This is a genomic window from Streptomyces sp. AK02-01A (assembly GCF_033795305.1).
Taxonomy (GTDB): Bacteria; Actinomycetota; Actinomycetes; order Streptomycetales; family Streptomycetaceae; genus Streptomyces.
Map to the genome: position 1 here is coordinate 1 of NZ_JARBAE010000041.1, position 57,671 is coordinate 57,671.

Annotated in this window: 45 protein-coding genes and 2 pseudogenes (1 of these 47 running past the window's edge); 26 read left to right on the plus strand and 21 right to left on the minus strand. The window is 70.4% G+C overall.

Features of this window, described 5'->3' with window-relative positions; all coding sequences use genetic code 11:
• The first annotated feature begins 134 nt into the window (after positions 1-134).
• From PV679_RS28640 to PV679_RS28655, 4 genes are all read left to right on the plus strand, one after another.
• Positions 135-1,391 carry a family 16 glycosylhydrolase gene (locus PV679_RS28640; RefSeq protein WP_319683372.1) on the plus strand — a complete coding sequence of 419 codons (1,257 nt, stop codon included), beginning with the start codon at positions 135-137 and terminating at the stop codon, positions 1,389-1,391.
• On the plus strand, positions 1,388-2,794 hold the full coding sequence (locus PV679_RS28645; RefSeq protein ID WP_319683373.1) for a ricin-type beta-trefoil lectin domain protein: 1,407 nt from the start codon (positions 1,388-1,390) through the stop codon (positions 2,792-2,794). Before PV679_RS28640 ends, PV679_RS28645 begins: the two co-directional genes overlap by 4 nt.
• A gap of 114 nt (positions 2,795-2,908) precedes the next feature.
• Positions 2,909-5,059, plus strand: coding sequence for an RICIN domain-containing protein (locus PV679_RS28650; RefSeq protein ID WP_319683434.1), 2,151 nt, complete (start codon positions 2,909-2,911; stop codon positions 5,057-5,059).
• A 119-nt stretch (positions 5,060-5,178) separates the two neighbouring features.
• Complete coding sequence (locus PV679_RS28655) at positions 5,179-6,081, plus strand: alpha/beta hydrolase (RefSeq protein WP_319683374.1); 903 nt, start codon at positions 5,179-5,181, stop codon at positions 6,079-6,081.
• A 174-nt stretch (positions 6,082-6,255) separates the two neighbouring features.
• On the opposite strand, the gene PV679_RS28660 is transcribed toward PV679_RS28655, so the two are convergent.
• Together PV679_RS28660 and PV679_RS28665 are read right to left on the minus strand one after the other, a co-directional pair.
• A complete protein-coding gene (locus PV679_RS28660; protein ID WP_319683376.1) occupies positions 6,256-7,167 on the minus strand; it encodes an aldo/keto reductase in 912 nt (303 codons plus the stop codon).
• A gap of 378 nt (positions 7,168-7,545) precedes the next feature.
• Positions 7,546-8,025: a hypothetical protein gene (locus PV679_RS28665; RefSeq protein ID WP_319683377.1), complete on the minus strand. Its 480-nt coding sequence runs from the start codon at positions 8,023-8,025 to the stop codon at positions 7,546-7,548.
• 170 nt (positions 8,026-8,195) lie between these two features.
• Here PV679_RS28665 and PV679_RS28670 point away from each other — a divergent pair, with 170 nt between their 5' ends.
• The 6 genes from PV679_RS28670 (at position 8,196) to PV679_RS28695 (ending at position 17,326) form a co-directional block, all read left to right on the plus strand.
• The gene (locus PV679_RS28670; protein ID WP_319683379.1) at positions 8,196-9,215 is read left to right on the plus strand and encodes a LacI family DNA-binding transcriptional regulator; all 1,020 of its coding nucleotides are present in this window, start codon (positions 8,196-8,198) and stop codon (positions 9,213-9,215) included.
• A gap of 426 nt (positions 9,216-9,641) precedes the next feature.
• Positions 9,642-10,886: an extracellular solute-binding protein gene (locus tag PV679_RS28675; RefSeq protein WP_319683435.1), complete on the plus strand. Its 1,245-nt coding sequence runs from the start codon at positions 9,642-9,644 to the stop codon at positions 10,884-10,886.
• Between the two features lie 97 nt (positions 10,887-10,983).
• Positions 10,984-11,973, plus strand: coding sequence for a sugar ABC transporter permease (locus PV679_RS28680; RefSeq protein ID WP_319683380.1), 990 nt, complete (start codon positions 10,984-10,986; stop codon positions 11,971-11,973).
• Between the two features lie 79 nt (positions 11,974-12,052).
• A complete protein-coding gene (locus PV679_RS28685) occupies positions 12,053-12,943 on the plus strand; it encodes a carbohydrate ABC transporter permease (protein ID WP_319683381.1) in 891 nt (296 codons plus the stop codon).
• Positions 12,944-13,075: 132 nt separating this feature from the next.
• Positions 13,076-15,610, plus strand: coding sequence for a CBM35 domain-containing protein (locus tag PV679_RS28690; protein WP_319683382.1), 2,535 nt, complete (start codon positions 13,076-13,078; stop codon positions 15,608-15,610).
• 87 nt (positions 15,611-15,697) lie between these two features.
• Positions 15,698-17,326: a glycoside hydrolase family 13 protein gene (locus tag PV679_RS28695; RefSeq protein ID WP_319683383.1), complete on the plus strand. Its 1,629-nt coding sequence runs from the start codon at positions 15,698-15,700 to the stop codon at positions 17,324-17,326.
• 88 nt (positions 17,327-17,414) lie between these two features.
• Here PV679_RS28695 and PV679_RS28700 read toward each other — a convergent pair whose 3' ends face one another.
• A complete protein-coding gene (locus PV679_RS28700) occupies positions 17,415-18,089 on the minus strand; it encodes a hypothetical protein (protein ID WP_319683385.1) in 675 nt (224 codons plus the stop codon).
• A 133-nt stretch (positions 18,090-18,222) separates the two neighbouring features.
• Between PV679_RS28700 and PV679_RS28705 the strand changes: the two genes are divergently transcribed.
• Both PV679_RS28705 and PV679_RS28710 read left to right on the plus strand, forming a co-directional pair.
• Positions 18,223-18,498: a hypothetical protein gene (locus PV679_RS28705; RefSeq protein ID WP_319683386.1), complete on the plus strand. Its 276-nt coding sequence runs from the start codon at positions 18,223-18,225 to the stop codon at positions 18,496-18,498.
• Positions 18,498-19,115 carry a hypothetical protein gene (locus PV679_RS28710; protein WP_319683387.1) on the plus strand — a complete coding sequence of 206 codons (618 nt, stop codon included), beginning with the start codon at positions 18,498-18,500 and terminating at the stop codon, positions 19,113-19,115. Before PV679_RS28705 ends, PV679_RS28710 begins: the two co-directional genes overlap by 1 nt.
• A gap of 62 nt (positions 19,116-19,177) precedes the next feature.
• On the opposite strand, the pseudogene PV679_RS36255 reads toward PV679_RS28710, so the two are convergent.
• From PV679_RS36255 to PV679_RS28730, 3 genes and pseudogenes are all read right to left on the minus strand, one after another.
• Positions 19,178-23,578 (minus strand): annotated as a pseudogene (locus PV679_RS36255) (FtsK/SpoIIIE domain-containing protein).
• 70 nt (positions 23,579-23,648) lie between these two features.
• Complete coding sequence (locus PV679_RS28725) at positions 23,649-23,942, minus strand: WXG100 family type VII secretion target (RefSeq protein WP_319683389.1); 294 nt, start codon at positions 23,940-23,942, stop codon at positions 23,649-23,651.
• A gap of 68 nt (positions 23,943-24,010) precedes the next feature.
• The gene (locus PV679_RS28730; protein WP_319683390.1) at positions 24,011-25,942 is read right to left on the minus strand and encodes a hypothetical protein; all 1,932 of its coding nucleotides are present in this window, start codon (positions 25,940-25,942) and stop codon (positions 24,011-24,013) included.
• Between the two features lie 206 nt (positions 25,943-26,148).
• Here PV679_RS28730 and PV679_RS28735 point away from each other — a divergent pair, with 206 nt between their 5' ends.
• Positions 26,149-27,594, plus strand: a complete 1,446-nt coding sequence (locus tag PV679_RS28735) for a hypothetical protein (protein ID WP_319683391.1) — start codon at positions 26,149-26,151, stop codon at positions 27,592-27,594.
• 44 nt (positions 27,595-27,638) lie between these two features.
• On the opposite strand, the gene PV679_RS28740 is transcribed toward PV679_RS28735, so the two are convergent.
• The 4 genes from PV679_RS28740 to PV679_RS28755 all read right to left on the minus strand — a co-directional run bounded on the left by PV679_RS28740 (position 27,639) and on the right by PV679_RS28755 (position 34,574).
• Positions 27,639-28,175: a sigma-70 family RNA polymerase sigma factor gene (locus tag PV679_RS28740; RefSeq protein ID WP_319683392.1), complete on the minus strand. Its 537-nt coding sequence runs from the start codon at positions 28,173-28,175 to the stop codon at positions 27,639-27,641.
• Between the two features lie 418 nt (positions 28,176-28,593).
• Entirely contained in the window at positions 28,594-29,499 is a 906-nt protein-coding gene (locus PV679_RS28745) for an SCO0930 family lipoprotein (protein ID WP_319683393.1), read from the minus strand.
• 119 nt (positions 29,500-29,618) lie between these two features.
• Complete coding sequence (locus tag PV679_RS28750) at positions 29,619-32,558, minus strand: AfsR/SARP family transcriptional regulator (protein ID WP_319683395.1); 2,940 nt, start codon at positions 32,556-32,558, stop codon at positions 29,619-29,621.
• 318 nt (positions 32,559-32,876) lie between these two features.
• Positions 32,877-34,574: a PHP domain-containing protein gene (locus PV679_RS28755; protein WP_319683396.1), complete on the minus strand. Its 1,698-nt coding sequence runs from the start codon at positions 34,572-34,574 to the stop codon at positions 32,877-32,879.
• 636 nt (positions 34,575-35,210) lie between these two features.
• On the opposite strand from PV679_RS28755, the gene PV679_RS28760 reads away from it, so the two are divergent.
• A complete protein-coding gene (locus tag PV679_RS28760) occupies positions 35,211-35,978 on the plus strand; it encodes a polysaccharide deacetylase family protein (RefSeq protein WP_319683397.1) in 768 nt (255 codons plus the stop codon).
• 179 nt (positions 35,979-36,157) lie between these two features.
• The gene (locus tag PV679_RS28765) at positions 36,158-36,547 is read left to right on the plus strand and encodes a MerR family transcriptional regulator (protein ID WP_319683398.1); all 390 of its coding nucleotides are present in this window, start codon (positions 36,158-36,160) and stop codon (positions 36,545-36,547) included.
• 59 nt (positions 36,548-36,606) lie between these two features.
• Here PV679_RS28765 and PV679_RS28770 read toward each other — a convergent pair whose 3' ends face one another.
• On the minus strand, positions 36,607-37,557 hold the full coding sequence (locus PV679_RS28770) for a hypothetical protein (RefSeq protein WP_319683400.1): 951 nt from the start codon (positions 37,555-37,557) through the stop codon (positions 36,607-36,609).
• A gap of 192 nt (positions 37,558-37,749) precedes the next feature.
• Between PV679_RS28770 and PV679_RS28775 the strand changes: the two genes are divergently transcribed.
• On the plus strand, positions 37,750-38,067 hold the full coding sequence (locus PV679_RS28775) for a UBP-type zinc finger domain-containing protein (protein WP_319683401.1): 318 nt from the start codon (positions 37,750-37,752) through the stop codon (positions 38,065-38,067).
• A 157-nt stretch (positions 38,068-38,224) separates the two neighbouring features.
• Here the strand turns inward: PV679_RS28775 and PV679_RS28780 are convergent, their stop codons facing one another.
• From PV679_RS28780 to PV679_RS28800, 5 genes are all read right to left on the minus strand, one after another.
• Positions 38,225-39,007, minus strand: a complete 783-nt coding sequence (locus PV679_RS28780; RefSeq protein WP_319683403.1) for a VOC family protein — start codon at positions 39,005-39,007, stop codon at positions 38,225-38,227.
• 162 nt (positions 39,008-39,169) lie between these two features.
• Positions 39,170-39,943, minus strand: coding sequence for a sulfite exporter TauE/SafE family protein (locus tag PV679_RS28785; protein WP_319683404.1), 774 nt, complete (start codon positions 39,941-39,943; stop codon positions 39,170-39,172).
• 89 nt (positions 39,944-40,032) lie between these two features.
• On the minus strand, positions 40,033-41,295 hold the full coding sequence (locus PV679_RS28790; RefSeq protein ID WP_319683437.1) for an MFS transporter: 1,263 nt from the start codon (positions 41,293-41,295) through the stop codon (positions 40,033-40,035).
• A gap of 32 nt (positions 41,296-41,327) precedes the next feature.
• The gene (locus tag PV679_RS28795; protein WP_319683439.1) at positions 41,328-42,503 is read right to left on the minus strand and encodes a PLP-dependent cysteine synthase family protein; all 1,176 of its coding nucleotides are present in this window, start codon (positions 42,501-42,503) and stop codon (positions 41,328-41,330) included.
• A gap of 213 nt (positions 42,504-42,716) precedes the next feature.
• Positions 42,717-43,175 carry a hypothetical protein gene (locus PV679_RS28800; RefSeq protein ID WP_319683405.1) on the minus strand — a complete coding sequence of 153 codons (459 nt, stop codon included), beginning with the start codon at positions 43,173-43,175 and terminating at the stop codon, positions 42,717-42,719.
• 247 nt (positions 43,176-43,422) lie between these two features.
• Between PV679_RS28800 and PV679_RS28805 the strand changes: the two genes are divergently transcribed.
• The 4 genes from PV679_RS28805 to PV679_RS28820 all read left to right on the plus strand — a co-directional run bounded on the left by PV679_RS28805 (position 43,423) and on the right by PV679_RS28820 (position 47,571).
• A complete protein-coding gene (locus tag PV679_RS28805; protein ID WP_319683406.1) occupies positions 43,423-44,226 on the plus strand; it encodes an SAM-dependent methyltransferase in 804 nt (267 codons plus the stop codon).
• 190 nt (positions 44,227-44,416) lie between these two features.
• A complete protein-coding gene (locus PV679_RS28810; protein WP_319683407.1) occupies positions 44,417-44,986 on the plus strand; it encodes an NUDIX hydrolase in 570 nt (189 codons plus the stop codon).
• Positions 44,987-45,202: 216 nt separating this feature from the next.
• A complete protein-coding gene (locus PV679_RS28815) occupies positions 45,203-46,471 on the plus strand; it encodes an FAD-binding protein (protein ID WP_319683440.1) in 1,269 nt (422 codons plus the stop codon).
• 68 nt (positions 46,472-46,539) lie between these two features.
• On the plus strand, positions 46,540-47,571 hold the full coding sequence (locus PV679_RS28820; RefSeq protein WP_319683408.1) for a hypothetical protein: 1,032 nt from the start codon (positions 46,540-46,542) through the stop codon (positions 47,569-47,571).
• 58 nt (positions 47,572-47,629) lie between these two features.
• Here the strand turns inward: PV679_RS28820 and PV679_RS28825 are convergent, their stop codons facing one another.
• Positions 47,630-48,358 (minus strand): class I SAM-dependent methyltransferase, encoded by a 729-nt coding sequence (locus PV679_RS28825; protein WP_319683410.1) that lies wholly within the window; start codon positions 48,356-48,358, stop codon positions 47,630-47,632.
• Positions 48,359-48,589: 231 nt separating this feature from the next.
• On the opposite strand from PV679_RS28825, the gene PV679_RS28830 reads away from it, so the two are divergent.
• The 3 genes from PV679_RS28830 to PV679_RS28840 are packed head-to-tail and all read left to right on the plus strand — an operon-like array spanning position 48,590 to position 51,143.
• Positions 48,590-49,474, plus strand: a complete 885-nt coding sequence (locus PV679_RS28830; RefSeq protein ID WP_319683411.1) for an ABC transporter substrate-binding protein — start codon at positions 48,590-48,592, stop codon at positions 49,472-49,474.
• On the plus strand, positions 49,471-50,364 hold the full coding sequence (locus PV679_RS28835) for an amino acid ABC transporter permease (RefSeq protein ID WP_319683412.1): 894 nt from the start codon (positions 49,471-49,473) through the stop codon (positions 50,362-50,364). Before PV679_RS28830 ends, PV679_RS28835 begins: the two co-directional genes overlap by 4 nt.
• Positions 50,361-51,143, plus strand: coding sequence for an amino acid ABC transporter ATP-binding protein (locus tag PV679_RS28840; RefSeq protein WP_319683413.1), 783 nt, complete (start codon positions 50,361-50,363; stop codon positions 51,141-51,143). The genes PV679_RS28835 and PV679_RS28840 overlap by 4 nt, the downstream gene beginning before the upstream one ends.
• Positions 51,144-51,226: 83 nt before the next feature.
• On the opposite strand, the gene PV679_RS28845 is transcribed toward PV679_RS28840, so the two are convergent.
• Together PV679_RS28845 and PV679_RS28850 are read right to left on the minus strand one after the other, a co-directional pair.
• Positions 51,227-51,991, minus strand: a complete 765-nt coding sequence (locus PV679_RS28845; protein WP_319683414.1) for an SIS domain-containing protein — start codon at positions 51,989-51,991, stop codon at positions 51,227-51,229.
• Between the two features lie 125 nt (positions 51,992-52,116).
• Positions 52,117-53,085, minus strand: coding sequence for an N-acetylglucosamine kinase (locus tag PV679_RS28850; RefSeq protein ID WP_319683416.1), 969 nt, complete (start codon positions 53,083-53,085; stop codon positions 52,117-52,119).
• Positions 53,086-53,147: 62 nt separating this feature from the next.
• Between PV679_RS28850 and PV679_RS28855 the strand changes: the two genes are divergently transcribed.
• Positions 53,148-54,014 carry a MurR/RpiR family transcriptional regulator gene (locus PV679_RS28855; RefSeq protein WP_319683417.1) on the plus strand — a complete coding sequence of 289 codons (867 nt, stop codon included), beginning with the start codon at positions 53,148-53,150 and terminating at the stop codon, positions 54,012-54,014.
• 70 nt (positions 54,015-54,084) lie between these two features.
• Here PV679_RS28855 and sthA read toward each other — a convergent pair whose 3' ends face one another.
• Positions 54,085-55,488 (minus strand): Si-specific NAD(P)(+) transhydrogenase, encoded by a 1,404-nt coding sequence (sthA, locus tag PV679_RS28860; RefSeq protein WP_319683419.1) that lies wholly within the window; start codon positions 55,486-55,488, stop codon positions 54,085-54,087.
• Positions 55,489-55,773: 285 nt separating this feature from the next.
• Positions 55,774-55,958: pseudogene (locus tag PV679_RS28865) on the minus strand (IS5/IS1182 family transposase); the annotation flags it as partial.
• Between PV679_RS28865 and PV679_RS28870 the strand changes: the two are divergent.
• Complete coding sequence (locus tag PV679_RS28870) at positions 55,940-56,341, plus strand: hypothetical protein (RefSeq protein ID WP_319683420.1); 402 nt, start codon at positions 55,940-55,942, stop codon at positions 56,339-56,341. The pseudogene PV679_RS28865 and the gene PV679_RS28870 sit on opposite strands and share 19 nt — an antisense overlap.
• 401 nt (positions 56,342-56,742) lie before the next feature.
• Positions 56,743-57,671 carry the 5' portion of a DUF475 domain-containing protein gene (locus PV679_RS28875; protein WP_319683422.1) on the plus strand. The gene runs 208 nt beyond the window's last position, so 929 of the gene's 1,137 nt are visible here — the first part of the coding sequence; its start codon is at positions 56,743-56,745; its stop codon lies off the right edge, out of view.

The following is a 57,671-nucleotide window of genomic DNA, read 5'->3' on the forward strand; positions in this document are numbered from 1 at the left end:
CTCCCGCCCTCCCTTAAATCAAGTATTGAAATAAGCGTCCGAGGTGGCCTTCCCGAAAGACTCCGCCTCGTCGGCGTGAAATGTCATGCGCATGCCCCCCACCTGAAGTGATGTGATGACCTGTGCGAATCCCCATGGGACGCCGACTGGCGCTGTACGCGCTCGCTCTTCTGTGTTCCGCCGGAGCGGTGGCCGCGGTTCCGGCGGGAGCGGCCGCCGCGCCCGAGCCGCGTACGGCCACCGCCGCCGCGGCGGCCGCGGTGACCTTCTCCGACGACTTCAACGGTCCGGCCGGCGCGGGAGTCGACGGCGGCAAGTGGCAGTTGGAGACCGGTGACAACGTCAACAACCACGAGCGCCAGTACTACACCTCGGGCAACCAGAACGCGGCCCTCGACGGCCAGGGCAACCTGGTCATCACCGCGCGCAAGGAGAACCCCGGCAACTACCAGTGCTGGTACGGCCGGTGCGAGTACACCTCCGCACGGCTGAACACCGCGGGCAAGTTCACCTCCACCTACGGACGCGTCGAGACCCGGATGAAGGTCCCGCGCGGCCAGGGCATGTGGCCCGCCTTCTGGATGCTCGGCACCGAGGGCGGCGGCTGGCCCAACAACGGTGAGATCGACATCATGGAGAACGTCGGCTTCGAGCCCGGCACCGTCCACGGCACCCTGCACGGGCCCGGCTACTCCGGCTCGGGCGGCATCGGCGCCGGTTACACCCTGCCCGGCGGCCAGGCATTCGCCGACGCGTTCCACACCTTCGCGATCGACTGGGCGCCCGACTCCATCACCTGGTCGGTCGACGGCAACGTCTACCAGCGCCGTACGCCCGCCGATCTGGGCGGTCGAAGCTGGGTGTTCAACAAGCCGTTCTTCATGATCCTCAACCTCGCCGTGGGCGGTTACTGGCCCGGCGACCCCAACAGCGGCACTCCCTTCCCGAGCCAGCTCGTCGTCGACTACGTACGCGTCACCACCGGTGACAGTGGCAGCGGCGGCACCGGTGGCGCCATCACCGGCCTCGGCGGCAAGTGCGTCGACGTGGCCGCCGCCAGCTCGGCGAACGGCACACCGGTGCAGCTCTACGACTGCAACGGCTCCGCCGCGCAGAAGTGGACCGTCGGCGCCAACGATTCGCTGCGCGCGCTCGGCAAGTGCCTGGACGTGAAGGACAACAGCACGGCGGACGGCGCGCAGCTCCAGTTGTGGGACTGCACCGGCGGGCCCAACCAGCGCTGGGCCCTGCCGGCCGCGCAGGACATCGTGAACATCCAGGCGAACAAGTGCCTGGACGCCACCGGCAACAGCTCCGCCAATGGCACCCGGCTGCAGATCTGGACCTGCACGGGAACCGCGAACCAGAAGTGGACGGTGAACCGCGCATGACCCCCGCGCGCAGGCCCTGGAAACACCTCAGATCCCTCGCCCTGCTGGCCGCGCTGCCCCTCGCGGTCGGCGCCTCCCTCGTCACCACGCCGACCGCCGCCACCGCGGCCGTCGCCGCGGTCGGTTCGATCACGGGTCTGGGCGGCAAGTGTGTGGATGTGGCGGCGGCCAGTTCGGCGAACGGCACACCGGTGCAGCTCTACGACTGCAACGGCTCCGCCGCCCAGCAGTGGGACGTCCGTTCCGACGGCTCCATCCGGGCGCTCGGCAAGTGTCTCGACGTGAAGGACAACAGCACCGCCAACGGCGCACAGCTCCAGCTCTGGGACTGCGTGGGCTCCGCCAACCAGCGCTGGAGCGTCTCGGCGGCCCGTGACATCGTCAACGCTCAGGCCGACAAGTGCCTGGACGTCACGGGCAACACCTCCGCCAACGGCACCCGGCTGCAGATCTGGACCTGCACCGGCGCGGCCAACCAGAAGTGGACCGCGCCCACGGGCGGCGGCGGCAACCCGCCCGCGCCGAGCGGCTCCATGGCCGTCGCGCCGTATCTCTACAACGGCTGGGGCAACACACCCAATCCGACCACGGTCATGAACGCCACCGGCGTCAAGTGGTTCACGCTGGCGTTCGTGCTCAGCAACGGCTACTGCAACCCGCAGTGGGACGGCGGCCGGCCGCTCGTCGGCGGTGTGGACCAGCAGACGGTCAACACCGTCCGCGCCAACGGCGGCGACATCATCCCGTCCTTCGGCGGCTACAGCGGCAACAAGCTGGAGAGCTCCTGCTCCAGCGCCGGTGAACTGGCGGCGGCGTACCAGAAGGTCATCAACGCGTACGGCCTCAAGGCGATCGACATCGACCTGGAAGCCGCCGCGTACGACAGCCCGACGGTGCAGCAGCGGACCGTGGACGCGCTCAAGACCGTCAAGGCGAACAACCCGGGCATCAAGGTCATCATCACGATCGGCACCAGCACGAACGGTCCCGACACGGGGCTGATCAACCGCGCGGCCTCCTCCGGGCTGGCCGTCGACAGCTGGACGATCATGCCCTTCGACTTCGGCGGCGCCGGCCAGAACATGGGCACGCTCACCGTCCGCGCGGCCGAGGGCCTCAAGAACGCGGTCAAGAACGCGTACGGATACAGCGACGACACGGCGTACCGGACCATGGGCATCTCGTCCATGAACGGCATCACCGATGTCCAGGAGACGGTGACCGTCGCGGACTTCCGCACGATCCTCGCCTACGCCCAGCAGCACCATCTGGCCCGGCTGACCTTCTGGTCCGCCAACCGCGACCGGCCGTGCTCCGGCGCCTATCCGAACGACGACACCTGCTCCGGCGTGAGCCAGCAGGCGTGGGACTTCACCCGCACCTTCGCCCAGTACGCCGGCTGACCGGGCGAGGAGAGACCCGTGAACACACTCTCGTACGGCGGCGGAACACCTCGCCGCCACCACAATCCGTCGGTACGCACACTGCTGCTGCTCGTGCTGGCGCTCTGCGCCTCGCTGGTCGCCCTGCCGCAGCAGGAGGCCGCGGCGGGCACGGCGGGTACGACGGCCGCGGCGGCCCTGCCCACCGGATGGGTCACCGTCACCAACAAGGGCAGCGGAAAGTGCGTCGACGCCCGCGCCGCGGCGACCGGCAACGGCACCGCGGTGCAGCAGTACGCCTGCAACGGCAGCCTCGCCCAGAACTGGAGCCTCACCGCCACCAGCGGCGGCCATGTGCGGGCCGGTAACCGCAACGCCGAGGGCCAGGTGTGGGACGTGAAGGACGTATCGACCGCCGATGCCGCCGCGGTCCAGCTCTGGACGTACAGCGACGGCGTCAACCAGCAGTGGCTGCCGGTGGCCGAGACCGACGGCGCGTACCACTTCGTCAACCGCAACAGCGGCAAGTGCCTCGATGTGCCGAGCGCGTCGACCGCCGACAGCGTCCAGCTCCAGCAGTACACCTGCAACGGATCCGCGGCCCAGTCCTTCCGGGTGGCGGCCGCCGATCCGGCACCGCCCGCCGGTACACCGGATCTCGGTCCCAATGTCGTCGTCTTCGATCCGTCGATGTCGGCCGCCTCGATCCAGAGCCGGGTGGACGCCACCTTCCGCCAGCAGGAGACCAACCAGTTCGGCACGCAGCGAGCGGCCTTCCTGTTCCGGCCCGGCACCTACGACGCCAATGTGAATGTCGGCTTCTACACGCAGGTCGCCGGACTGGGACTGTCTCCGGACGATGTCAACATCCGTGGCGCCGTCCATGTCGAGGCCGACTGGTTCCCGCCGCAGAACGCCACGCAGAACTTCTGGCGCAGCGCCGAGAACCTCTCGGTGACTCCCACCACGGGCACCGACCGGTGGGCGGTCTCCCAGGCCGCTCCGTACCGCCGTATGCATGTCCGCGGCGATCTCGCGCTGGACGACGGCGGCTGGGCCAGTGGCGGCTTCATGGCCGACACCAAGATCGACGGCCAGGTCAGGTCCGGCTCGCAGCAGCAGTGGCTGTCCCGCAACACCGAATGGGGAAGCTGGAACGGCTCCAACTGGAACATGGTGTTCGTCGGCGCGCGGAACGCGCCCCCGAACAGCTTCCCCAACCCGCCGTACACCACGGTCGACCAGACTCCGCAGGTGCGGGAGAAGCCCTTCCTGTACGTCGACGCGGCGGGCGCGTACAAGGTGTTCGTCCCGGCGCTGCGCGCCAATTCCCAGGGAACGACCTGGTCGGGCGGTGCTCCGGCGGGCACGTCCCTCCCGCTCGACCAGTTCTTCATCGTCAAGCCCGGTGCGACGGCCGCGGACATGAACGCCGCACTCGCGCAGGGCAAGAACCTGCTCGTCACTCCCGGCGTCTACCACCTCAACCAGACCCTGAAGATCACCCGTGCCGACACCGTCGTCCTCGGGCTCGGCCTCGCCACACTCATCCCGGACAACGGCGTCACGGCGGTCTCGGTCGCCGATGTCGACGGAGTGAAGGTGGCGGGCCTGCTCATCGACGCGGGCACGGTCAACTCCCAGCGTCTGATGGAGGTGGGCGCCGACGGCTCGAACACGAGCCACGCGGCCAACCCGACCTCGCTGCACGACGTGTTCTTCCGCATCGGCGGCGCGGGCGTCGGCAAGGCGACCACCAGCCTGGTCGTCAACAGCCGCGATGTCATCGGCGATCACATGTGGCTCTGGCGGGCCGACCACGGCAGCGGCGTCGGCTGGACCTCCAACACGGCTGACACCGGACTGGTCGTGAACGGTGCGGATGTCACCATGTACGGCCTGTTCGTCGAGCACTACCAGAAACATCAGACGATCTGGAACGCCAACGGCGGCAAGACGTATTTCTACCAGAACGAGATGCCGTACGACCCGCCGAACCAGGCGGCCTGGATGAACGGCGCGACGCAGGGATACGCCGCCTACAAGGTGGCCGACTCCGTGACCAGCCATCAGGCGTTCGGGCTCGGCAGCTACTGCTTCTTCAACGTCAACAACAGCGTGACCGCCGAGCACGCGTTCGAAGTGCCCAACCATCCCAATGTCCGCTTCCGCAACATGGTGTCGGTGTCACTCGGCGGCACCGGAACCATCCGGCATGTCATCAACGACAGGGGAGGCCCGTCGAACTCGGCCACGAACGTGGCCAATCTCGTCAGCTATCCCTGACGCGGACCGTCCCGGGCACCCGCACGACACGAGGTGCCCGGGACGGGCCGTCCCGGCCGGAGGCGTTGTCCGCCAGCCGTTCCTGAGCGGTTCCGGCCGCGGGATGCTGTGATCGTTCCATGAGCGATCTTCTGCCCTCCCGGTTCACCCGTCGGACCGTGGACGCCGACGGCGTCCGGATCCACACCCGCGTCGCCGGCGAGGGGCCGCCGGTCCTGCTGCTGCACGGCTATCCGCAGACGCATCTGGTCTGGCACCAGGTGGCGCCGCTGCTGGCCGACACCTACACGGTGGTCCTCACCGATCTGCGCGGCTACGGCGACAGCGACAAACCGCCCTCGGACCCTGACCACGCCACGTACGCCAAACGGGCCATGGCACGCGACCAACTGCGGGTGATGGGCGAGCTGGGCTTCGACCGCTTCGCCGTCGCCGGCCACGACCGGGGCGGCCGGGTCGCGCACCGGCTCGCCCTGGACCACCCGGAGGCCGTCACGGCTCTCGCGGTCCTCGACATCGTGCCGACACGCCACGTCTTCCGTCACATCGACGCCGACTTCGGGCGCGGCTATTACCACTGGTTCTTCCTGGCGGCGGAGAACGGCATCCCGGAACATCTCATCGGCGCGGACCCGGAATTCTGGGTCCGCGCCAGGATGGTCGCCCGTCACTACGGCGGCGCCTCGTTCACGTCCGCGGCGCAGGACGAGTACGTCCGCTGCTTCTCCGATCCGGCCGCGATCCACGCCTCTTGCGAGGACTACCGGGCCGCCGCCGGTATCGACCTGGTGCATGACGACGAGGACGCCGCCGCGGGCCGCCGGATCACCTGTCCGGTGCTGGCGCTGTGGGGCGAGCGCGGCTTTGTCGGGCGGCACTACGACGTACCGGCCGTCTGGCGTGAGTACGCCGACGACGTGCGGGGTTACGCGATGCCGAGCGGTCACTATGTGCCGGAGGAGGCTCCGGGCCCGACCGCCGGACACCTCGCCGCGTTTCTCCGGGACTCGTCGCGGAGCTGACCGGCCGGCCGGTGCGCGTCGTTGACTGTGTCAAGGCCGGCACGACCGCGTGGATGCCGGACAGTACCGCTGCTCGATTCACCTGGTCACCACCGTCCCGCGCGGCCGCGTCCCGGTGGGGCACGTGATGGCCGGCGACGTCGGGCGTCACCACGGGTCACGGTCGGCGGCCGCCTACTCGCCGCCCTCGTGCGAGGACTGGAGGTGCGCTATTTCGTCCTCCGAGAGCCGTATCGCTCCGGCGGCGACGTTCTCCACGAGATGGTCCGGATCGCCGGTACCCGGAATGGCCAGCACGTGCGGCCCCTGCCGCAGCGTCCATGCCAGGCGAACCTGTGCGGCCGACACACCATGCGCGCGGGCGACGGCGAGCACCGCTTCGCTGTCACCGGCGCTCGCGCCTGCCTCGCGTCCGGCACCGGCGATCGCGAAGAACGGTACGAAGGCGACGCCGAGCTCGCCGCAGGCCCGCAGGAATTCCTGCTCCTCGCGCGGCGCGCCGACGCTGTAGGGGTTCTGCACGCAGACGACCGGCGCGATGGCCCGCGCCTCGGCCAGATGCCCGGGTGTGGCATTGGATATACCGAGATGTCGTATGAGTCCGGCGTCACGCAGCCCGGCCAACGCCGCGAAGTGCTCGGCGATCGAGCCGGTTGTGCGACTTGGCGGTATGCGCAGATTCACGATGTCCAGGTGATCACGACCTAGCTGGCGGAGGTTCTCCTCGACCTGGCCGCGCAACTGCTCCGGCGCCGCCCACCACCACTTCCCCGAGGAGTCGCGGCCCGGCCAGACCTTGGTGGTGATGACCAGGTCTTCCGGGTACGGCGCCAGTGCTCGGTTGATCAGCTCATTGGCGGAGCGCTTCGCCGAGAAGTAGAACGCGGCGGTGTCGATGTGGTTGACACCGAGCTCGACCGCCCGCCGGAGCACGCTGATTGACCGCTCGCGGTCGCTCGGCACACCTCGCAGGTCAAAGGGGGCATTGCCCGTCAGGCGCATCGCGCCGAACCCGATGCGGTTGACGGTCAGGTCACCGAGCTTCCAGATGCCCGCGACCGATGCGGCGTTCCTCTGTGAGGTCATGATCAGCGACACGTCCTCGTCAGACCACGCATGGAGGCGAGAGCGACAGGACGCTCGGCCTTCGCGAGGCGTAGGCATACGTCTGGCATGAATCTCCTTCTTGGGAAAGGCGGATGAAGGGCGCTGCTCGCCCGGGCCGCCGGCCGAGGCCGGCACCTCGACAGCGGGTCCACCCGCTCCGGGGCCGGCCGGCGCCGGGCATGAAAAAACCTCCCCGGTGGAGATGACTCCGTACGAGAAGGCCTGAACAGCGACCGACAATATACCAGGTCTCGCGACCCGCATGATCGCGAGAGCCCTCAGGCCCTGTCCGACTCCTGTGCCGGGACTTCGTCATCAGCGTCAACAGGCTCGCGCTCGCCTCGGAAGCCCGTCGGCTCAGGACGCCGGTTCGGCCTCCAGGAACCGCCGTCGCCGCGGCCCCCGGTACAGGAGTGCCTCCCAGCCCAGGCGCTCCAGCGCGGCGGCGCACTCGGTCAGTGCGCGTTCCTCCTCCTGTGCGGCGCCGCCGCCGGGCGGGCCGAGCCACTCCACCCGTACGGCGCCGGGCCGCTCACCGGGGCTCACCCGGTACCCGGTCGCCAGCCGGCGGCCGGAGCCGTCCACGGCCGACGCCGTCAGACCGGCCGCCTCCAGTGCGAGTGCGACGGCCCGCACCGGCCGCCGGCGTTCCCACTCCGCCGGTACGGCCGCCGGATCGCCGGGGCCGGTGTTTGTCAGCCGCCGGATCTGCAGCAATCCGTCGAACGCGACCCGGACTTCGGCCGCTCGCGTACCGGGAGCCGTGGCCGTCGCGGGGCCGTCGCCGGTGGCCGCCTCGAAGCCGCCGGGCCGTTCCGTCTCTTCTTCCGCTGTCATCGTCGGTGCCGCCGCCGTCTCTCGTTCCGCGCGTCCTGTCCGGCAAGACTCTCTCAGCAGTCCGCCTCGGCCGGGCAGCGGTCCGCGTGCACCAAGTAACCACCGATGAATGTCAGTGATTTGCGCGACCGATCTTCATTTTTTGCGTAGTGGCTTGGTAGGTTGATGGAGTGAAGAAAAGACTCTCTCAGGTGGCCGAGTTCGCCGGTGTCAGCGAGACCACGGCGCGACGGGTGCTCAACGGCGCGACGGATGTGGCGCCGGCGACCCGCGACGCGGTGCTGACCGCCATGGATGTCTGCGGCTTCGAACGGCCTCGCACCCTGCGGCGAGAGCGGGCCGCACTGGTCGGGCTTGTGGTGCCTGACCTGCAGAATCCAATCTTCCCCGCGTTCACGGAGGCGCTGGCCGGGCTGCTGAACAAGCGCGGTCTCATTCCGGTGCTCTGCACCCGTACGGCCGACGGGGTGTCGGAGGCGCACTACATCGACATGATTCTCAAACAGAACATCGGCGGGATCATCTTCGTCGGTGCCAGTTACGCCGACGCGGGGCCGGAACAGGGCCGGGCCCTGCGCGAGCGCCAGGTGCCCATCGTGCTGCTCAACGCGGCGGACGAGAATCTGGGCGTGGCCCAGGTCTCCATCGACGACGCGGCCTCGTCCCAGCAGGTGCTGGGACATCTGGCGGCGCTCGGACATGAGCGGATCGGTATGATCCTGGGCCCGGTCGGCCATGTCCCCTCGGCTCGCAAACTAGCCGGCTACCAGGCGTTTTACGGCAGCAGAGGCGGCGTCGAGGGTGACTGGCGCAAGCGTGTGGCCCATGGACTGTTCTCGATGGAAGGCGGCGCGACGGCGCTGTCGCGGCTTCTGGCCGAGGGCGTCACCGCGGTGGTCTGCGCAAGTGACGCGCTGGCTCTTGGCGCGATCCGGGCGGCGCGGCGGCAGGGGCTGCGGGTGCCGGAGGATCTCTCCGTCGTGGGATTCGACGACTCCCTGTACATGGTGGCGACGGACCCGCCGCTGACCACGGCCCGCCAGCCGGTCCAGGCGATGGCGGCCGCCGCGGTCGCCTCGCTGGCCTCCCAGATGAAGGGGCACGCGACGGTGGGTGAGTCGATGATGTTCGACACCGAGCTGATTGTGCGCAGCTCAACGGCGCCGCCGGCCCGAACGGCGGGCAACTGAGAGGACGTTGGGCGGCGTCCGCCGCGAGTGAGGGGCCCGGCCGTGCGCCGGGCCCCTTCTCGTTGTCCCGGCGCGGCTGCGGGCCGGGGTCCGTGCGCGGGCCATGGTGACGGAGTGTCACAGAGGCAAGCGTCGCTGATTAAGTTCTTGCGCATACTCATTGACTTCTTGCGGCTCGCGCTTTTACTGTCAGCGCCGTTGAGACGTAGCAGGGGCCAGGCCGCTGCAAGTCACGCAAATCCTTTGCAGACCCACACTGCCCGCACCTGGGACAGGCGTCTGCTGTCGTTGTCAGGAAGGCATGGGATCCCCATGGATGGCATAACAAGACGTCAAGCACTGAGCCTGGCCGTGGCCACCTCGCTGTCCCTCGGTCTCGCCGCCTGCGGCGGTCCGGCGGCGACCTCGGGCGCGGGCAAGGACGGTGTGGTGACCATCAGCGTCAACGGCATGCCCGCCAAGACCCAGCCGGTGGACCGCGAGGACTTCGAGGAACTCGTCAAGGAGTTCGAGGCGAGCCATCCGAAGATCAGGATCGACGCCCGCGAGGGCCAGATGGATCCGAAGACCTTCGCGGCGAAGCTGGCAGGCGGCCAGCTTGAGGACGTGTATTACGTCTACTTCACCGACCCGGCCGGTCTGATCCAGCGTCACCAGGCCGCCGACATCACGCCGTACCTGAAGGACGTGCCGTACCTCCAGGACGTCCGGCCCGCGTTGCAGGACGTCTTCAAGGGCGCCGACGGCAGGATCTACGGCCTGCCGACCGGCAACTACTCGCTGGGACTGCTCTACAACCGCGACCTGTTCAAGAAGGCCGGGCTCGATCCGGACCAGCCGCCGGCCACCTGGGACGAGGTGCGCACGGCCGCCAAGAAGATCAGCGGCCTCGGTGACGGCACCGTCGGCTACGCCGACTACAGCAAGAACAACCAGGGCGGCTGGCACCTCACCTCGTGGATCTACTCCATGGGCGGCGAGGTCGCGGCCAAGAAGGACGGCCGCTGGAAGGCGGCGTTCAACAGCGACGCCGGACGCGACGCGCTCCAGGCGCTGCACGACATGCGCTGGACCGACAACAGCATGGGCACCCGCCAGCTCCTGGAGATCGGCGACGTCCAGAAGATGATGGGCGCGGGCAAGCTTGGGATGTACATGGCGGGCCCGGACAACATTCCGACCGTGGTCAAGCAGTTCGAGCGCGAGTACGACGAGTACGGCCTGGCCGCGCTGCCCGGGACGGCGACCCTCGGCGGCGGCGACGGCTTCATGTTCAACCCGAAGGCATCGCCCGAGAAGATCAAGGCCGGTCTCCAGTGGATCCAGTGGAAGTACCTCAACCCGGACCGCGAGGAGGAGAACGTCAAGAAGTTCTCCAAGCTGGGCGTCCCGATCGGACTGCCGCAACCGAACCTCTTCGCCGGCGAGGCCCAGGCGAAGAACGACGCCATCCACGCCACGTACGCCAATGTGCCGCAGCGGAACTACCAGCCGTTCGTCGACCGGAGCCCCGACGTCGCGGTGAAGGTCGAGCCGCCCAACGCCCAGCAGCTCTACACCGTGCTGGACGGGGTCATGCAGTCCGTGCTGACGAAGAAGGACGCGGACCTGGACCAGCTTCTCGCGGACGCCGAGAAGAAGGCCGACGCCATCCTCGCCACGGTCAGGTGAGCTGACCGACCCGGCCGGGGGGCCGGCGGAGCACAGCCCCGCCCGCCGGCCCTTTCCACCGGACGCCCGCACCGGCACCGCACGAATCGAGTTCACCATGACGGCCCACCCGCTCACCTCAGCCCGCGCCGCGTCCGCCCGCGCGGACCCGGAGAGCACCACGCTCACGCGGAAGACTCCTGAGGCCAACCGCCTTGCCAAGAAGGCGACGCCCGGCCGCCGGCGGCGCCGTGTCCGCGAGAACCTGGCCGCGTATTCCTTCCTGGCCGCCGGTATCGTCTGCTTCGCGCTGTTCTCCTGGTATCCCATCGTGCGCGGCGTGCTCCTCGGCTTCCAGCAGGTCACCTTCGCCGAGCCCGCCCAGTGGGTGGGCCTGGAGAACTTCCGGCGGCTCTTCGACGACCCGCTGTTCCTCACCGCCTGGCGCAACACCGGCTGGTTCACACTGCTCGCGCTGGTCTTCGGGTTCGCCGCGCCCTTCGCCACCGCCGTCGTCCTCAATGAACTGCGGCACGGCAAGGCGTATCTGCGGATGACGGTCTATCTGCCGGTGATGCTGCCGCCGATCGTCACCATGCTGCTGTGGCGCTGGTTCTACGATCCCGGACCGGGCCTCTTCAACAGTGTGCTGGACATCTTCCACCTTCCCGCCCAGCAGTGGCTGGAGTCGGAGAACCTGGCCATGGTGTCCCTGGTCCTCGTCTCGACCTGGGCCAACATGGGCACCACCACACTGATCTATCTCGCCGCGCTCGGCGGCATCCCCGGCGAGCTGTACGAGGCAGCCGAACTCGACGGCGCGTCGATTCGCCGGCGCCTGTGGCATGTCACCGTCCCGCAGACGCGCTTCATTCTGATGATCACGCTGCTGCTCCAGATCATCGGCACGATGCAGGTGTTCGTCGAGCCGTTCGTGCTCACCGGCGGCGGCCCCGACGACGCCACCGTCACCGTACTGCTGCTGCTCTACCGCTACGCGTTCGTCTACAACGACTTCGGCCTGGCCAGCGCCATGAGCACGCTGCTCTTCGTGGTGCTGGGTCTCTTCGCGGGCGTCTATCTGCGCCTGACCCGGACCAAGGGCTGAGACCCGGACCAAGGGCTGAGACCCGGACCAAGGGCTGAGACCCGGACCCGCCACCGCAGAGCCGAGAGGAAGATCCGCCATGGCCGCCGAGACCGCCGCCGTACGCACGCTGATAGCACCCACCGAGATGGACCGCCGCACCGGCAGACTCATCCACCGCTTCGTCCTCACCGTCACACTGACGGGATTCACCCTCGCCTTCGTCTTCCCTCTCTACTGGATGGCGACCGGCGCGCTGAAGTCCTCCGCCGAACTGGCCGATCCGAACCCGGGCCTGCTGCCGCGCACCTGGCAGCCGGAGAGCTACACCGAGGCATGGACCAACGTCGGACTCGGCCAGTACTTCCTCAACACCTTCTTCCTCGCGGCCGGCGCCTGGCTGTTCCAGCTCGTGGTGGATGTCGCCGCCGCCTACGCGCTCTCCAGACTGCGTCCCGCACTCGGCAATGTGGTCCTCGGCATGATGCTCGCCACCCTCATGCTGCCGGTCTCCGCGCTGCTGGTGCCGACCTATCTCACCGTCGTCGACGTCCCGCTGATCCATCTCAACCTGATCAACACACCCTGGGCGGTGTGGCTTCCGGCCTGCGCCAACGCCTTCAACATCTTCATCCTGAAGCGGTTCTTCGACCAGATCCCCACCGAACTGCTCGACTCCGCGAGCATCGACGGAGCCGGGACACTGCGGGTCCTCGTCTCCGTCGTACTGCCCCTCTCCCGCCCGGTGCTCGCCGTGGTCTCCATCTTCGCGGTCGTCGGAGTGTGGAAGGACTTCCTCTGGCCGATGCTCGTACTGCCCGACCCGGCGAGGCAGCCCATCACCGTGGCGCTCAACCGGCTCTCCCTCGACATGCCCGCCAACCAGCTTCTCGCCGGCATGGTCATGGCGAGCATCCCGCTGCTCGTCCTCTTCCTGATCTTCCAGCGCAGCATCATCGCGGGCCTCACCGCCGGCAGCCTCAAAGGCTGACCGGCGCCGCGCCATCCGTGTCTCCCGCGCCCTCACCGCACATCCCGTACTCCGCGACGCCGGACCGTCGCGGTGCTCCCCGCACCGGCACCCGTGCCCGGCAACGGTGCTCTCACGGAAGGACACACTGACGTGTCACCCGCACCCACCACACGAACACGGCCACAACAGAACTCCCGGCGGCCCGCCGCACGGCTGATACCGGCCCTGCTCCTGGCGCTCCTGTGCGCCCTGCTGTACGGCCCGCTGGCACCGTCCGCCCACGCCGCCGACTCCACCCTCGAAGCCGAGTCGGCCGCACTCTCCGGCGGCGCCGCCACCTCCACCGAACATCCCGGCTACACCGGCACCGGCTTCGTCGGCGGCTACACCGACGGCAACAAGGGCCGCGCCTCCACGACGTTCACCGTGCGGTCCGAGGCGGACGGCGACGGATCGGTCAGGATCCGGTACGCGAACGGCACCACCGCCACCATGACGCTCAGCCTGTACGCCAACGGAGCCAAGGTCCGTCAGATCAGCCTCCCGGCCACCGCGAACTGGGACACCTGGACCACCCGTGACGAGCCGCTCAGCTACGCGAAGGGCGCCAACACCGTCGCTCTGACCTTCACCACCTCAGACAGCGGCAACATCAACCTCGACAACATCACGCCCGCCACACCCACCGGCGGCCCCACCGAGCCGCCGCCCACCCTCAGCCACCAGGCCGAGGACGGCTACTTCTCCGGCGGCCCCTCCGTCGCGACCAGTGCCGCCGGTTACGCGGGCAGCGGCTATCTCACCGGCTTCACCGCCGTCGGAGCCCGCTCCGTGCTCGCCGTCAACGCGCCGTCCGCCGCGACCTATCCGGTCGTCGTGCGCTACCGCACCCCCGACAGCGGCGCCGCCACCATCAGCCTCACCGCCAACGGCAGCAAGGTCCGCCGGCTCTCGCTGCCCGGCACCGCCGGCGCCTGGACCACCGCCTCCACCGACGCGCCGCTGCGCGCCCAGCTCAACACACTGACCCTGCGCACCGAGCCCGGTGACAACGGCGACCTGCAGCTCGACGGTGTGACGGTCACCGGCTCGTCCGCCAACAGCTCGCGCGGCGCCACCGTCCCGTACACCACCTACGAAGCGGAGAGCGGCACCACCAACGCCTCCACCATCGGTCCGGACCGCACCTATCTGACCGTGCCCTCCGAGGCGTCGGGCCGCGAGGCCGTCGTACTCGACCGGACCGGTGAGTACGTCCAGTTCACCCTGACCAAGCCGGCCAACGCGCTGACCCTGCGCTACTCGGTGCCCGACAACACTCCCGCCACCACGCTCAGCGTCTACGCCGGCGCCACGCATGTGCGTGACCTCGACCTGACCTCCACGTACTCCTGGGTGTACGGCGCCTACCCGTACAACAACGACTCCTCGCAGGGCTCGGGCCACCACTTCTTCGACGAGACGCGCGCGCTCGTCGGCAGCTTCCCGGCCGGGACCGTACTGAAGTTCCAGAAGGACGCGGGCGACAGCGCCGCCTCGTACACCCTCGACCTCGTCGAGACCGAGACCGCGCCGGACGCCCGGGCCATGCCGTCCTCCGGCTTTGTCTCCGCCACCACGCTCGGCGTCACCGCGAACGACGGCGGCGACGACACGGCGGCCCTCAACACCGCCGTCTCCACGGTGAAGTCCCAGGGCAAGGGGCTGTGGCTGCCCGCCGGCACCTACAACATCTCCGGCCATGTCAACCTCACCGGGATCGCCCTGCGCGGCGCCGGCGAGTGGTCCACGGTCCTGCGCGGCAGCAACGGCAAGGGCGGCCTCTTCGGCCGGGGCGGCACCAGCACCGTCCAGGACCTGACCATCGCGGGCGATGTCACCTACCGGGACGACGCCAACTTCGACGCGGCCGTCGAGGGCGACTTCGGCAACGGCTCGACGTTCCAGAACATCTGGATCGAGCACACCAAGGTGGGCCTCTGGATCGACTCGCCCACCAACGGCCTGTACGCGACCGGCCTGCGCATCCGCGACACCTTCGCCGACGGCGTCAACCTCCACAAGGGCACCGCCGACACCGAGCTGTGGAACTCCAGCATCCGCAACACCGGCGACGACGGACTGGCGATGTTCTCCGAGGGACAGGCGGTCTCCAACAGCGCCTTCCGCTTCAACACCGTCCAGGCACCGCTGCTCGCCAACACCGTCGGCGTGTACGGCGGCAACGCCAACCGCGTCGAGGACAATGTCCTCGCTGACACCGTCACCGGCTCCGCCGGTATCGCGATCAGCAGCCGCTTCGCGCCTGTCCCGTTCAGTGGCACCACCTCCGTCCAGCGCAACACACTCCAGCGCACCGGCGGGTTCGAGCCCAACTGGCAGAGTAGGTTCGGCGCGCTGTGGATCTACGCCGACTCCTCCGACATCACCGCCCCGGTCCTGGTCCAGGACATCGACATCGTCGACAGCACCTACAGCGGCGTCCTGCTCTCGTACCAGAAGACGATCAGCGATCTGACGCTGAAGAACATCAAGATCCAGAACACCGGTGCCTACGGCATCGAGGTCATCTCCGCCGGATCCGGCACCTTCTCCGGTGTCACGGTCACCGGCGCGGCCTCCGGCGGTCTCAGCAGCACCGGCGGTTTCACCATCACACGCGGCGCGGGCAACAGCGGCTGGTAGGCGCCTCGCCGCCCGCCACACCCACGCACGCCTCGGTGCGGGCCCGCACGGACGGGCCCGCACCACCTCATCGAGCAAGGAGCTCCTGTGACCCACTGGTGGCGGCATGCCGCGATCTACCAGATCTACGTACGCAGCTTCGCGGACGGCAACGGCGACGGCACAGGCGACCTGGCCGGCGTCCGCGACCGGCTGCCCTATCTGCGGGAACTGGGCGTCGACGCCCTGTGGTTCACCCCCTGGAACACCTCTCCGATGGCCGACGGCGGCTACGACGTCGCCGACTACCGCGACATCGACCCGCTCTTCGGCACACTCGCGGAGGCGGAACGGCTGATCGCGGAGGCACATGACCACGGACTGCGGGTCCTGGTCGACCTGGTCCCGAACCACTGCTCCGACCAGCACGTCTGGTTCCAGGAAGCACTGGCCGCCGGGCCCGGATCGAGCGCCCGCGAGCGCTTCTGGTTCCTTCCCGGCCGCGGCCAGGACGGGAACGAGCCGCCGAACGACTGGCAGTCGTACTTCGGCGGCAGCGCCTGGACCCGGGTCACCGAGGCGGACGGCACACCGGGACCCTGGTATCTGCACATGTTCGCTCCTCAGCAGCCCGACCTCAACTGGGAACACGCCGAAGTCCGGGCGGAGTTCGAGGACATCCTGCACTTCTGGCTGCGCCGGGGCGTCGACGGCTTCCGTATCGACGTCGCCCACGGCCTCGCCAAGAAGCCGGGTCTGCCCGATGTCGGCCGGCATCCCGACCACACCGATCTGCCTTACCAGGACCGCGACGACGTCCACGACATCTACCGAAGCTGGCGCAAGATCCTCGACGGCTACGACGGTGACCGCGTCTTCGTCGGCGAGGTCTGGCTGCCCACGGCCGAACAGTTCGCCCGCTATCTGCGCCCCGACGAGCTGCACTCGGCCTTCAACTTCGACTTCCTGTGCTGCCCGTGGGACGCCACCGCGCTGCGCGGCGTCATCGACTCGACGCTCGCCGCACACGGCCCGGTCGGCGCGCCGCCCACCTGGGTGCTCTCCAACCACGACACCATCCGGCATGTCACCCGCTACGGCCGCGAGGACACGTCCTTCGACATGGGGGACAAGCGTCTCGCCGACCCGAGCGACCGCGCTCTGGGCCGCCGCCGGGCGCGGGCGGCGGCGATGCTGACGATGGCACTGCCCGGCGGGGTGTACGTGTACCAGGGCGACGAACTCGGCCTGCCCGAAGTACAGGACCTTCCGGACCATCTCCTCCAGGACCCGACGTTCGTACGCTCCGGCGGAGTGGACCGGGGCCGGGACGGCTGCCGTATCCCGCTCCCGTGGCGGAGCGGCCGCTCGTTCGGCTTCTCGCCGGACGGCGCGGCGGAGGGCCCCTGGCTGCCGCAGCCCGACGACTGGGCCGGGCTGACGGCCGAGGCGCAGGAGACCGATCCCGGATCGTTCCTCACCCTCTATCGCGAGGCCCTGGCCCTGCGCCGGGAGCGACTGACCGGCCTTCCGGAGACGCTCTCCTGGGTGGAGACCGGACCGGGCACACTGTGCTTCGAGCGGCCCGGCGGATTTTGCTGTCTGGTCAACGCGGGCGAGGCGCCGCTCCCGCTGCCCGACGGCGCGACCGTCCTGCTGAGCAGCGCGCCACTGGAGCACACGGACGGCGGTGTGCTGCTGCCGGTGGACGGCTGCGCCTGGCTGAGCATGGGCTGAGCCGGGCGGGGATCGAACGCGGCCGGACGGCCGGTGCGGGGCAGGACGCCGCACACCGGCCGTCCGGCCGCGACTCCCTCCGGACGGGTTACGGCGCCGACTTCTCGCCGGTCGGCCCCACGGCGAACCAGGTGCCGCCGACGCCCTGGCCGTTGGTGTCACCGGGCTTCACATCGCCGGAGAACCGGTAGACGGGCCAGCCGCCCACGGTCACCTGCGCCTGGCCGTCCTGGCGCCGGATCGCGCCGATCCGCTTCGGGTCGACACCCGCGAGGTAGACATTGCCGCCTTCCACGATGGTCACCGGCGGCCAGGTGGTGGCGCAGTCGTCGGCGCAGTTGGACTGCGACGGCTGCGCGGTGTCCTTGTCGAAGCGGTACAGCGTCGCCTGATTCACATTGATCAGATGTGTGCCCAGTCGCGGGGACTGGACCGCCGAGAGCTGCACCCACTTCGGCGGCGCCTCCTGCACGGCGGCGCCGACCACCGTACCGCCGGTGCCCGTCAGCCCGTTCTGCGCGGCCGTGCTGTCGACGACCTGGAGGGCCGAGTTGCTGGTCGGCTGTCCGGACTGGCCGGCGGGCGGCTGCGCGGCGGGCGGCTGTGTGGCGGCGGACGCGGCGGCGGGAGGCGCGTCGGACGCGTCGGTGACGGAGATCGTCTTACCGCACGCGGTGGCACCGGCCAGGCCGCAGAGAAGAAGGACGGTGAGCGCGGCCCGGGTGACGGGCCCGCGTGCGGTGCTGTTGCTGTCAGAAGTCACACGCTCTACACGAAGTGCGCGGCGAAAGGGTTCAGCCCGTCTCCGCGCCGGGCCCGCGGTGAACTCCAGGCCCGCCGGTTCCGTGTTCCCCGTGGGGCAGGACCTATGACAACGGCACCGTACGAGGACTCTGATGGCTGACATTTTCATACCCGGCAGCGAGATGGACGAGGTGAGGCAATCCCTCGGATTCGTCCTCGACAACATCGACATCGGCAATGCCAAGATCGATTTCGGCCGGGCGCTGGACTATCCGCTGGAGGGCGCGGCGAGCCATTTCGAGAAGAAGTGGGGCGACGGCCGGACCCAGCTCAAGAAGCAGGCGTCCGGGATCGAGGAAGCCATCGACAACATCATGGACAGCTTCAACAAGACGGACAACGACGCCGTGTCCAATCTGGAGGCCTGATGAAGACGGCCGAGCGTTTCCTGCTGAACGTCCCGGACTCCTGGACCGACATCGAGCTGAGCGGCGCGGCGCTGGCCGAGGCCCGCGCGGCGGCCCTGGCGCAGACGGACAACGCCCGGGAACGGGCGACGATCAACGACATGTTCCGGCAGGGCCGCGAGATCAGCAGGGCGGCGCGCGACCACGGCGCGCTGTTCGCCTCCGGCACCGCCGCCCTCTACGACGACGGTCTGTTCATGGCCTACGCCATGGTCTTCGCGGTCAGCACACCGGAGGGCCAGGAGATGACCCTGCCGGTCCTCTCGGCACAGCTCGGAGTGTCCGCGGCGAACGGCAGGGCGCCCGCCGACCGCGTCATCTCCTCCGTGATCGTCCCGGAGGTCGGCCGAGTCGCCCGGATCACCGGCACCGAGGAGACACCGCTCACCGCCGACGTGTCGGTCAAGCTGCTCACCATGCACACGATGATGCCCGTCCCCGGTACGACACGGGACTACCTGGTGGTGACCTGCGCCAGCCCCAACCTTCCGCTCAAGGACGAGGCGTACGAGCTGTTCGACGCGATCTGCGGCACATTCCGCTTCCTGTCCGCCGACGGCGAGGTGCTCGGCCTCTGACAGCGGTGGACGGGCCGGTGTCCCGGGACACCGGCCCGCCTTCCGTGCCGCGCGTCAGCCCGTCATACGGCGGACTCCGTCGCCGGTACCTGTACGGAGAGAAGCGAGCCGTCTCCCAGATGCAGCAGGCCGCGTCCGGGCTGTGGCGCCTGGCCGATCAGACCGCGGCTCAGCCTGATACCGATGACATCGCCGTCGCTGAGGCTCTGCGGCGAGAGCAGCATTCCGCTGCGGTTCCGCTTCACCTGGCCCATCCAGCCGGCCAGACTCAGTGAGAGCGATTCCGCGTTGCCCGCGACGACCAGCCCCCAGCCGTTGCCGGCGCCGCCCCGTGCGAGCAGCGCGAGATCGGGATCGATCTCCGCGCCCATGAACAGCTCCGCGTCGTCCACGAGGATCACCGCGTTGTCCTCCGGGACATCGCTCAGCACCGCACGGAACGCCTCCGTCGACACCTCGGCATCGGTGATCACCGCGGCCACACCGGGCAGCCCCGCCAGCTCGCGCAGCGGCGAACGACGCGGCGCCAGCACGATCAGCCCGGCTCCGGAGTCCAGCAGTGAACGGGCCGCGGTGAGCAGCGCCGTACTACGGCCGGTACGCGGCGGACCGGCGACGACGAACGTCGGCACATCCGCCAGGTCGGGACCGAGCGCGGACAGGCTGTCCCCGCCGATCGCCAGCAGCGGACGCATCGGGCCGGCCGCCGTACGCAGTGCGACGGCCTCCTGGTAGGAGATCCGGTCGGGCAGCACATCGAGACGTATCGCCCGCCGCGACGGCGGCACGTCCGCCTCCCGTACGGTCAGTTCCCGGCCCAGGTCGACCAGGATCTGCGCCTGCGCCGTACCGGACAGATCGGCGCCGAGGACCGCGATCTGCGCCTCGCTCAGATCCTGGGTCCGCAGACCGCGTCCGGGCACGGGATCGGTGGGAGCCGACCGGGTCGGAATGCCGATGGAGCCGTAGTCCGCACGGTCGTTGAGCCGCAGGACGATCTTGTCCTCGGTGGTCCCGCCGAAGCGGCTGTTGCCCAGCACCCGGTCGCCGGCCAGGACGAGATGGATGCCCACGCCCGCGCCGTCCCGCAGCAGCCGGATCATCCGCTCCAGATAGCTGCCGTTGTCGAAGCTCGCGTACTCCCGCTCGAAGACCTCGAACCGGTCGACCATCAGGACGATGTGCGGGAGCCGCTCACCGGCCGGTGTCATCCCGCGCAGCTCGGCCAGGTCGGCCGTGCCGCGCGCGCCCAGTACGGCCTGACGGGACGTCAGCTCCGCCGAGAGCCGGTCCAGCAGCCGGCCCAGCCGCTCCGTCTGGTTCCGGTCGACCACCGCGCCGCAGTGCGGCAGCGACGTCAGCGCGTTGAGCGCGCCGTTGCCGCAGTCGATGCCGTACAGATGCACATCCTCGGCGCCGTGGGCCTGGGCGAGCGCCGCGGCCAGGGTGCGCAGTGCCTGCGAGCGTCCGCTGCGCGGCGAGCCGATGATGTGCAGATGACCGGCGCGGTCGAGGTCGAACGACAGCGCCGTACGGCTCTGCTGGGCGGGCAGGTCGACGATCCCGTACTCCACGGCGGGCAGCTCCGCGCCCCGGTCCGCGAACGGCTTGGGACCGTCGGGCCGGGTCCATTCGAGGACGTCCGGCAGCGCGGGCAGCCATGGACTCGGCTGCCTGGGCACCTCGGCGAGCCGAGCCGCCTGGGCGACCGCCGCCGTGAGGACGGCGAGGTCTGTGATCGCCTCCGTCGTGGGACCGGGGCCGCGGCCGCCACGGGCACCGCCGCCGAGGACGGGCCCGCCCAGCTCCTGCCAGGTCACCGCATGGGCCCGTACCGGCACCTCCGCGTCGACGGCGACGGAGCCGCCGGGCCTGCGCCCGCCGACCCGGCCCGCCTGGAACGGAAGCAGCGCCGAAGGGCCGAGCCGCGCGTAGGCGCGTCCGGGATTGGCGGGTGAGATCTCGCCGGCCTCGGTCGCGTCGATGATGTCGCGGCTCTCGCTGGTGTCCGTGGTGCGCAGCGCGATCCGCAGATTGGTGTTGGCGCGGATGTCGGAGGTGACGGCGCCGCTCGGCCGCTGGGTGGCGAGCACCAGATGGATGCCGAGCGACCGGCCCCGCTGGGCGATGTTGACCAAGCCGGAGATGAAGTCGGGCAGTTCGCGCGCCATCGACGCGAACTCGTCGATGACCAGCAGGAGTCGCGGCAGCGGTGGCAGGACGTCGCCGCCGCGTGCGCGCTTGTCGAGATAGTCCTCGATGTCCTTGGCACTCGCCTTCGCGAGCAGCGTCTCGCGGCGGCGCAGTTCGGCGCCGAGCGACACCAGGGCGCGCTCCACGAGATGCGTGTCGAGGTCGGTGACCAGACCGACGGTGTGCGGAAGGTCCGCGCACTCGGCGAAGGCGCTGCCGCCCTTGTAGTCGACGAGGACGAAGGTCATCTCGTCCGGCCGGTTCACCACCGCGAGAGTGGCGACCAGCGTCTAGAGCAGCTCCGACTTCCCGGACCCCGTCGTGCCCGCGATCAGCGCGTGCGGCCCGTCGCGCACCAGGTCGACGGAGAAGTCGCCGTCGTAGCCGGTGCCGAGGACGGCGCGGGTGCTGCGGCCGGACAGCGCCCAGCCGGCGACGACCGCCTCCGCCGTCGGTGGCTCGATGTTCAGCAGATCCAGCAGCCGTACGGCGCCGGGCAGGACGCTCTCGTCGGAATCACCGACACCGCGCAGCGGAGCCAGTGCCCGGGCGAGCCGCTCGTACCAGTCCGGCTCCGGTGAGTCGGTCCGTACGTCGTCCAGCGGAGCGCCCACTCCGGTACGGACGCGCGAGCCGCCCTGCCGGCCCGCGTCCAGGACGACGACCGCGCCGCACTCCTCGGGCAGCAGCCGCTCCTCGCGGTCCAGACAGATGGTGTAGACGCCCACCGAGGGGCCGTCGCGCAGCAGCGCGACCACACCGGGCAGTGACCGCGCGCGACGCGCCTGCTCCAGCACGACCAGGATGTCCGGGAGGCCGGTGACGCCGCCGCGAGTCTGCTCGGGACCGGCCGCGACGCGCGAGGCGACGAGCTGTCCCAGCTCACCGATCCGGCGGGCCAGCGAGTCGGCCGTACTGCCCACCAGCGCGTACGCGTCCTCGTTGTCGGGCCGGCAGTGCGGCAGCCAGCGGGTCCACGACCAGTCGCGCTCACCGTCCGGTCCCGCGAGGACGACGATCCGCAGATCGGCCGGGCTGTGCAGGGAGGCGGCCTGCGCCGCCATCCAGCCGGCCAGCCGTCCCGCGCCCCGGCCCGCGATCCCGGCGACGCCCGCCCGGCGCATCGGGACGGACACCGGCACCTGGTTCAGCCACGGTGTGGTGGAACGCCGGTGCTCGTCGAGAGCGGGATCCTCGACGGTCAGCGACGACGGGACATCGGCCGTGCCGACCCGCACATCGAGGAAGTCCGGGTCGCGCCAGCGGCGTTCCCACAGCCGCTCCGAGGGCTGCGCGGCCATCTGGAGGAGAGAGGCGGGATCGGGATGGGCCAGCCGCAGATTGTGCTGTTCCTCCAGTACGGCGGCGTCAATGTCGGCGCGCAGCCGGGTCAGTGTCTCCTCGTGCTTCTCGGCCTGCTCCTGGTACTTCAGCATGGCCTGCTTGCGGCCGCCGAACTGGGTGACCAGCGCGGCGATGGGAGAGAGCAGGGCGATGAAGACAAAGGTCCAGCGGCCCGTCACAAAGATGGCGATCACGGCACTGCCCGCCGGCAGCAGCAGGATCGGCAGCAGCGGGATGGGCCGCTTGTCCGGCTTGACCGGAGCGCTCGGCAGCCGGAAGCGGGCGTTGCTCCGGGCCGGCAGGAAGCGTGGCGGCCGGTTGAACTCCAGACCGAGACCGTCCGCCGCCGGTGTCAGCGGGGCCTTCGCGGACTTCCGCGAGGTCAGCTCCAGCAGCAGGTCACCGACGGCGAGCTGACTGCCCTCCAGCCAGGCGACCGTACCGGCCGCGGCCTTGCCGTCGAGGAGAGCGTGTTCGGCGGCGGTCACCTCGGCGGTGCCGTCGAGTCTGACGCGTACCCGGGCCGCGAAGGACGGCGCTCCGGGCGCCAGCCGGATCCGGCTGGTCTCCGCGCTGCCGATGTCGTAGTCGCCGGGCAGCAGACGGAAGACCGTCCCCGCGCCGGTGCCGGAGACCACCCTCAGCTCGGTCCGGCCCTCGGGCTCGGGCTCCCGTGGGACGGGAGTGCCGAGCCCGAGGTCCATGCCGTCCCGCACGCCCGCGACCTGGAGTGTGACCTCCGGGTCGACGGGGTCGGAGCCGATATAGAGAGTGGGGTCGGTGTCCCACGCTCCCGCGGTACCGGCGTGATCGACGGCGCGTGCCAGTTCCGCCGCGAACCGGCCCGCCTGAGCGGAGGGTTCGGTGTCGACGACGACGGTGGTGGACACCCCCTCGTCCTGCGGGTCGCGAACGCTGACGTTCAAACGCACGGCTATCGATGTCCTCATGCGTGAGTAGGTGGACGGGACGGACCGCCCCGGAGGGCGGCGGGTGTTACGAGAGGTTGGAACCGAGCTGCTCGTCGGTCTGCGAGAAGGCGTCACCGACGGCCTTCACGTACTGGCCGATGCCCTGGAGGCCCTGGTTCACCTGGTCGAAGCCCTTGGCGAACTCGTCGAAGAAGGGCTGGAACTTCTGCTGCGCGGCGGGGGTGCTGTAGCCCTGGGCGAGCAGGTTGGTGATCTTCCCGCGTACTTCGGTGAGCTTGTCCTGCAGCGAGGCGAAGTCATTGAGCAGCGAAGCGGAGGTGGAGGCCGTCTCGTCCGAATTGACTGCGAAGTTGGGCATGTTGGTGCTCCTAGCGTGTTATTTGTGCGATCCGCCCCGGTGAGGCGGAGGTTTATGGGCCCGCGCGCTCAGGACGAGGGCGGGAGTGGTGTGTCCTGGCCGGCGGCATCGGTGGCGGGCCGGGCCGGGGACTGGGGCCTCTCCGGTACGGGAGAGGACGGGGCGGTCACGAAGCCGTCGTCCGACGCGGGGCCGGCCGACGGACTCGCCGGCGACGAAGGGCCTTGCGCCGCGGGCGGGTTGCCGGACACCGGAGACGACGGGGCGGAGGTGGAACCACTGTCACCGGAGGTGGGGCTCGCCGGCGGGCTCGGTGCCGGGTTCTGCGCGGGCGAGGCGGACGGTGTCTGCGTCGTCGGAGAGCTCGGCGCGGTGTTCGCGTCGGGAGAGGCGGAAGTGGCGGGCGAGTTGGGCGCGGTGGGTGTCGTCGGCGACGGCGGCAGCGGTACGTCCTGAGGTTCGGGACGTACGGGACTGAGCGGCGCGGGAGTGGGCGGCGAGGCGGCGGGCGGCGCGGCTGAATCCGGCCGGGCCGGGACGACCGGCGTCACCGGCGGGGCCGCGCCGGGCGTCGAGGTCTTGGTGGGGATGAAGTTGTCGATACGGTCGCCCAGTCCCGTCTTGCCGACGGACCCCGCGGCCTTCGGAATGAGGTTGGCGCCTTCCTGGTTCAGCGCGTCACCGAACGACGATCCCTCCGAGACCGCCACGCCGATCTTGGCGGCGGCGGCCGCCGCCTCCGGCGTCAGTTCACCGAGCTGTTCCAGGGCCGGATCCTTCGCCGCCCGGAAGCGGTCGCCGATCCGCTGCCCGATGGAGGGAGCGGTGCTCGCGCCCGCGGGCGTGGGCGTGGGCTTCGGTGTGGGCGTGGCGACAGGCGCGGCCGAGGCAGGTGCGTTTCCGGCCCCGGCGGCATCCGCGCCGCCGGCGGTTCCGCGCTTGCGGAACGCGTCAACTCCCTTGATCGCCCCGCCGGCCAGGGCGCCGGCGGCGGCACCGGCCAGGATGTTCCCGGGCGTGAGCTGTTCCTTGTTGAGGGCCTTGACGGCGGCCTCTTCGGCCGTGCCGGTGACGAACTTCCCGACCACCTCGGTCCCGATCTTGCCGGGCTGGGTGTTCAGGATCGCTCCGCCGACCCTGGTCTTGCCGAAGGTGTCACTCACCTTGGCGATGGTCCCGCTGACATTCTTGACGAAGCCGCTGCCCGCCTTGAACAGACCCGGGGCGACCTTGGTGACCAGCGCGCCGCCCGCCTTGAGCAGCGAGCCGCCGGGGATCAGCGCGACGATGCCGATGAGGAGGTCGCCGAGTTTCAGATTGCCGGTTTGACCGGCCACGACTTGGTTGAAGATGAAGAGCGCACCTCCGAGGAGGGCGCCGACCACCGGGAAGAACACGGCGGTGATGGCGACCAGCGCGGCCAGGATGATCTGGATGAAAGGGAAGTCCTTGAAGAAGTCCGCGATCTTCTGAAAGATGTTCCGCTCGGGAATCGCCTGGCCCGCCGCGTCGTCCAGAGTGTCCCCGGCGGCCCGGGACGCCGATTCCCGCAGACTTCTGGCGTCCTCCGCCAGCCGCCTGGCCGAGCTCAGCTTCTCCTGCGCGGCCGAGATGCCGTCCTGCTGCTGCTTCGCCGCGCTCTTCTGGTCGTCGGTCGCGTCGGGCGGCAGCTCACTCACCGTACGGCCCGCCTCGTCCGCCACCGGGATCGCCTGGTCCATGGCCTGGTCGATCATGCTCTGCGCCTCGGTCAGCCGCGTGACATAGGTGTTGTAGGCGTCGGCCGCGGTGGTGAAGGAGTCCTCGGTCTTCTTCAGCTTGTCCGGGAGGTCGCTGAGCTGTTTGCGCAGCGCGTCCATCGCGTCGCCGCGGCCGGTCTCCACCGCGCCGCCCTGGCCCAGGATCCGGGCGGCGGTCCTGGCCTTGTCACCGATCTCGCGGTAGCGGGACTCCAGACGTCGGATCTCCTCGGGATCACCCGGAGTGGGGTCCTGAGACATGCCGAGTATGTCGAAGCCTGACGTGTGCCGTCGCGCCACTTGCGTCCCCCGAACAGGTTTGAATGCTTGCCGGTCTGTACACGGGATGTCCCTCCTCTTGGGTTCAGATCGCTTCCGGACGGACCCGGCGCCGGTCCTTCGAACCTTTTCCCCGGCGTCGCCGTGTACTGGGTGACATGGACCGGGACACCAGAACCCGGAGAGACATGGGTGGGAAGAACATGAGGAACGGCGCCCGCGCCACGCGTCGCCAGCAGGCCATCACTCCCGGGCGGGGCGGACCTACGCCTCTGCGGGCCGTCATCGCGGCCGTGCTGCTGGCTCTCTGCGCGGCCCTCGGAGCGGCCGGGCCCGCCACGGCCGCCGACGGCGACGACCTCATCAAGGTGTACGTGGTGAAGTCGCCGGACCAGACCGGCGGTGTTGCCGACACACTGGAGTCCGTCGCCACGAGCACACTTGGCGATCCGGCGAGAGCCGGCGAGGTCTTCGCTCTCAACCGGGGGCTCGCGCAGCCGGACGGCGCCGCACTGAACAACCAGACCGACGCGCTGCGGCCCGGCTGGATCCTGCGGCTTCCTCAGGACGCGGACGGCCCCGATGTCCAACTGGCCCGGGAGAGCGGGAATCAGAACGCCTCGCCTCCGCCCGGCGGCGCCGCGGAAAGCCCGCGAACGGATTCCAGCACCTTCGAGATTCCGCTGCCCGCCGTACTGGCCGCGCTGGGCGCGCTGGTGCTGGCGCTGGTCACGGCGGGAATCGTGGCCAGACGTCGGCTGCGCCGCGCGTTCAAGGCGCTCGCCCGCGCGTTTCGCGCACTGGGCGAACCGGCGCGGCGCCGGCGCAGGCTCCAGCACCGCCGCTCGGTCGCGTCCCGCTTCGCCGGTGACGCGGACTCGGTCCGCCGGGCCTACGGCGCGCTGGAGGAGTTCGCGGCCGGTGGTGGCCGGAACGAAACCGCCGTGCACGCCCTGCGTGTGGACGACGCCGGAGTGACGGCATGGCTGGCCGCCTCGGACAGCGCCGCCGCACCCTGGCAGCGGTTGGACAGCACCCGCTGGCGGCGTCCCGCGCCGGCCACCGCCTGGCTGACCCGCGGCGCCGAGGAAGGAACCGTGTCCCGGACGCCGGCGGTGTCCGGGTGCCTGGTGCGGGTGGGCACCGACGGCGACGGCGAGCCGGTCTTTGTCGACCTCACCGGGCTGGACGGGATCCTCAGCGTCACCGGTGATCCCGGAGTCGCCCGTGACGTGGTGCGGAGCCTGCTGGCGGAGATCGCGCGCAGCAGGCCGGACGTCCCGGTGACGGTACTGCGCGGTACGGACGGTGCGCCTCCGATTCCCGTACCACGGGCACTGAGCGAACTGCCCCCTGCTGAAGGAGGCCGGTTGCCGTCGCCCGGGACGGCGCCGCGGCCCGGCACCGTCCGCGCCGCCGCGTCCCGCCGCCCGGTCAAGGGCCTGGTCGTCCTGTCCGGTGTGCCGGGCGAACGGGAGGCCGCGGAACTCTTCGCGCTGTGCGGACCCGGCGGCGCGGGCTGGACCGGTCTGGTCTGCGGCGAGGTCGGCGGGGCGCACTGGCGCTGGCGCACCGGCTCCGAGGGAACGGTCGAGATCCCGGTACTCGGAGTGACGCTGACGGTGCCCGCCTGACCCGGCGGTCCGGCCGTACGGCCCGGTTGTCCGAGGAGACGGTCTCAGTCTCCTCGGACACCGGTGAGGACGCGCAGACGCAGATTGCTCAGCGCGTAATGCTGCCGGGACTTGACCGTGCCCGCCGGTATGCCCAGGATCCCGGCCGTCTCCTGCACGGTACGGCCGCAGAGATACGTGTGCACCAGCACCTCGCGGTGTTCGAAGGACAACAGCCGCAGCAGACCGGTCGCGTCGACGGAGGCGAGAACGGCGTCCACATGATCGCGCTGCGCCATGTCCTGGCCCTCGGCGCCCACCGTCTCGTAACGGCTGGGCGCGCTGCGGAGGCGGTCGATCACCAGATTGCGGGCGACCGTGAGCAGCCAGCCGCGCACCGAGCCCTCGGTGCTGTAGAGCCGGTCGGTATGGCGCCAGGCACGGATGAGGGTCTCCTGGACGATGTCCTCCGCGAGATGGCGATCGCTCAGCAGCTTCTCCGCGTAGGCGAGCAGCGCCTTGCCGTGGTCCGCCACCAGACGGTGGAGGAGATGGTCCTGAGCGGCGGTCGGCGAGGCCGTGGGTGCCGCGATTGTCTTCATGTCCTGTGGTTCCTGAGGGAAATCGTGCCGGCGGCGCTCCGCGAGCCACTGCCGTCGCATGAGGCTCGGGGTACCGCGGCGCGCGTTGAGGGACGTGTCTCCCGCCGCGGTGAGGTTCCCCGGGCGGACGACGGGCACGGCGACATACACCGCCGTGCCGTGGACGCGACTCCGGTGGGAGCGACGTGTGGCAGAGCCTAGGGAGACCCCAGTGCCGAAACAGTGCCGGAATTCTGTGCCCCGGCGGCACTGAAGCGGCACGTCCTGCCGGTGGCCGTGGCGGCGGCCGTGGCGCGGAGAGCCCGACGAGGACATGAGGACATGCGGAGGCCCGCCGGGACCGGTACGTCCCGGCGGGCCCGGAGCCTTGTCCCTCCCGGTCCGGTGGCGCCTCCTCGGCGCGGGGACCGGCCGTCCGTTATCCCTTGGCCGCCGGGACGGTCTTGCCGCGGTCGACGCTGATGTCCTGCTTGACGGCGAACCACACGCCGCCGACACCCTGGCCGTTGGTCTGGCCGGGCTGCTCGTCACCGTTGAAGGTGTACGCGGGCCAGCAGTTGAAGGACTCCTGCTTCGTGCCGTCCGGCGTGGTGAAGGTGAAGAGCGCCTTGGGGTCGAGCCCCGCCGCCTTGGCCTGCTCCGCCGTGACGGGCGCGCTGGGCGTCCACTTCTCCAGACAGGCCGCGTCGCACGCCGTCTTCATGGGCCAGGGCTGGTCCTTGGTGAAGAGATAGAGCGTCTTGCCGTCCTTGTCCGTGAGGATCTTGCCGAGCTCGGGGCTGTCGAGCACACCGAGCGCGGGCCGTGCCACGCCGGCCTTCCCGCCGTCGGGCGCCGCCGCGTACCAGACACCGCCCACACCCTGGCCGTTGGTGTCGCCGGGCTTGGTGTCCTTGGCGTAGCGGTAGAGCGGCTTGCCCGCGAGCGAGAGCTGCTGGGAACCGTCGGAGCGGGTGACCGAGCCGAGCAGGTCCTGGTTGAGCCCGGCCGACACCGTCGCGTCCGCCGCGACCGGTGACCAGGTGGTGGCGCAGTCGCCGTCACAGGCCGACTCGCCCGGCGTGGCCGCGTCCTTGTCGAAGACGTACAGCGTGCTGCCTCCGCCGTCGGTCACCACGGACTTCAGCTCGCTGTCCACCCGGACCGCGAGCTGACCGGCGCCGGCGGCGGACGGAGCCGCGGAGGTCTCCGGCAGGACCGACACGGCCGGCTGCTTCACCTTCGCCGCGCCGGGCTCGGTCGAGTCCTGCCCGCACGCCGTGACGCTCAGCAGCATCGTGGCGGCGGCCCCCATGAGAAGGACGTTCCGAGAGATCTTCTTCATCACATTCCTCGCGTGTGCCGTGCTTCCGCTCTACGGAGCGGAGCCTCGCCCTATACACGGCACGACGCGTCTTCGGCGTTCACTCGGAAGACGGCGGCTTCGGGAGACCGGCCGCGGCGTCAGAACAGCAGGTTCGGCGCCGCCCGGCGCGTGGCGCTGTCGAGGCGTCCGAGCTTCTCACGGAGCGGCTCCGCGTCGGGATGGCCGAAGCCGTCGAGGATGTCCAGCGCCTGCTGCCAGGCGGAGGCGGCGCGGCGGTCGGCGCCGAGAGCCTCATGGGTGTCGCCGATGTGCACGAGTGTGTCGGCTTCCAGATAACGGTCGCTGACCTCTCGGTAGAGGTCCAGTGCGTGCCCGTAGCAGGACAGGGCCTGCTGGTGGCTGCCGAGATGATGGTGGGCGTAGCCCAGGCTGTCCCAGGCGGCCGCCGTGCCGTTGCTGTCGCCGATCTCCTGGCCCAGGGCGAGGGCCTGCCGGCACTGGACCAGGGCCTCCTCGTACGCGCCGAGCAGGATGTGTGTCCAGCCCACCTCATTGAAGATGCCGGCCTGGCCGCTGCGGTGGCCGGCCGTCCGGTAGAACCGCGACGCCTGCCGGTAGTGGTCGAGCGCCTCGGCATGGCGGTCCATCGTGTTGCACTGGAACGCGAGATAGCGGTGGACCCGGCCCTGACCGACCGGGTCGCCGATCTCGGCGAACAGCTCCAGCGCTCGCAGCAGATGCTCACGGGCGTCGTCGTGACGCTGCAGCCGTCCGCTCACAAAACCCAGCGCGCGATGCGCGTGAGCCTGCCCCGGCACATCACCCAGCGCCTGAGCCGCCGTCAGCGCCAGGCTCTGGATGGCCAGTTGGTCCTGCCGGCGTCCGTGCCGGTCCAGGAAGAGCTCCAGGGTCGCGGCCAGCTTCCAGCAGTGCGTCCCGGTGCCGCTTCTGGCGTCCTGCGCGACGGCCGCCAGGAGTACGGCACGTTCCGAGGTCAGCCAGTCCGCCGCGTCCTCCCGGCTGGAGAACCGCCGCGGATTCGCGCCCGGAGACGGCGCGGTCAGCGCCGGGCGCTCCCGGTACGGAGCGAGCCGGGCGTCGGCGGTGTGCGCGCTGTGCAGATAGTGGTCGAACAACCGCCGGCGGGCGTCTTCGCGGGCGTCCTCGGGATCATGGCCCAGGGTCAGTTCGGCCGCGTACGCGCGCAGCAGCTCATGGGAGACGAACCGGCCGGGAGCGTGCTCGGTGAGCAGGTGCGCGCGGACCAGTTCGCTCAGCAGCGGCCGCACCTCGGGGACGCGCAGACCGGCCAGGCTCGCCGTGGCGGTGGTCGAGCAATCGGGTCCCGGATGCAGCGCGAGCAGGCGGAACAGCCGTGCCGCGGCGGAACTGAGAGTGCGGTACGACCAGGAGAAGACGCTGCGGGCGTCGGTGACGGGCTCGCCTCCGGCGAAGGCGTCGAGGCTGCCGTGGCTCGCGCGCAGCTCCGCGGCGATGGAGGAGAGCGGGAACGACGGATGGACGGCGGCACGGGCGCTCACGACGGCCAGCGCGAGCGGCAGGCGTCCGCACAGATCGATGATCTGGTCGACGGCGCGTGATTCGGTGGCCACCCGGCCGGGGCCGAGCCGGCGCGTCAGGAATTCTCTCGCCTCGGGCACGGTGAGCAGATCGAGCACGAGAGGGCGGGCTCCTTCGGCGGCGATCAGCCCGTGGAGCTGGTTGCGGCTGGTGACGATGGCCAGACAGCCGGCGGCTCCGGGCAGCAGGGGACGCACTTGTTCGGTGTCGCGGGCGTTGTCCAGCAGGACGAGCACGCGCCGCCCGGCCAGCAGGCTGCGGTAGAGCGCCGCCTGAGCGTCGAGACCGGTGGGGATACGGGACGCCGGCACCCCGAAGGCGTCGAGGAAGCCACGGATCGCCTCGGCCGGTGTCATGACCGGTCCGGTGGGGTCGAAGCCGCGCAGATTGACATAGAGCTGACCGTCGGGGAAGCGATGGGCCACCTCGTGGGCCCAGTGCACGGCGAGTGCGGTCTTGCCGATTCCGGCCATACCGCCGATCGCGCTGATCACCACGGCGGCCGGCTCGTCCCCGTCCGGCAGCAGCGCCTGGACTCCGGCCAGCTCGGCACGCCGGCCGGTGAAGGCCGAGAGATCGGCGGGCAACTGGGCAGGGCGCTCCCTCGGCGCGTACGGCTGCTCGGCGCCCGGCCCGGAGACGGCCGGTGCCGCGGCGCTCCCGGTGGCCGGAAGGTCACCGCCGTCCGGCACGTCGAGGCCGGAGTCCTCGGTGGCGGCGCGAGGTCCGCTGTGATCCCCGGCCCCACTGAGCACCTGCCGCTGCGCTTCACGCAGCTCGGGACCGGGATCCAGGCCCAGCTCGTCGGCGAGCCGGGAGCGTACCGACTGGTAGACGGTGAGCGCCTCCGCCTGATGACCGGTCGCCGCGAGCACCACGATCAGTCTCGCCTGGAGCACCTCGTCCAGGGGGTGGTGTGCGGCGGCCTGCCTGAGCGTGATCAGCACCCGGTCGGTGAGTCCGGACCCGGCCTCCAGCGCCGTCTCGGCGGCCTCTTTGACGATGGAGAGATGCTCACGGTCGACGGCCTCGAAGACGGGATGCGCCCGTACCTGCGGTGCGATCCCGGCGGCCGTCGGTCCGCGCCACAGGTTCATCGCCTCGACGAGCAGCTCCGTGGCCCGGGCCGGCTGCCCGTCGCGGGCGGCCCGGCGGCCCGCCTCGCGTGTGGCGCGGAAACGCAGCAGATCGACGGCGTCCGCCTCGACGTCCAGCCGGTAACCGCCGGAGCCGCGCACCACGGTTCGGGAGGCCGCGCCGGCCGGCAGATCGGGCTCCAGCAGCCGGCGGAGCGCGCCCACATGTCGGTGCACCACATTGACCGCGCTGCCCGGTGGATCCTGGCCCCACAGCACATCGACGATTTCATGCATCGCCACGGGCCGTCCCGGCTGCGTCAGCAGCAGGGCGAGCAGGGCCCGCCGTTTGGGAGGACCCAGATCCAGCTCGGTGCCCTGGCGCCATGCTCTGACCGGCCCCAAAACTGTGAAACGCACAGTAAGAAATCCTACGGCGCGCCTCGCGTACCGTGCGGCGACGCTGTTCCGGAATCGCAACAGCTCTGTCCCGGAGCCCGGGTCGGCACATGAAGAGACCCCGACCGGACGGGGGGACGCCGGTCGGGGCCGATGAGGGAGAGTGCGGATGGCGGTCGCCTCGCGGCGGCAGGCTCCATGGGGCTTCAGCCGAACGATCTTCCCCATGGGCGATTCTCATATGGGGCCCGGGGACTCAGTTCCATCCACACCCTCAGTGTGTTCAACGGGCGGACGACCCCGGATGTTCCCGTCCGGCCCGGACGCCGGACCGGATGGTCAGGAGGGCAGCACCCAGATCGGGTTCGAGTAGAACCACAGGTCCTTCCACGGGTCGGCGTCACCGATCACGTCGACGGCGGGACCCACGGGGTCGACCTTGGCGCCGCCCAGGCCGACGGAGCTGCGGTTACCGTCGGTACCGCGCAGCCGGACGTACAGGGGCCCGGAGACCCGGCCGAGCCGGTACGTCAGCTTGACGGTGCCCTTCGACTTGTTGACCTCGAAGGACTTGGCGACCTTGGCGGTCGGCGCGGCGAAGGTGTCCTTGTCCCGGACCGTGCCGGTGACCTGGCCCTGGATGACATCGACGCGGGCCAGCGTCGGGATGAACTGCGCCCAGTTCGCACCGTTGGCCAGCGCGATGTCGATGCTCAGCTCGACCTCCGTACCGCGCTTGACATGCAGCGCGCCGCCGAGCGTCGCCCAGCGTCCGCCGCCCTTCAGCCGTGCGTCGAGACCGCTGATCAGGCCGCCGTGGTCGACCCAGATCCGGCCGGCCCGCATGGCGTCCATGACGGCGGCGTACGAGAAGCGCTCGGCGCCGACATGCGTACGGCTGTAGTGGCCCGGCCAGAAGTCGCCCTGGGTGAGGTCGAGCCCCTTGCCGTACACCGGGTCGGCGTGCCGGCCGTCGCGGGTGAAGTTGGTGTCGGGCCCATGGACGGAGGGCTCGGCGTAGACACTGTGCGAGTCGGAGTTCGCCGTGATCCACCAGGGCTTGCCCTCGGCCAGCAGGCTGTCCCAGAGGCCGCCGACGGTCGCGGTCATCCAGTCGAACCCGCCCCAGGTGCGGTAGCTCTCGGCGGGATAGCCGGGGAAGGAGTTGGCGCCGGGGGCGTTCTCGTAGTAGCCGCGGCCACGTCCGCTGCCACCGGGGCTGGGCAGGCTGGCGGCCTGGTGGCCCGGAGCGCCCTCCATGCCGATGGCGATCGGATGGTCGGCCGAGGTGGCGTCGCGCCAGCCGCGGATCTCGTGGGGCGAGTCGATGCCGTTGCGCGCCGGGTGGTTGGCGAGCATCAGGATGTCGTCGACCTTGCGGCGGTGCACCTGGTCGGCGAGGAAGCGCAGACCGGAGACCGCCAGTGCCTCGTTGACGGTGGCGGAGGTGTCCGAGTGCAGGCTGCCGTCGTAGTCGTTCTCGAACTTCTTCAGCACCTCCACCTCGTTGCGGCCGGGGTGGACGAAGACGGTGGCGTGCTCGGCGCCCGGGATGTTCCACTCCAGGCCCTGGAAGACCAGCGAGTCCTTGTAGGTGTCGCGCGCTTCCTTGATGTCGGGATTGACCTTGTCCACCCCGATCTTGGCGTGCGTGGCGCTGCCGTGGTCGGTGATGACCATCCAGTCCAGCCCGTGCCGCGCGCCCTGCCGCACCTGGTCGAGGACGCGGTACTTGCCGTCGTCGCTGTACTGCGTGTGGATGTGGTGGTCGCCGGCCAGCCAGAGGAAGCCGTTGTTCTTGCCGTGGCCGCCGGAACCGCCCGAGGTCGCGGCGGCGGACGTGGCACCACCCAGCACACCGGCTCCGGCGAGGCCCGCTCCGAGAAGGCCGGCGCGGCGCAGCATCGAACGCCGGGAGAGCTGGCTGGGCGACAGCTCGTTGTCGGGGACGCTCACATCGAGCGCCGGGGGCAGCGAGTCCGTGCCGACCGGGGTGTGGTGCGTGTGATCGTGCGGGTGGTGATGGCCGTGGCCCATTTCTGCTCCTCGCCGATACTTCTGACCCGAGCTGTGATGCGCGGCAGCTCGGATGTTCGAGTGGCCGGGTGACGGCTGGGTGACGAGAGCCGGTACGGGCTGTGTTGAATGCCCTACGGAACAACTGAGTGCATGTCACATCGATCTGTTCGGGCCGGTATTGGCCGCCGTCTCGCGGCCTCCGAACGTTCCTGCTCATCGGCTATACACCACATGTATACGTCGCGTGTATAGTGCTCTCCATGTCCCGTGACCACGCCCTGCCCGGGCTCTTGAACTCACCTCGGCACCGTCTCGTCGCTCGCGAAGGAGTCCCCGTCTGACCGTCCGCCGGTCCGTGCTTCCGCACCCGAGTCGCTCGGCGCTCCCGCCGGGACCGGGCGCCTTCCGGCCCTCGAAGTCCCGTCCTCCGGCAATCCGTTCTTCGCCGATCATCACGGCGTAGCGGCCGGCCCTCACCGCCGGCTCGTCCACTGACGCGGTCCGCCTACTGACGCGGTCCGCCTACTCACGCGGCCCGGCCGCGTCCACCGGCAGCCAGGTGCGCGCCGGTTTCCATCCGCGCCCGGCGCCGCTTCGCGCTGCTCGCGTCCGGCCCTGTCGCCGGCCACCCACCCGTCGGAAGAGGAATGTGTCATGCCAGGGAAGAAACCGGCGTCCGGGCCGAGGATCACCGCTGCTCTGGCGGCGGTCGCGTCATTGAGTCTGGTGCTGAGCGGCTGCTCGGCCGCCACCATCTCGCCCGGCGACGCCAGGAGCCGTCCCCTGGCCGGAGCACGCGCGAAAACCGGAGTGGACTGCCGCGAGGCGCGCTGTATAGCCCTCACCTTTGACGCCGGGCCTTCCCGGGACACGCCCCGGCTGCTCGACATACTCAAGGAGAAGAAGGTGCGCGCGACCTTCTTCCTGCTCGGCAAGAACCATGTCGTCCACCACCCGGACCTGGTGCGCAGGATGGCGCGGGAAGGACACGAAGTGGGCAACCACACCTGGACCCACAAGCGGCTGACGGATCTCGACGCCGACGGCATACGCGAGGAACTCTCCCGTACGCAGGACGCCATCGCGGAGCTGACCGGCCACCGGCCCACACTGATGCGTCCGCCGCAGGGCCGTACCGACCGGGAGGTCTCCGACGTGTGCCGTGAGCTGGGCCTCGCCCAGGTCCTCTGGAGCGCCACCGCCAAGGACTACTCGACGACGGACTCCCTCCTCATCGAACACCGCGTCCTGGACGCGGCGGGTCCCGACGGCATCATCCTGCTGCACGACATCTACCAGGGCACCGTGCCCGCCGTGCCCGCGATCATCGACGAGCTGAAGAAGCGCGGCTACACCTTTGTCACGGTCCCGGAGCTGCTGGCACCGGGCGTTCCCGAGCCGGGAAAGGTGTACAAGCCCTGACGGCGGACCGGCCGGGCGAGCTGTGGTGATCCGGCACCGCGGCACCCGTACGGCGCGGCGCGGCTGCCCCGGGTCCCGGCCGACTCCGATCTAACGTCGGAGGGCGGATCGGCGCGGGCCGTGGCGGCCCCGTGGGCACCCGAGCGGAAAGGTCAGGACCACACGTGTACCCCAGAAACATGCGGATCGGTGAGGTGGCCGTGCGTACCGGGCTGTCCCTGCGCACCATCCGGTATTACGAGGAGTCCGGGCTCGTCGCACCTTCGGCCCTGTCCCAGGGCGGCCTGCGTCTCTACACCGAGTCGGACGCGGCGCGGCTGATGATCATCCGCCGGATGACTCCGCTCGGATTCTCGCTGGACGAGATGCGCGTCCTGCTCGCGATCACCGACCGGCTCGACGGCGAAGAGCCGCCGACGGCGGACGACCGGGACCAACTACTGCGGCGCGTCGGCGAATTCGAGCGCGCCACCGCGGAACGGGTGGCGGACCTGAGGTCGCAGCTCGTCGGCGCGGAGGAGTTCGCCGCGATGCTGCGCGAGCGGATCGCGCGGTTCGTCCACGTGTGACTCCGCGCCGCGACGCGAAAGCACAACGGATGTGCGTACGCGCGGGCCGTCCGGACCGGTCAGGACGGGAACTCGTCCTCCGGTACCTCGCTGGTGGTGGCGTTGCCGCCGATCGTCTTGGCCAGCGAGAAGGTCAGCACGGTGTACTGCGTGCCGCCGGAGACCTGGACGGTCCTGAAGTCGGCCTTGTCGTCGAACTTCTCGAAGCTGCAATCACGGGTGAAGGACCTCTTCGAGGAGTTCCAGTCGGCTCCGGCCGTGAAATATACACTGTACGAGCCGTCCCGGACGCGCCGCACCGTTGTGCTGGAGCCCTTGCGGATATACACCGTGAAGGCGGTCCGCTCGCCACGGGTCAGGGACACCACGGTGTCGGAGTCGGTGCTGTTCTTGATGGTGAGCCGGCCCAGCCCACTGCCGCGGCCGTCCTTCACGAAGGAACCGTTGCCGAGCCGCCGGTTGCTCGGCTTCTCGGTGCGCGGCAGCTTCAGCCTCACGGTGTAGCCGAGACCGGTGAGCGTGCCGGCGGCGTCCCGTACGGTTCCGAGACTGTCGGCCGAGTTCAGTTCGACGCGCGGCGAGGTGGCACAGCGCCCCTCGTCGGCGCGCGCGTCGTCAAGGCTCTGGCTCAGATCGCGCAGCGAGTCGGCGAGGCTCGCGTTGCCGCTGACGGCGTCGTCGGGTGTCTCGGCCGTGTCCAGTTCGGCGGCGGCGGTGGTGGCCGCCGTGGCGGCCGCGCCGAGGGCCTTGTTCAGCGCACCGCCTTCGCGCGCGCTGTCGACCGCGCGCAGTGCCTTGTCGAGCGGGCCGAGCGTGGTGTCGAGCGTGGTGCGGTACGCGGCGGGTTCGACCGGCGGCGGCGTGCTGGGTGTCGCGGTGGTGACGGTCGCCGGGGCATCGGGACCCGCGTCGCCGTCGCCACCGCCGCAGGCGGCCAGCGGGAACGCGAGCGCGGCCAGGGCGCCCAGCGCGGTGGCCCTTCCCGGTATGCGCGTACACGTCTTTCTCACCGTGCTGCCCCCCATTCCCCCGTTCGGCCCCGGTCAGAGGCCGAATGTCCAGGCTTCTCCGTTGTCGGACGGGTGTCAAGACGCGCGGAGCGGCCTCGCGGTTCCGCCTCTGCTGGCGGTGGCCGGGGTCCGGCCGTACGGTGTGAGGGCCACTGACTGAAGTGACCTGTGCGGTCGGAGGGCGGCATCGACATGGCGAACAGCGAAGAACGGTTCGGCGGGCTGATCTGCAGTCATCTTGCGGATGTCGGGCCCGTGAGCCCCGACAGCAAGGACAGTTGCCCGGAGTGTGTCGCCATGGGCGACGGCTGGGTGCATCTGCGGGAGTGCCAGAGCTGTGGGCACATCGGCTGCTGCGACTCGTCCAAGAACAAGCACGCGACCGCGCACAACCAGGCGTCCGGGCATCCGCTCATCCGCTCGTACGAGCCGGGCGAGGGCTGGTGGTGGTGCTACGAGGACCAGGTCGTCTTCGAGGTGGAAGGGGTTCCTCCGGTACGCACGGCCTGACCGGGCCCCTGTCCGGCGGGCCAGGGGCGCTGTCCACCGGATGCCGGGCCGCCCGGCGGTCGCGGCCGTCCCGAGGACCGCGACCGCCGTCTGCGCGCTTTCTGTCCGCGTCTTCGGCGCTGGGGGCTGCCCGGCCGTCCGCGCGGGCGGCCGTAGGTCAGCGCGACGTGACGGTGAACAGGGCGCCGTCCGGATCGCGCAGGGTGGCCTCCCGCCGGGTGGTCTCGCCCGGCGAGGCCGGGCCGTCCGGCGTGGAGGCCAGTGCGCCTCCGCCGTTCAGAGCGGCCGTGAGTGAATCCGACACCTCCGGGACCCGGAAATAGACGTGCCACCGCGGCCGCATCTGCGGGTCGGCCACGGCCTGTTCGGCGCCGCCCCGGATCTTGGCGACCACATGCTCGTTCTGCCGCAGTACGGCGTGATCGTCCTTGTGCGCCAAGGTGAGACCGCCCTCGGCCTCGGGCGCCCAGCCGAGGACCTGGCTGTAGAACCGGGCGGCGTCGGAGGTGTCGCGTGTGCGCAGCTCCAGCCAGGCGGGCGCGCTTCCGCGCCCCACCGTCCAGTCGGACCGCACGGAGCCCTCCCAGATACCGAAGGCCGCACCGTCCGGGTCGGTGGCCAGCGCTGCCCGGCCCGAGTGGAAGGCCAGCGGCCCCACCGCCACGGTGGCGCCGCGCTCCCTGATCCGGGCCGCGGCCTCGTCCACATCGGCGACGGCGAAGTACGGCGTCCAGGCGACGGCGACCTGGAGCGACGAGGCCAGCGCGCCGATGCCCGCGACGGGCAGCCCGTCCGCGAGGGCGACGCAGAAGTCGTCTCCCAGTCCCGCGGGCCGATAGGTCCAGCCCAGGACATTCCCGTAGAAAGCCTGCGAGGCGGACATGTCACGCGAGAGCAGGGTCACCCAGCAAGGAGCTCCGGCGACCGATTGAGAGTCCATCTTGTCCCGCTCCACACCGCACACTCCGACGTCGTCCGACCTGTATTGCCACTACATGTATCCACAGTTGCCGGCCCTACTCTGCCAGGACGTACCTCACATACCCGTCGGCGCCCCATGGCGGCCTCCGCGCGGGCGGGTCCCAAGCGGCGGCTCAATGGGTCAGCGCAGCAGAAGCTGAAGGCCACCGAGCACGGTCGCCGCGATCACCAGCCGCTCGAAGAGCCGCTGGTGGATGCGGTTCACACAGACCTTGCCGATGAAGGCGCCGGGTATGACGAAGAGAACCAGGACGGCGTCGAGCAGCAGAGACTGCCGGTCGATCAGACCGAGCCCCGCGCTGAACGGCACCTTGGACATGTTGACGATGAGGAAGAACCACGCCGAGGTGCCCAGAAAGCCCAGCTTCTGAAAGCCCGCCGAGAGCAGATAAAGCGACATGACGGGACCGCCGGCATTGGCGACCATGGTGGTGAACCCGCCGAGCACGCCGTACGAACGTGCCCTGAGCCGTCCTCGGGACGGCTCAGGACCGCCGCTCTCCGCCGCGCCGTCCTTCTTCGCGCCGTCCGTTCCGCCACGCCGCCGCCATATCGTGACTCCCGCCATCAGCAGCAGAATCGCGCCGATCGAGGTGCGCACAGCGGCGTCGTCGGCCCAGACCAGGAACACCGTGCCCACCACGACACCCGCGGCGACCGCAGGGAACAGCCGCCACAGGGTCGGCCAGTGCGCATGCCGACGATAGGTCAGCACGGCGAGCACATCGCCGGCGATCAGCACGGGCAGCAGTACGCCGGTCGACTCACGAGCCGGCAGCACGGCCGCGAATACGGCCAGACTGACCGTATTCGCGCCGCTCACAGCCGTCTTCGAGAAACCGACCAGCGTCGCCGCCGCGGCGAGCGCGGCAAATCCCCACCAGGTGATGTCCATGACAGCAGGCGATGCTATGCCCGCCGGCCTCCGCCGTTCCCGGCGGGTTCCGGCCGGCGGTCTCCGGTGCGGAGCGTCTCCGGCGTGCGTCAGGCGGACACCGGCCTCGGTACGGAAGCTTCCAGCCGGCCACCGCGCGCCAGCGCGGACACCGCTCCGGCGCAGGCCAGGCCGGTGCCGGTCAGCGCGATCCAGGTCAGCCAGAGGACGTGATGGCGCTCCGCCACGTCCCACAGCGCGCCGGTGGCCAGATTGCCGAGCGTGACACCGAGCCCGGAGACGGTGTTGTAGAAGCCGTAGTGCGTGGCGACCAGCCGGTTGCCGGACAGCGCGACCACCGTGTCCATCTCGAACGGATAGACCACCGCGCTTCCCAGGGCCAGCGCCACGACCGCCGCCGTCAGCGCGGCGAGCACGCCCAGTCGCGCGGCGCCTCCGTCTCCGGCGGGCACCAGTGCCAACGGGACGAACGCCAGGCCCATCACGGTGAGTCCCGTCACCAGCGCGCCGTGCGGACTCCAGCGGCGCGTGACCCATCCCGTCAGCCGTAGCTGCCCGGCCACCGTCACGGCGGCCGAGACCACGAACAGCGCGCCGGTGGCCTTCGCACCGTCCGGCCCGAGCGCGCCGGCGGCGGCCAGCGGCAACGCCAGATAGACCTGGAAGGTCAGGACGTACGAGCCGGTCATCGCCAGCGAGAACAACAGGAACGGCCGGTTGGCCAGCACCGTACGCCACCGCGCGGGCAGCCCCGTGGGTCCTTCCTCCGCCTTCTCGCCGCCGCGCGCGGGCAGCGCGCGCCACTGCAGCAGGGTCAGCGCGGCGAAGACCAGCGCGGCCACCGTGCACACCAGCCGGAAGTCGGACGCGAGCAGCACGAGGCCGACCGGCGGACCCAGCACCATCCCGGCCTGGTAGTACACATTGAATGTCGCGAACGCCGCCACCCGCCGTTCTCCCGCCTCGGCCGCCAGATAGGCGCGCACCGCCGGGTTGAAGAGCGCTCCGGCGAAGCCGGTCGCGGCCGACGCCACGATCAGCGCGGGCAGTTGGTCCACCCAGCCGAGCAGCGCGAATCCGCCGGTGCGCAGCAGGCAGCCGGCCATGATCGGCGCCTTGTAGCCGAAGCGGTCGGCGAGGGTGCCACCGATGAGGAACATGCCCTGCTGGGAGAGGTTGCGTACGCCGAGGACCAGACCGACCGCCCAGGCGGCCAGCCCGAGGCCACCGGCCAGATGCGCCGCGAGATACGGCATGAGCATGTAGAAGGCGAGGTTGATGGCGAACTGATTCGCCATCAGCAGCCGCGCCGCGGGCGGAAAGGAACGGGTGCTCGCCCACAGGCCGGTCACCGGAGAGCTCGCCATGGTCTTCGCCGGAGCCTTCACCGGGCCGCTCCCGCCAGGCCGCGGTCACCCGTTTCCGGTCCGACGGCTGCGGCGCCCGCCGCGCCGCCGGCGAGCGGATCCACCACGGTGGTGCACCGTGTCCACCGGGTGACGGTGCGTTCGCCGGGATGCGCGATCTCCTGCGGATGGTCGGCGGGCCGGTGGTCCAGCAGTTGATGCTCACGGCAGTACGCGTCGTCGAACACGGTTCCGACATAGCGCTGCGGGCCGTCCGGGAAGATCGCCACGATCCGCTCCTCCGCCGGCCGGACAGTCGCCAGCCAGCGCGCGACCAGCGCGACCGCTCCCACACTCCAGCCGCCCGTGGCGTAGCGCGCCCGGGCCAGCGACCGCGCCGCCCAGACCGCCTCCGGGGCGGCGACCCAGTGCACCTCGTCGAAGAGGCCGTACGCGACATTGCGCGGATGGATGCTGCTGCCCAGGCCGCGCATCAGCCGGGGCGCGGCGGGCTGTCCGAAGATGGTGGAGCCGGTGGTGTCGACTCCCACGACCCGCAGCGAGGGAAAGAAGCCACGCAGGACCGAGGCGATCCCGGCCGAATGACCGCCCGTGCCGACACTGGCGACCAGCGTGTCGACGCGTCCGAGCTGGGCCACCAGCTCATACGCCAGTGGACGGTACGCGGCCACATTGTCCGGGTTGTGGTACTGGTCCGGGCACCATGATCCGCTCCGCGCGGCGAGAAGCTCGGCCACCCGCTCACGCCGGGCTTCCTGCCAGCCGCCGACCGGATGCGGCGTCCGCACCAGCTCGATGTCCGCGCCGTACGCGGTTAGCAGCCCGGTCATCAGCGGCTCCATGCCCGGATCCGTGACCACCGTGACGGGATGGCCGAAGGCCACTCCGGCCAGGGCGAGCCCCAGTCCCAGGGTGCCGGAGCTGGATTCCACGATCCGCGCTCCCGGCAGCAGTTGGCCGCGCTCCCGGGCGCGCGCCACCATGTAGAGGGCCGTACGGTCCTTGATGCCGCCGGGGTTGCTGCCTTCCAGCTTGGCCCAGAAGCCGCGGCCGGACGCGGTGAACGGTTCGCCGACCCACAGGGTCGGGGTGTCGCCGACCAGCGCCGCCGGGCTGTGCGCCGGCTGGAGGGAAGAAGTCAGCAACTGGGCGGGGGAGTCGGGCACCGATACCTGGGCGGATCCGGAACACATGTGGTCCGAAGACGGGTCGGCTGTGGACATGGAGGTGACGGACGTGTGGGCGGCGACCATACCGAAGGGGTTCATTGCACAGATCTCCTGTGGCCGGGCGTACGGGAGCACGCCTCGGCGGCGGTGGCGGGACGAACGGTCAGAGAGCCGGCCGGGCCATCGACCGCGCGCGCTCACAACCGCTCGCGCGCGGGCGGCGGCCCGCGGCCGTGATCAGTTCCGCCACACACCCAGGGCCGCGCGCTGTCGCTGGTCCGTGCCGGCTCCGGCGCTCTCACCGGCCGGCCGCGCGCGAGCCGGACGCCGCGCCGCATCCCGTACGACGGTGTCGGCGGCGCTCACGGCGTCCACCGCGGGCGGCACGGCGGACTCGTCCGTACGCTGCGACAGAACGCTCGGCTCGTCCGCGTCCGTACACGATGCCGCGCCATGGGCGGCCCGTCCCGCGCAGGCGGTCGGCGCCGGAGCGTGCCCGGAGGCCGGGGCTCCTGAGACGGCCGCCGCGGCGTCCGGCGTGGCCACCGCGGTCATCGGCGCGTTCCGGAGCGGCGCGGCGGAGACAGGGCCGTGGGCACATCCCAGCACATGGAGCAGCGCGGCCAGCACGGCGAACAGCGTGACGCAGGATCGCGTCCCGCGTCCGCCGATCACACTCCCGACCGTCGTGCCCATATTGCGCAGCGTAGGCGATCGGGCACCGAAAGTTCTCATCGGGTGGGTCGATACGCATGCGAAAGCGTGGATACCGGCGTGCGGAACGGCCGGGAGCGAGCCTCGACGGCCACCGTGGAGGACACCGTCCAGGACATGTGTCCGCGTCGGCGAAGTTGGCCGAAGACGCGGCCCGGACCAGGCGGGATGCGTAGGCTGAGGCTGCTGTGAAGATCGTGCCGAGAGGCCGGGCCGAGAGGTGAAAACGATGGCTGAGGAGCGGCCGCAGGAGATCGATTCAGGGCAGGCCCATCCGGCCCGGGTGTACAACGCCTGGCTGGGTGGCAAGGATCACTACCCCGTCGATCAGGAGGCCGCCGAGCTGGCGGCCGAGGCCAATCCGGGAATCGTCCGAGCGGTCCGCGCCAACCGCGCGTTCCTCGGCCGGGCCGTCCGCCATCTCGCCGGTGAGGTCGGCATCCGGCAGTTCCTGGACATCGGCACCGGCATTCCCGCCGCCGACAACACCCATGAGGTCGCCCAGTCCGTCGCGCCCGATTCGCGTGTCGTGTACGTGGACAACGACCGGATCGTGCTGGCGCATGCCCGCGCCCTGCTGGTCGGCACGCCGGAAGGACGGACCGACTACATCGAGTCCGATGCCCGCGATGTCGAGATCATCCTCGCCGAGGCGGCACGCACACTGGACTTCAGCCGGCCGGTGGGCCTGATGCTGGTCGCGGTCCTCCAGTACATCCCGGACGCCGACGGCCCGTACGGGATCACCGCCCGTCTGCTCGACGCGCTGCCGTCCGGCAGCCATCTGGTGATCTCCCATCCGGCGGCCGACATCACGGCCGACGAGGTGGCCCAGTCGATGCGGGTCTACAACGAGCGGGCAGCGGCGCACGCGGCCGCGACGCCTCGCACCAGGGACGAGGTGGCGAGGTTCTTCGAAGGCACGGAGCCGCTGGAGCCCGGAGTCGTGTCACTGCCGCTCTGGCGGCCCGGCCCGCACGACGTGCCGGCCGGTGACATCCCGATGTGGGGCGGAGTGGGCCGCAAGCCGTAGCGGTACGAGCCGGTGGCACGGCCTCCGGATTCCATGAGTGGATTCCACGAGCGCACGAGCGCACGAGCGCACGAGTCCGGAGGCCGGGACAAAACCGCGGGACAGCGTCCGTCCGGAACCGTAACCTCCTCGATGCCGTACGACGGCCGGACAGGGACCGGCCGGCCCGACGAGTTGACAGGTGGAGCGAATGGAATCCGTCCGCCGGCCGATCCTCGATGTGCTGTCCCGGTATCGTCCGAGGGATCCCGCCGAGGCCGCCGATGCCGGCCGCGTACGCGAACTCGTCGAGACCGCCGACGACCCGTGGTCGCGCTCGATCCCTCTGCATGTGACGGCGTCCGCGCTGATCGTGCATCCCGGCAGCGGACGCGTGCTGATGCGCTGGCACGAACGGCAGCGGTCCTGGCTGCAGGTGGGCGGTCACGGCGACCCGGGAGAGACCGAGCCGCTGGCCGTCGCGCTGCGGGAGGCCGTCGAGGAGACCGGTCTCGGCGACCTTGTCTCCTTCCCGGACGACTCCCTTGTGCAGGTGGTCATCGTGCCCGTGCCCGCCAGGGGCGATGAACCCGCGCACGCCCACGCCGACCTGCGATTCGTGCTGGCGACCGCCGAACCGGACACGATCCGCCCGGAGACGCCCGAGGCCCCGCTGCGCTGGCTGTCCCTTCCCGAGGCGCGGGAGATCACCGCCGAGGCCAATGTCCGCGAAGGGCTGCGCCGTGTGCGGGAACTGCTGGCCGAAGTGGAAGGCGGCTGAGCCGGAGCGGCCGTATGCGGTGGGCGCCGCGACGGGTCCCTCTCCTCGCGTGTCAGAGTGCGCGTAAGGAAACGTGGGTGCGCACGGCGGCCGCTCACGAACGCAGCGAAGGAGAACACCGTGTCCCGCACGCCTGGACCCACCACCGGACCCAGCGGTGAAGCCGCGCCTCAGGAGGACGGGCAGGGCGCCGCGGCCCGCTCCGCCGCGCCGGCCGTGACGAACTGGGCACGCAACATCACCTTCAACGCGGCGCGTGTCCACCGGCCCTCGTCGGTGGAGCGGCTGCGCGAGATCGTGGCCGGCGGTCCTTCGGTGCGCGCGCTCGGCAGCGGCCACTCGTTCAACCGGATCGCGGACACCGACGGTGACCTGGTCTCGGTGGCGGAACTGCCCAGGACCGTGGAGGTCGACCGAGCCGCCGCCACGGTCACGGTGAGCGGCGGCCTGCGGTTCGCGGAGTTCACCGGCGCCGTGCACGACGCGGGTCTCGCGCTGCACAACCTCGGCTCGCTTCCGCACATCTCGGTCGCCGGAGCCTGCGCCACCGGAACGCATGGATCGGGAGTCGGTAACGGCGCGCTGGCCTCGGCGGTGCGTGCGCTCGACATCGTCACCGCCGACGGCGAGATCCTGTCTCTCGCCCGCGGTGACAAGGACTTCGCGGGAGCCGTGGTCGCACTGGGCGCCGCCGGCATCGTCACCCGGATGACGCTCGATCTGGTACCGGCCTACGACATCCGGCAGTGGGTGTACGAAGGGCTTCCGTACGGGCGGCTGCGCGAGCGGTTCGACGACATACTCTCGGCCGCCTACAGCGTCAGCCTCTTCACCCGCTGGCGGACCGACCTGGTGGAGCAGATCTGGCTGAAGCACCGGGTCGGTGACGACGAGCGCGCGACCGCGCTGGCGGGCGGGCTCGGTGCCGAGCCCGCCGACGGACCTCGCCACCCGGTGCCCGGCATGGACCCGGTCACCTGCACGGAACAGTCCGGAGTCGCCGGGCCGTGGCACGAAAGGCTGCCGCACTTCCGGCCGGAGTTCACGCCCAGCAACGGCGAGGAGCTGCAGAGCGAGTACTTCGTCGCACGGGAGGACGGTCTCGCGGCCTTCGACGCGCTCGCACGTGTCAGGGACCGGATCGCGCCGGTCCTCCAGATCGGTGAGATCCGTACCGTCGCGGCGGACGAATACTGGCTGAGTCCGGCGTACGGACGCGACTCCGTGGCGTTCCACTTCACCTGGATCGCGGACACGGCGGCCGTGACGCCGGTGCTGGGCGTCATCGAGGAGGCGCTGGCGCCGTTCGGTGTCAGGCCGCACTGGGGCAAGCTGTTCACCATGGCTCCGGAGCGTGTCCGCGCGCTGTACGAGCGCTCCGCCGACTTCGAAACACTGCTCGCGAAGCTCGATCCGCGCGGCACCTTCCGTAACGATTTCATCACACGGTATTTTCCCGGCGACCAAGCACAGCGCGGGGCATAACGCAATTTGTCACATAACGTTTACCTGAGACGTGGTTGCCTCTCAGAATGTCTTCTTAACCTCTCGCCATGTCCCGGCACCGTTTGACCCCGCAGACGCTCATGTCCGTACGCCGCCATCCCGCGCTCCACACCTCAGCGGCCCTCACCCTGCTGGTGGCGGGATGGGCGGTGACGGCCGGCTTCCACGGGACCGCGCACAGTGACTCGCGGGCCGTACCGCGTACGAGCACCCTGCCCGCGTGGAGCGGAGAGCCGTCCGGGATCGCGCCGCTGACGTCGATCGTGTCGCTGCCGGCGGCGCCGGCCGCGTCGCCCGCGCCCTCGGAATCGGTGCACGCGCTGTCGGCCGGGAAGGCCGCCCAGAAGCCTGGGCGGGCTCCGGACGAGGTCTTGTCCGAGCGGCTCCAGCCGCTCCTGGCCGCCACCTCCGCCTCACTGTCGGTCGCGGTGCTCGATCTGACGGACGGCCGCGGCGCGCGGTACGGCGTGGGCTCAGGGAAGACGTATGACACGGCGAGCATCGTCAAGGTCGACATCCTGGCGGCGCTGCTGCTGAAGGCACAGGACGCGGACCGCCGGCTGACGGCGCAGGAGAAGGCCTACGCGACCTCGATGATCCAGGTCAGCGACAACGCGTCGGCGGACGCGCTGTGGAACGCGATCGGCGGGTCACGCGGTCTGGACGCGGCGAACCACCGACTGGGACTCACCGGGACGACCGCCGGGACCAACGGCCTGTGGGGGCTGACGCAGACCACCGCCGCCGACCAGCTCGTGCTGTTGTCCGCCGTGTTCGGCCAGGACTCCGAGCTGAGCGCGGCGTCGAGGACCTACGCACGGGGCCTGATGGGCGGGATAGCGGCGGACCAGGACTGGGGTGTGTCGGCGGCGGGCACGGTCACGGGCCTGAAGAACGGCTGGCTGCAGCGGAGCGCCACCGGCCTGTGGGACATCAACAGCATCGGGCGGATATCCGTGGACGGACATCCCTGCCTGCTGGCGGTGCTGTCGAGGGGCAGCGTCACCATGGACGCCGGAGTCTCGCTGGTGGAGAAGGCGGCGAAGGCCGCGGCGTCCGCCGTCAGCGGTCCGGCGTGAGGGGTCCGGCGTGAGCGGTCCGGCCCAGGAGACATCGCCGCCACCGGGCGGCGCGGACTCAGGCCCGGTGAGCGACCACCAGGACACAGCGAGGACCGCCGTCGGGCAGCCGGCCGAGATCGGTCAGAGGCAGTAGTTCCGCCGTGAACCCGGCGTCCCTCAGCTCCGCCAGCACATCCGGAAGCCGGAACGTGCGGTAGTACATGACAAACCGTGGATGCCACAGCAGATTGCGCAGCCGCATCACGGTGTCGAAACCCCAGAGCGCCCAGTAGAGCGTCGAGCCGACTCGCGGCGGCGCCGGGACGGGAAAGACGAACCGGCCGCCGGGCCTGAGGGCCGCGTACGCCTGGGCGAAGACCACCGGCCGTTCGCAGGGCAGGAAATGGCCGAACGCACCGAAACTCACGGCCAGGTCGAAGCCGGCTCTGAACGGAAGAGCGCGCGCGTCGGCCCGGACCCAGCTCACCGACGGCACGCCCGCGGCCTGCGGAAAGGCCGATGTGGCGCCCGCGAGCATGCCCGTACTGAAGTCGACACCGGTGACCCGGTCCTCGCACAGCCGCCGCAGGGCACCCACCCCGGCGCCTGTCCCGCAGCAGATGTCGAGTCCCGCGCCGAACGGTCCGAGCGGCCGGAGGGTACGCACCACCGCCTCCAGCAGCGGGGCAGGCGTCCGGAACGGGGTCCGGTCGAACTTCGGAGCCAGCAGGTCATAGCCGTGCTCGATGGAGGAGAGCGCCTGCACGGCGAGTTCGCGGAGGGTCGGGCCCTGAGGGGTGAACATCAACGATCAGCGTAACGACAATCCCGCGAGCGGCGACCCGGCCTCACGGGACACCGGCCGGCCTGAGCGGCGGCGATACGGCTCATGGCGTCCCGGAGGCGTCCTGGACCGGTCCGGCCGGTGCGAGCGCGGGGCGTCCCAAACCTCGCGGGTACGCCCACAAGCGGAATTTCATGAGATCGCAATACCGCGATCTCGACAGACACCCCTCGGCGGTGTCAGTCTCCCGCCATGCACCTCACCGCCCGAAGCCTTCTCCCCGCACTGTTCGTCGTGGCCCTCGCCGCCGCCACGGGGTGTGCCCCTCAGGAGACACCGTCGTCCGCCGACACGTCCTCCACCGGGGCCGCTGCCTCCGCGCAGTCCTGCGACAAGGCCGCTCTGGCCACACAGGCGAAGGGAAAGCTGACGGTCGGGACGGACAAACCGGCCTACGCGCCCTGGTTCCAGGACGACGATCCGGCGAGCGGCAAGGGCTTCGAGTCCGCCGTCGCGTACTCCGTCGCCAAGGCCCTCGGCTACGAGAAGGACCAGGTCGTCTGGCAGACGGTGCCGTTCAACAACTCCTTCGCGCCCGGTGCGAAGAACTTCGACTTCGACATCAACCAGGTCTCCATCAGCGACGAGCGCAAGCAGGCCGTCGACTTCTCCTCGGGCTACTACGAGGTCCGCCAGGCCGTCGTCGCACTGAAGGACTCCCCGTACGCCGAGGCCGCCACCGGCGCCGACCTCAAGGGAGCCAAACTCGGCGCCCAGGTCGGCACCACCAGCCTCGACACGATCAACGAGATCATCAAGCCGACGCAGAAGCCCGCCGTCTTCCAGAAGAACGACTTCGCCAAGTCCGCGCTGCGCAACGGCCAGGTCGACGCGATCGTCGTCGATCTGCCCACCGCCTTCTACATCACCTCGGCCGAGGTGCCGGACGCCAAGGTCGTCGGCCAGTTCGCCGACTCCGCTGGGGCGGCGGAGCAGTTCGGACTCGTCCTCGACAAGGGCAGCGCGCTCACCTCGTGCGTCACCCGGGCCGTCGACGGACTGCGGAGGGACGGCACCCTGGCCGCTCTGGAGAAGCAGTGGCTGTCGGACGCCGTGAACGCCCCGGTGCTCAAGTGACCTCTGGCACCGTCCGCACGGAGAAGGACGGCGGCGGAGACGACACGTACACGCCGTCGGCGCGGCGGATCGAGCGCGAGCGCTACAAGCGCGCCCGCGCCCGCCGCGCCACCGGGATCGCCGCGCTCTCCACGCTGGTGACGGGCGGTGTGCTCTATCTCGTCATCACCGGCTCGCCGGGCTGGCAGCGCACCCGTGAGACATTCTTCAGCGCCGAGTACGCCCGCATGGCGCTGCCCCAGGTCCTCGACGGTCTGCTGCTCAACCTGCGGCTGCTGGCGGTCTGCGGAGTGTGCGTCCTCGTGCTCGGACTGCTGCTGGCCGTCGCCCGTACGCTGCGCGGCCCGGTCTTCTTCCCGGTGCGCGCGCTGGCCACCGCGTACACCGACTTCTTCCGCGGCCTGCCGCTGATCATCTGTCTGCTGATGGTCGTCTTCGGCGTCCCGGCACTGCGGCTGCAGGGCGTCACCACCGATCCCGTGCTGCTCGGCGGCACGGCGCTGGTCCTGACCTACTCGGCCTATGTCGCCGAGGTGTTCCGGGCCGGGATCGAGTCCGTACACCCGTCCCAGCGGGCGGCGGCCCGTTCACTGGGACTGTCCAGCGCCAGGACACTGCGGTACGTCGTCCTGCCGCAGGCGGTACGGCGCGTCGTGCCGCCGCTCCTCAACGACCTCGTGTCGCTGCAGAAGGACACGGGCCTGGTCTCCATCGCCGGCGCGGTCGACGCCGTCTACGCGGCCCAGATCATCGCCGGCAAATACTTCAACTACACGCCGTATGTCGTCGCGGGCCTTGTCTTCGTCGCCCTGACGATCCCGATGACCCGTTTCACCGACTGGATCACGGCCCGGATGGACCGGCGGCGCGCGCAAGGAGGAACCGTATGACGGCCGTCGAGGCACCGGTGACGGCCGACGGCGCTCCGGTGCTGCGTCTGGAGTCCGTGCGCAAGACCTTCGGCCGGGACCGGGTCGTGCTGCGTGATGTCTCCCTCGATGTGGCGCCGCACACCGTGACCGCGCTGATCGGTGCCTCGGGCTCCGGCAAGTCGACCCTGCTCCGCTGCGCCAATCTGCTGGAGGAGATCGACGACGGAGCGATCTTCCTCGACGGTGAGGAGATCACCGATCCGCGGACCGACCCGGACGCCGTGCGCCGCCGTATCGGCGTGGTGTTCCAGTCGTACAACCTCTTCCCGCACATGACGGTCCTCCAGAACATCACGCTCGCACCGCGCCGGGTCCTCGGTGTCCCGCGCGCGGAGGCGGAGGAGCGGGCCCGCGAACTGCTGACGCGCCTCGGTCTCGGTGACAAGGCGGGCGAGTATCCCGACCGGCTCAGCGGCGGCCAGCAGCAGCGCGCCGCGATCGTACGGGCCCTCGCCGTGCGTCCCCGGCTGCTGCTCCTCGACGAGATCACCGCGGCGCTCGACCCCGAACTGGTCGGCGAGGTGCTGTCGGTCGTACGGGACCTCAAGGGCGACGGCATGACGATGGTGCTGGCCACCCATGAGATGGGCTTCGCCCGTGAGGTCGCGGACCAGGTGTGCTTCCTGGACGGCGGCGTGGTGCTGGAGCGGGGCACACCGCAGCGGATCTTCGGCGATCCGAGCCACGAACGTACGAGGCGGTTCCTGCGGCGGATCGTGGAGGCGGGACGGCTCTGAGGGCCCGTCCGGCGGCTCGCGCCGGTGAGGTGCTTCGCCGCTGCGCGGGCGGTGTGCCCCGGTGGTCCGCGGTCCGGCGCGGATCAGTGTCCGCCGCGGTGCAGCCGGCCTTCGTAACGGGCCTCCAGCACGGCGTTGCGCTCGAAGCCGCCGGGCAGATTGGCGGACACGTACACCGGCGCCTCATGGCCTTCGGCGATGAGCAGGGCGACACTCTCGGCCACCACCATCTGCACCAGCAGGGCGGAGGTGATGGTGGAGACACCGCACAGCGCGCCGCCGCCGGGCAGCGGCAGCAGCGCGTCCCCGGCCGGCGCGCGGTTGTCCAGCACCGCGTCGGCCAGGTCGGCGAGCCGCTTGCCGCTGGGATGCAGGGCCGGGACGGACCGCGTGTGCTCCAGCGAGGTGAGGGCCACCAGCCGGTGTCCCTTCTCGCGCGCCGTGAGGGCCATGTCGACGACGGAGTTGTTGACGCCCGAGTTGGAGATGATCACGAAGAGGTCCTGCGGCCGGGGAGCGGCCAGCTCGTAGAGGCGGCCTGCCAGTCCCGGCCGGCGCTCCAGCAGCGGATCGGCGAGCACCGAGCGGTCCTCACCGCCGCGCAGCACCAGGTCGCTGAGGCCGATCCGGCTGGTGGGGATCAGCCCGCCGGCCCGCCCGGCGATCTCCAGCGCCGTCGCCTGCGAGTGCCCGGTGCCGAAGGCGTGGATCACGCCGTCGGCGGCGACGCAGTCCGCGAACAGCCGGGCCGCCGCCGCGACCCCGTCCCTGTTGCCGTCGACCGCCCGGTCCATCGCGGAGCGTACGCGGACGGCCAACTCGGCGGCGCTGAGCTCTGGTTCAGCCATCGGTGATCCCCTTTTCCAGTGCTCGCTTGATTCAGTCGGCTGATTCAGTCGGCTTGGTTGATTCAGCCAGTATTATTTGCGTGGTCTGAAACAATGAACCAGTCGCGGGAGTTCAGGTCAAGGGTTCAGACCAGCAGCCGGGCCAGCGCCACCGCTCCGGCGCCGCCGTCACGCACCGCCGTGATCCGCAGTCCCGTCGCGCGCGTGCGCTCCGTCAGGCGCTCCAGCAGCGGCCCCTCCGGACCGACCAGCCCGCCGGTCACCACCAGCGGCTCACCGGGGCGCGGCGCCAACGCCCCGACCGTGGCGGCCAGTTCGGCCGCCGCCTCGTCCAGCAGGGACCGGGCCACTCCGTCACCCGTGTCCGCCGCCGTCACCACCAGCGGGCTCAGCAGAGCGAGCGCGACCGGTGGCCTGGAGTGTGCCCATCCGACCAACTGCTCCTTGAGCCGGCCTCGTTCGGGCCAGGGCGCGCGCGGGCTCACATGGCCCGGCACGCAGTGCGCGGGCACCGCATCCGCCAGTGAGGTCCACGGGCCGCGCTCGTCCAGCGCCCGCAGCACCGCGCGCAGGGCCATGTGTCCCAGCCAGAATCCGCTGCCCGAGTCGCCCAGCAGCCAGCCGCCGCCGTCCGAGGTCCGCACACAGCGCCGGTCCGCCACCCGGCCCGCCGCCGCACCCGTACCCGCGACCAGCACCAGACCGTCGGACGGCGCGCCGGGAGCCGACGCGAAGGCGACCTCGACATCGCCGTACACCTCGCTCGCCACGCCCTTCATACCGGTCAGCGCCAGCGCCTCGGCCAGACAGAGCGCGGCGAGCCGCTGACCCCACTCGGGCCCGGCGTCCTCGGCGGCGCCCGCGAAGCCGCCCGCCGCGGCCACCACCGAACCACGCAGACCCACCGGTACGGCCGCGTCCAGGGCCCGCGCCAGATGCCGCGTCAGATCGGCACGTCCGACACTCAGCGCGTTGCCGGGGCCACCGGTTCCCGAGCCGAGCACCCGGCCCGTGCCGTCGGCGAGATAGGCGCGCAGCCGGGTGCCTCCCGCATCGATACCGATTACCAAGGGATGTTGGACAGATTCATTCATCGCATCGCATGGTGGTTGATAGATTCACTTGCGGACAAGACCCCGGCCGAGACGAGTTCGCCATGATCACTGCCCTGATCCGCTCCGAACTGCCCCGGCTCACCGGCTCGTTGAGGAAGGTCGGTGAGCTGGTGCTGGCGGACCCCTCGGCGATCTCCCGTGCGTCCGCCGCCGAACTCGGCCGTCGCACAGGCACCTCACAGGCCACCGTCACCCGCTTCTGCCGCGCACTCGGTCTGGACTCCTACCAGCAGCTTCTGCTGGAACTCGCCAAAGAGCAGGGCCGGCGCCCGGACGGCCCGGACGACCACCCGCTCGGCCCGGACATCGGCCCCGACGACGACCTCGACCATCTGATCGCCGTGGTCGCCCAGGCGGATCTCCAGGCGCTGCGGGGGACCGTGGAACGCCTGGACCGCGAGGCCCTCGAACGAGCCGCACAGGCCCTGGCGAAGGCCCGCCGCATCGATGTCTACGGCGTCGGCGGCTCCGGCATCGTGGCGCGCGAGACGGAGGCACGGCTGTTCGGCATCGGCTGCCCGGCCCGCGCCTGGACCGAGGTGCACGCCGCCGAGACCTCGGCGGCGCTGCTCACACCGGCGGACACCGTGGTGGCGCTCTCCCACTCGGGCAACACCCGCGAGGTCCTGAGTCCGCTGCTGCTGGCCGTGGAACGCGGCGCCACCACCATCGCCGTCACCGGCGACCCGCGCTCACCGGTCGCCCAGGCCGCCGCGGTCCACCTCACCTCGACCTCGGCGGAGACCAGCTTCCGGCGCGGCAGCTTCGGCACCCGCCACTCGGTCCTGCTGATCCTCGACTGTCTCTACGCGCGCGTCGCGCAGCTCACCTACGAGCGCGCCACCGCGTCGGTGGCGCTCACCGCCCACATCACCGACGCACACGCGGCACGCCCGCGCCGCCGCTGAGCGGCTCGGCGGTTTACGGCCCGGCCCGGGTTCTTCGGCAGCCGTACCGGGACGGGACGACGAGCGCGGTTCAGCGTTCCATACGTGCTGTCTGGCGGATCTTGTTGGTCACATCGAGGGCGGCGACCTTGTAGGACTCGGCGAGCGTCGGATAGTTGAAGACCGCGTCCACCAGGTAGTCGACGGTGCCTTCGCATCCCATGACGGCCTGACCGATATGGATCAGCTCGGTCGCGCCCGAGCCGAAGCAGTGCACGCCGAGCAGCCGTCGGTCCTCGGGTGACACCAGCAGTTTCAGCATGCCGTGCGCGTCTCCGACGATCTGGCCCCGGGCCAGCTCGCGATAGCGCGAGACGCCAACCTCGAACGGCACCTTCTCGTCGGTGAGCTGGTCCTCGGTCCGTCCTATGAAGCTGATCTCGGGGATCGTGTAGATACCGATGGGCTGGAGGTGGTGCATCGGGTTCACGGGCTCGTCGCAGGCGTGGTAGGCCGCCGCGCGGCCCTGCTCCATGGAAGTCGCCGCCAGGGCCGGGAAGCCGATGACATCACCGACGGCGTAGATGTGCGGAACGGCGGTGCGGTAGTGCTCGTCCACCGTGATCCGGCCGCGCCGGTCGGCGGAGAGGCCCGCCTTGTCGAGGTCGAGCTCGTCGGTCAGCCCCTGCCGTCCCGCGGAGTACATCACCGCGTCGGCGGCGATCTTCTTGCCGCTCTCCAGAATGGTGAGCGTGCCCTGCTCGTGACGCTCGACCGCCGAGACGGTCTCGCCGAAGCGGAAGGTCACCGCCAGGTCGCGCAGACGGTACTTGAGCGCCTCCACCACTTCGACATCGCAGAAGTCCAGCATGCCGCCGCGCTGTTCGACCACGGTGATCTTGCTGCCGAGCGCCGCGAACATCGACGCGTACTCCATGCCGATGACGCCGGCGCCCACGATCACCATGGACCGGGGCACTTTCTCCATATTGAGGACGCTGTCGGAGTCCATGACGGTACGGTCGTCGAATTCGACACTGGCCGGGCGGGCCGGGCGGGTGCCGGTGGCGATGACGATGTGGTCCGCGGTGACCAGGCGGTCCTGGCCCGAGGCGTCCCGTACGGCGACCGTGTGCTCGTCCACGAACCGTCCGGTGCCGGTGAGCAGAGTGACCTGGTTCCTGGCGAGCTGGCTGCGGACGACGTCCACCTCAAGGCCGACGACATGCTGCGTACGAGCCGTCAGATCGGCGACGGTGATCTCTTCCTTGAGCCGGTAGCTCTGGCCGTACAGATCCCGCTGGCTCAGCCCGGTGAGATAGAGCACCGCCTCGCGCAGTGTTTTGGAGGGGACGGTACCGGTGTGGATGGAGACGCCGCCCAGCATGTGCGGGCGGTCGACCACGGCGACCCGGCGACCGAGCTTGGCCGCTGCGATGGCGGCCTTCTGGCCACCCGGTCCTGATCCGATGACAAGCATGTCGAAGTCGGGCACGGGAGGAGTCTGGCAGTCGTCCGTGATTCACGGAAGGCCCGGCCCGGCGTGCGAGACACGCGGTGTTCGTTCGGCGCGGCCACCACCGGAGGACCGGACGGTGGCGCAGTACGTGCTGACCGTGAGGCTCACCGTCTCGACGTCGGCCTCGGCCACTGATCGCGGCGGGTCGCGGCGCGCCTTCCAGCCGCCGCGCCCTGCCGCGTTGCAGTGGCTCCGCGCAGTGAGTACGACTCCCACCGTCGGCGAGAGGGGCGTTTTCCGGTGAACGCGGCACTGCTGCACACGGAGCCAGATCGCGACGGCCGCTGCGGTGGCGGCCCCGAGGAAGACGTATCCGCGCTTGTCGTAGCGAGTGGTGCCCGCGACTGTTTCAGCCGGTTGATTGCCCGCTCAACGGTGTTGCGCTTCTTGTAGCGGTCCTCGTCGAAGCCGGGTGGCCGTCCGCCGCGTGCGCCCCTGCGCCGGCGACCACACCCCGCTGTGGGAGAACGCGAAGCGGGAGCGGAAGGTCCAGGTGTTCCCGGACCAGTTCCCGGGCCTGTTCGACGCGCCGCTGGCCACCGGCGGCCGGGCGGCGGGTCTTCTCTTCCCCCAGGTCGATACCGACGCGTCGCCGGACGTGGTCGATGGCACCCGCACGCTGGGAGAGGCCGACTTCATGTCGGGCGCGACGGAGGACCGCTACCCGGACGTCTTTGGGCAGGCTCAGGGCGTGGACGGCGGTGGTCGGGAGAGTGCGCGCGCCGAGGTGGCGGCTCGTCTCGCGATGCTGCCGCACCGCGCGGTCCGGCTCAGCCACGATGTCCCGGCCGGCGCAGCCTTGCTGGGCGCTGTCGCTGACACGGTCTGAGCAGGGGTCGCACCGATACGCCTGCCCACCAGCGGTCCGGAAACCCTGGTCAGGGCAGGTGCGCGAAACCCCGGTGCGGCGGCCGGTGCCGGAAGTCCGGACGCCGCGCCGGGGCCAGGCAGGTCAGCTCTGCGACCAGGACGCCCACCGCGCCGCGCGGTCTGCTTCACACGCCGTGTGTGGTCCGTACATCTACACGTCACGCTCGTGTCCCGCCGCACGTAACCGAGTCGGCCAGAGTGGGAGACGGCCCGCCGCAAGGGGCCCCGGAACTGGGGGGTGACGCGCGGCTGGGAGTCGCGATCACCTACCGTGAGAGTCTGTTCGGGCCCCTGGTCGAGAGGGCCCCAGGGCACCCGCGCGGGTGGGAGCGGGGCCTCCGTACACAGAATGGGCAGCACGTGCTTCTGAAAACCTTCAGGTGGGCGTTTCTCGTCACCGCGCTCGGCCTCGCCGCCGGCGGCCTCTACGACGGGTGGGCCGCCCTGGGGATCGTCGCGATCCTGGCCGTCCTGGAAGTCTCGCTGTCCTTCGACAACGCGGTGATCAACGCCGGAATCCTCAAGAAGATGAGCGCCTTCTGGCAGACGATCTTCCTTACGGTCGGTGTGCTGATCGCGGTCTTCGGGATGCGGCTCGCGTTTCCTGTCGTGATCGTCGCGGTCACCGCCAAGATCGGCCCCGTCGAGGCCGTGAATCTGGCGCTGAACGACAAGGACCGGTACCAGCAACTGGTGACCGACGCGCACCCGTCGATCGCGGCGTTCGGTGGCATCTTCCTGCTGATGATCTTCCTCAACTTCATCTTCGAGGAGCGGGAGATCAAGTGGCAGGCCTGGCTGGAGCGGCCGCTGGCCCGGATCGGCAAGGTCGAGATGCTTCCGGTCTGTATCTCGCTGATCGTCCTGGTCATCGCGTCCATGACGGTCGCCACGCACGCACATCAGCACGGCGGCGAACACGCCGACAAGGCTCAGACGGTGCTGACCGCCGGAGTCGCGGGCCTCATCACGTATCTGATCGTCGGCGGTCTCTCCAGTTACTTCGAGAACCGCCTCGAAGACGAGGAGGAACGCGAGGAGGAGCGGGAGCGCGAGGTACGCGCGGCGGAGAAGAGCCGCGGCGGGAACGGCGCGGCGATCGCCGTCACCGGCAAGGCAGCCTTCTTCATGTTCCTCTATCTGGAGGTCATCGACGCGTCGTTCTCGTTCGACGGTGTCATCGGCGCCTTCGCCATCACCAACGACATCGTGCTGATGGCTCTCGGCCTGGGGATCGGCGCGATGTACGTCCGCTCGCTCACGGTCTACCTGGTCCGCCAGGGCACTCT

Excerpts from the sequence above, each read along its gene's own strand:
- PV679_RS28640 (WP_319683372.1), top strand. The coding sequence starts at position 135 with ATGGGACGCCGACTGGCGCTGTACGCGCTCGCTCTTCTGTGTTCCGCC.
- PV679_RS28645 (WP_319683373.1), top strand. The coding sequence starts at position 1,388 with ATGACCCCCGCGCGCAGGCCCTGGAAACACCTCAGATCCCTCGCCCTG.
- PV679_RS28655 (WP_319683374.1), top strand. The coding sequence starts at position 5,179 with ATGAGCGATCTTCTGCCCTCCCGGTTCACCCGTCGGACCGTGGACGCC.
- PV679_RS28660 (WP_319683376.1), bottom strand. The coding sequence starts at position 7,167 with ATGACCTCACAGAGGAACGCCGCATCGGTCGCGGGCATCTGGAAGCTC.
- PV679_RS28665 (WP_319683377.1), bottom strand. The coding sequence starts at position 8,025 with ATGACAGCGGAAGAAGAGACGGAACGGCCCGGCGGCTTCGAGGCGGCC.
- PV679_RS28680 (WP_319683380.1), top strand. The coding sequence starts at position 10,984 with ATGACGGCCCACCCGCTCACCTCAGCCCGCGCCGCGTCCGCCCGCGCG.
- PV679_RS28685 (WP_319683381.1), top strand. The coding sequence starts at position 12,053 with ATGGCCGCCGAGACCGCCGCCGTACGCACGCTGATAGCACCCACCGAG.
- PV679_RS28705 (WP_319683386.1), top strand. The coding sequence starts at position 18,223 with ATGGCTGACATTTTCATACCCGGCAGCGAGATGGACGAGGTGAGGCAA.
- PV679_RS28710 (WP_319683387.1), top strand. The coding sequence starts at position 18,498 with ATGAAGACGGCCGAGCGTTTCCTGCTGAACGTCCCGGACTCCTGGACC.
- PV679_RS28725 (WP_319683389.1), bottom strand. The coding sequence starts at position 23,942 with ATGCCCAACTTCGCAGTCAATTCGGACGAGACGGCCTCCACCTCCGCT.
- PV679_RS28730 (WP_319683390.1), bottom strand. The coding sequence starts at position 25,942 with ATGTCTCAGGACCCCACTCCGGGTGATCCCGAGGAGATCCGACGTCTG.
- PV679_RS28735 (WP_319683391.1), top strand. The coding sequence starts at position 26,149 with ATGGGTGGGAAGAACATGAGGAACGGCGCCCGCGCCACGCGTCGCCAG.
- PV679_RS28740 (WP_319683392.1), bottom strand. The coding sequence starts at position 28,175 with ATGAAGACAATCGCGGCACCCACGGCCTCGCCGACCGCCGCTCAGGAC.
- PV679_RS28745 (WP_319683393.1), bottom strand. The coding sequence starts at position 29,499 with ATGAAGAAGATCTCTCGGAACGTCCTTCTCATGGGGGCCGCCGCCACG.
- PV679_RS28755 (WP_319683396.1), bottom strand. The coding sequence starts at position 34,574 with ATGGGCCACGGCCATCACCACCCGCACGATCACACGCACCACACCCCG.
- PV679_RS28760 (WP_319683397.1), top strand. The coding sequence starts at position 35,211 with ATGCCAGGGAAGAAACCGGCGTCCGGGCCGAGGATCACCGCTGCTCTG.
- PV679_RS28765 (WP_319683398.1), top strand. The coding sequence starts at position 36,158 with ATGCGGATCGGTGAGGTGGCCGTGCGTACCGGGCTGTCCCTGCGCACC.
- PV679_RS28775 (WP_319683401.1), top strand. The coding sequence starts at position 37,750 with ATGGCGAACAGCGAAGAACGGTTCGGCGGGCTGATCTGCAGTCATCTT.
- PV679_RS28780 (WP_319683403.1), bottom strand. The coding sequence starts at position 39,007 with ATGGACTCTCAATCGGTCGCCGGAGCTCCTTGCTGGGTGACCCTGCTC.
- PV679_RS28785 (WP_319683404.1), bottom strand. The coding sequence starts at position 39,943 with ATGGACATCACCTGGTGGGGATTTGCCGCGCTCGCCGCGGCGGCGACG.
- PV679_RS28795 (WP_319683439.1), bottom strand. The coding sequence starts at position 42,503 with ATGTGTTCCGGATCCGCCCAGGTATCGGTGCCCGACTCCCCCGCCCAG.
- PV679_RS28800 (WP_319683405.1), bottom strand. The coding sequence starts at position 43,175 with ATGGGCACGACGGTCGGGAGTGTGATCGGCGGACGCGGGACGCGATCC.
- PV679_RS28805 (WP_319683406.1), top strand. The coding sequence starts at position 43,423 with ATGGCTGAGGAGCGGCCGCAGGAGATCGATTCAGGGCAGGCCCATCCG.
- PV679_RS28810 (WP_319683407.1), top strand. The coding sequence starts at position 44,417 with ATGGAATCCGTCCGCCGGCCGATCCTCGATGTGCTGTCCCGGTATCGT.
- PV679_RS28820 (WP_319683408.1), top strand. The coding sequence starts at position 46,540 with ATGTCCCGGCACCGTTTGACCCCGCAGACGCTCATGTCCGTACGCCGC.
- PV679_RS28825 (WP_319683410.1), bottom strand. The coding sequence starts at position 48,358 with ATGTTCACCCCTCAGGGCCCGACCCTCCGCGAACTCGCCGTGCAGGCG.
- PV679_RS28830 (WP_319683411.1), top strand. The coding sequence starts at position 48,590 with ATGCACCTCACCGCCCGAAGCCTTCTCCCCGCACTGTTCGTCGTGGCC.
- PV679_RS28840 (WP_319683413.1), top strand. The coding sequence starts at position 50,361 with ATGACGGCCGTCGAGGCACCGGTGACGGCCGACGGCGCTCCGGTGCTG.
- PV679_RS28845 (WP_319683414.1), bottom strand. The coding sequence starts at position 51,991 with ATGGCTGAACCAGAGCTCAGCGCCGCCGAGTTGGCCGTCCGCGTACGC.
- PV679_RS28850 (WP_319683416.1), bottom strand. The coding sequence starts at position 53,085 with ATGAATGAATCTGTCCAACATCCCTTGGTAATCGGTATCGATGCGGGA.
- PV679_RS28855 (WP_319683417.1), top strand. The coding sequence starts at position 53,148 with ATGATCACTGCCCTGATCCGCTCCGAACTGCCCCGGCTCACCGGCTCG.